This window comes from Rhodococcus sp. 3258 (assembly GCF_031456475.1).
Lineage (GTDB): Bacteria > Actinomycetota > Actinomycetes > Mycobacteriales > Mycobacteriaceae > Rhodococcoides > Rhodococcoides fascians.
Map to the genome: position 1 here is coordinate 1 of NZ_JAVDUT010000015.1, position 45058 is coordinate 45058.

Below are 45058 nucleotides of genomic sequence, written 5' to 3' on the forward strand. Positions count from 1 at the left end.
GGAGGCCGTCGGAATCCCCCCGGCGTGGCGGCCCGTTTGGTACCCCCGCGGTTTGGTGGGGCTACACCCTTGTGGGGGTTTTTTGGGCCCCGGGGGGAACCAAACCCCCCCACGACAGGATGGTGTGTCGACCGGTGAATTCACGGCCGAGCACCGGTCTTCTTCAGTGACAGCATTGCCGAGGAGAGGAACCCCGCATGGTCGGTCGACTTCTGTTCGTTCACGGTGCCGGCGGATTCGTCGACGACGCGGAGCTGGCGCACGGGTTGGCTGGAGCTCTGCGTCTCGAACTTCGGATGCCGGAGCTGTCCGACACCGCCATGGGTTTCGAGGACTGGGCCGAACCGGTTAGGCAGCACCTGGACCGACTCGGACCCGACGATGCGGTGATTGCGCATTCCTTCGGCGCATCGATCCTCGTCAGGGTCTTGACAGAACATCGCCGGGAATGGCCCGCGCGGGCCATTCTGTTGGCGATGCCGGACTGGACTCCGCGTGGGTGGGACATCGCCGACTACGCGTTCACCGACCGAGAGCCCGAGACCGACCTGATGCTCGTCCACTGCCGAGACGACGACGTGGTTCCCATTTCTCATCTGGCGCTGAACTCGAAGGCGCTCCCGTCGGCGACGGTGGTCGAGTTCCCGACCGGTGGTCATCAGTTCGACGGCATGATCGACGCCATTGCCGCCGAGGTCCTTTGACCGAGCGTCCCCGCGGGGACGCTTCTACTGGCTCCGGTCCTCGTAGTCGATGAGGAGGCGGGCTCGGTCGCACATGCAGACTGGGTGTCCGCTCACCGTGCACCGGACACAGCGCCTTCGTAGAGTCCAGTCCCGAGTGGACGAGAGGCGTCCGCTCACCGGTAGTCGTGGTCGATTCCCGTTGCCCATTGCGAACATTCGACGGCGATCACGTCGTCCCTCCCCCGCAAGAACTCCCGCGCCCCCGAGTCTCCCGACGCCGATGCCGCGGCCTCCTCGAGGTGTCGACGCGCCAGAACGACCGGGTGACCCGGACGGCCGTCGAACACTGCCCTGGCCAGACCCGTCCGCGGTGCGGCGTCGAGAACGGCGTGGACGACCTCCGGTCCGACGTCGGGTGTGTCGACCACGTGAACCACCACGTACTCCGCGTCCGATGCGGCCGCCAAGCCGGCGGTGAAGGATGCGCTCATTCCCTGCTCCCAGTGGGGAGCGTGTACTGCGGTGGCGCCATCGGGCACAGTGACGTCGGCCGCGCCCAGTACAACGATCACCTGGTCACAACCACCATCGGTCAGTGCCTGCACGGCCGTGCGAAGCCACAACCCGTCGTGAGCGAGCACTTTGGGCGATCCGTATCGCGTTCCGGCACCTGCGGCCAGGACCACTCCCACGACAGCGTCGGACATCGTCGCTCCTTCAGTTGTTCTGCCGAGTCTTGGATGATCGCACAACACGCGCCTCGAGCGCGGCGGAAACTTTGTGCTCGCTCGACTGGCGGCAGCGGTCGCAATGACCGATTCTTGGTGCACTTCTCCTGCAGCGTCGCAGGAATCCACCCTGTTGCGTCCGCGAGGTGCCCACCGATGTCCGTCAAGCCCATCACACGCAAGCGCGTCCATCCCGTCGACGAAGTGCTTCCTGTTCCCAAATTGGCCGCGTACGGGTTTCAACACGTGGTCGCGTTCTACGCCGGTGCCGTTCTCGTACCGATCATCATCGGCAGTGCAATCGGGCTGACCAACGAACAGCTGATCCATCTCATCAACGCCGACCTGTTCACCTGCGGTATCGCGTCGATCATTCAGTCGGTCGGGTTCTGGAAGATCGGTGTCCGGCTCCCACTTCTGCAGGGCGTCACGTTTGCCGGTGTGTCGCCGGTGATCGCGATCGCAATGGCCAACGGCGGCGGCACCGAGGGGTTGCTGTACGTCTACGGTGCCGTCATCGTCGCCGGTCTGGTCACGTTCTTCATGGCACCGTACTTCAGTAGGCTGCTGCGCTTCTTCCCACCGGTGGTGACCGGAACTGTCATCACGATCATCGGCGTCGCGTTGCTACCGGTAGCGGTCAACGATGCGGTGACCAATCCTGCGACACACGAACAGGATCCGACCAACGGTCGATGGATGGCGTACGCGATCGGCACGCTGCTGATCATCGTGCTGATCCAACGGTTCTTCAAGGGCTTCATGGCCACCATCGCCGTCTTGCTCGGTCTGGTCATCGGCAGTGCCGTCGCATTCATGTTGGGGGACATGAACTTCGACGGCACCGCGGAAGCATCGTGGGTCGGATTCACCCAGCCCTTCCTGTTCGGTGTGCCCAAATTCAGTGTCGTCGCCATCATTTCGATGATCGTCGTCATGCTCATCATCGCGGTCGAAACCACCGGCAGTGTCTATGCGACGGGTGAGATCGTCGGCAAGCGCATCAAGAAGGACGACATCGCTGCCACGCTGCGGGCCGATGGAGTCGCCACCGTCATCGGCGGCACGTTCAACTCGTTCCCGTACACGGCATTCTCGGAGAACGTCGGCCTGGTCCGACTGACCGGTGTGCGTAGTCGGTGGGTGGTCGCCAGCGCGGGCGGCATCATGATTCTGCTCGGTCTGCTGCCGAAGACGGCGGCCGTCGTCGCCTCCATCCCGCCACCGGTTCTGGGCGGTGCCGCACTGGCCCTGTTCGCGACGGTCGCCGTCGTCGGAATCCAGACTCTGTCGAAGGTGGACTTCACCGACCATCGCAACTTGATCATCGTCGCCACCAGTCTCGGACTGGCGATGCTCGTCACCATCCAACCCACCGTTTCGCAGGGCGTACCGGATTGGCTCGAGATGCTGTTCGGCAGCGGAATCGTCCTGGGCGCCGTCTCTGCCATCGTCCTCAACGTGCTGTTCTTCCACATCGGAAATCGTGGTCAGGCCGTGGCCGGCGGTCCGGGTGCAGGTATCACCCTCGACCGGGTCAACGAGATGTCGGCCGAGGAGTTCGCCGCCACGTTCGGCGGTCTGGTGCAGGGCACCCCGTGGGTCGTCGAGCGTGCGTATCAGCAGCGCCCGTTCGCCGACGCCCACGGTCTGCGTGAGGCATTCCAGGAAGCCTTGTTGGCCGGTACCACCGAGGAACAGATCGAGCTGATCAACAGCTACCCCGACCTCGGCAGCGAGGATGCGACGGGCACCCTCAACGCTGCCGATCACGTCGGATTGTCCAACCTCGAGGAGGACGAACACGAGAACATCGTTCAGCTCGCCGCCGAGTATCGGCGACACTTCGGATTCCCGTTGGTGATCTGCGCCCGAGAGACCGAACGCTACGATCGAGTTCTGGCCAACGGATGGTCGCGGGTGGAGAATGCGGCGTCGGCGGAGCGATCTTTCGCGATGATCGAAATCGCCAAGATCGCGAACTATCGGTTCGACGATCTGGTTGCGGACGCCAACCCCATCGCGGCCGCGCGGTTCGGCCGGATCAACGACTTCAGATAGCGAGCGAGATGTGCTGCACGAATGGATAGGACTCGACGGGTTCAACAAGCTCTCCGATCGACAGGCGATGCATGCACTGTTCGAGTGCTGCGCGTCCTCGATCTGGGCCCGTCGAGTCGCCCAGGGTAGACCGTTCGCCAGCCGAGACTCTTTGTTGGACAGAGCAGATCGGGTACTTGCCGAGCTGCCGGAGGCCGAGATAGATCATGCACTCGACGGCCATCCCCGGATCGGGGGCACTGCGGACAACCCGTCGTCGAAGCGTGAGCAGGCCGCAGTGACCACTGCGGGCACCGAAGTACGCGAGAAGCTGGCGGCGGGAAACCGCGCGTACGAAGACAAGTTCGGGCACGTGTATCTGGTGTGCGCGACCGGCAGGTCGGCCGAGGAGTTGCTCGCTATCCTCGAGGAGAGGCTCGACAACGATGCCGAAACCGAAAGACGGGTGCTCCGCGTGGAACTGGCCAAGATCAACCGAATTCGCCTCGGCCGCGTGCTGGGACCGACGCAGTGACCGGGCTGTCCACGCACGTGCTCGACGCCACGGCCGGCACACCGGCGGTCGGCATGCGCGTGCGGCTGTTCCATTCCGAACAGGGCGAGATATCGACGGGCACCACCGACGGAGACGGCCGCATCGGTGAGGTGATTCCCGGACCTGTCGAACCGGGCGTGTACCGGCTCTCGTTCGACACGGAATCGTATTTCGAGGCGACCTCGACCCCGAGCTTCTACCCCGAGGTGTCCGTCTCCTTCACCGTCACCGACCCCGACGCCCACTATCACGTGCCGTTGTTGTTGTCCCCCTTCGCATATTCGACCTACCGCGGGAGCTGACATGACCGACCTGACCGGAAAGATCGTTCTGGGAGCCAATCAGTACGGCAAAGCCGAGAACCGGGTGGTGCGGATCTATCGAGATTCTCCGCGGCACGAGATTCACGACATCAACGTATCGAGTGCGCTGCGTGGCGATTTCTCTGCCGCACACCTGGCCGGCGATCAGTCCGCCGTTCTGCCCACCGACACCCAGAAGCAGACCGCGTACGCGTATGCCAAGACCAAGGGTCTGCTCCACCTGGAGAGCTACGGGCTCGACCTCGCCCGTCACTACGTCGACGACGTCGAGCCCGTCGACGGTGCCCGTATCGAACTCGAGGAGTACGCCTGGGCGCGTGCGGTCGTCGACGGCGTCGAGCACGACCACACGTGGACCCGCAAGGGCGAGGAAATTCGCACCTCGGCCGTCACGGTCGAGGGTAAGGGCGAGGCGCAGCGAACCTGGGTCGTCAGCGGTTTCAAGGAGATGGTGATTCTCAAGTCGACGGGTTCGGAGTTCCACGGCTTCCTCGAGGACGATCTGACGATTCTCGAGCCCACGACCGACCGAGTGATGGCGACGTCGCTGACAGCGCAGTGGCGCTACACCACAACCGATGTCGAGTGGGATGCGGTGTACGCGGGCGTCAAGGCCGCGATGATCGAGCGATTCGCCAACCTGCAGTCACTGGCTCTTCAGCAGACCCTGTACGCCATGGGCGAGGCGGTACTGGAGAAGTATCCGTTCATTGCCGAGATCTCGATGTCGGCCCCCAACAAGCACCACTTCGTCTACGACTTGGGCAAGTTCGGCATCGAGAACAACCTGGAGGTGTTCAACGCCGACGATCGGCCCTACGGTCTGATTCAGGCAACGGTCGAACGAGAGGACGCTCCGGACGCCGGAAGTGCTTGGCGCACATACTCCGTCGTCGGGTAACACATTGTGCTCACGTGTGCAGTGCCGCGGACCATTCCACCAGCGGGCTCAGCGCGCGCCAGGCGTCGCGTACTTTCGTTGCTGCCTTGGGGCTTTCGAGCCACGCGGGTGAGCCGAAATGTTTGCCGGCAGTCAACGTCTTGTGCCGCAGCAGATCGATGCGCGGATGGTCGACCTCGTAGCCCCGCGGCTTGGTCTTGAGCGTGTCGCCGCCGATCTCGAACCCGGATTTCTTCAGAGTGGCCAGTAGCGTCTCGAGTTCGGCTCCGCGTACGTCGTCGTCGACGGTCTTGCGGAAACGCGCGATCGAGTCCGGGGAGCTGTTGTAGAAGCCGCCTGCGACGAACAATCCGGCGGGATCGATCTGGACGTAGTAGCCGAGACTGTCGCCCCGTGCGACGAACCCGCCCTGGTGACTCTTGTACGGGGTCTTGTCTTTCGAGAATCGAACGTCCCGGTACGGCCGAAACAGTTTGGCGCTCCCGAATTCGGGTTCCAGATACGACAGCAACGCGGTCATCGGTGCCTTGACGGCACTGTCGTAGACGTCCTTGTGTTCGTTCCACCAGAGTTTGCTGTTGTCGGCTTCGAGGTCTTCGTAGAAGTCCAGGGCAGTGAAGGGGATTCCGGTGAAGCCTGCAGTCATTTCCCCATTATGCAGCGCCGTGGGCCGACGCCCGAGGCATGGATTGCAGGGCGAGGTAGACATCCAGTCTGTCCGCAGTGGAGCCGAGATCTCGCCCGAGCAGTTCCTCCACGCGTTTGATGCGATATCGGACGGTGTTCAGATGGACGTGCATCGACTCTGCGGTTCGATGCCAGGACCCCCCGTTGGCCAGAAACTCCCGCAGCGTGTCGGTCAGGTCGGCGTCGGTGCGTCGGTCGTGCTCGAGCAGCGGCGCGAGGACATGCTCGACGAACGATTTTCGTACGTCGTCGGGAAGCGCCGACATCATCGATACTGCCGAGGTCGGCTTGGTGCCTGCGGTGACCGTCACCGCCGCGGATCCCTGCCTGCTGAGTTCGAGAGCGTGACGAGCCGACCTCAGTGCGCCGTCGATGGTCAGCCCGGTGGCCACGGCGCTCACGCCCACATGTATTCGGCTGGGTCCGATTCCAGAGCGCAACCGGGACAGCCGAATGCGGATGGTCTGCGCGAACAGTGTGTCGTCGGTATTGACGACAGCGACGATGTCGCCGTGCGCGCTGCATCCGACACACCCACCGCCGAACGAGGTCAGGGTGTCGCCGACGACGGATCGGAGCATCTCTCGCAGGTCGACGCGACCGCTGTGGGCAACTCTGACGACGACGAGTGGCCTGTCGGGGTCGACTCCTGCCTGGCGCAGCCTCGTCAGTGCCTCGAATCCGGTGCTGTCGTGTTCGATCAACGCCACCGCTTGGTCTGCGATCTCACGCCGTACCAGCCGTCCTTCTTCACGCCGGGCACGGTCGAGCGCGGCGATGGCTGCGAGTTGCCCGAACGCCTCGGAGACGTCGGGAGAGAACGAATCCATGTCTCCGGCCACGGCCAGGAACCATCGCGTGGTGCGCTGTACGAGCGATGGCCCGACGCCGAAGACACTGTAGGTCGATCCATCAGCGAGAACGGTTGTCGTAGGAAGCGTTTCGGACGAGAGTGCCGCGTGCGTCAAGGTGTCGACATCTGCGTCGGACAAAGCAGATGCCTCGGTGACCAACCGACGCCCGGTGGCGGTGTAGATCAGACACGCCATTCCCGTTTCTCTGGAGATGTGCAGTGCCAGTTCGTCGAGGGCTCTGCCGTCGGCGACCGCGGTGAGCAACTGGCGTTGGCGCACGAGCGAATTGTTCAGCGAGGCAATTCGGTCACCGGTGACCCGGCCGACGAGAAATTCGGTGACCTCACCGAACGACACGGTGTCGGGAACAGCGAGGAGCGGCAGACCGTGTCGCTCGCATGCGTCGACGAGATCGAGCGGAATGTGTCCGAGCAACCCCTCCCCCGCGGCCAATGCCGTCGCACCGGATTCGGCCACCGATCGAACGAACACTTCGCTGTCGTCGGGCGTGCGCCGCCATACGAGTCCGGTGATGACCAACTCGCCGCCCGCGATGTATCGGGACGGGTCGGGTAGGTCGGTGGTGAATGTCCACCGCAGGGTACGTCCGAGGGCGTCGCGATCGGAGGTGAGCAATCGGATGCCCAGGTGCGAGGCATCGAGTAGGTCTCCGACGTACATCGCTGAACCTCCCGCCTCGTGTGTTCGGCCGTGCCGGAGGCAAAGATAAGCGCGGGGTGTTTCCGCCGAGTTTCGGGCGTATCGCGTGAGCACCGAGATCGGTAACAGAAAGTCACTACAGTTCGAGAAGGCGCACCGGGCGGTGAATCCGGGCCGGCGAGAATGAGGTGAACGAAGCCATGGATCTCGGCACTGTCGATCGTGTTCTGCTTCCCCGCTCGCGTGCGGATCTGCCGCCGGGCAGCGCGGACGCCGCGGTAGTTGCGGGCGGCACGTGGCTGTTCTCGGAGAAACAGGACCACCTGACCACCCTGATCGACATCACGGCCCTGGGATGGGAGCCGTTGATCGTCGACGAGAACGGACTCGGGATCGCAGCGACGTGCACGATCGAGACTCTGGCTCGATTCGAGTCCGCCTTCCCCGCAACCACCTTGTTCCCTCGGTGTGCAGCCGCCCTGCTGGCCTCGTTCAAGATCTGGAAGACCGCCACAGTCGGCGGAAACGTAGCGCTCGCCCTGCCTGCCGGAGCCATGATTTCGTTGACTGCCGCCCTGGACGGCGTCGCAGAGGTGTGGTCGGCACACGGCCCCGAGCACGACTACCGTCTGCCTATCGACCAGCTGGTCGTCGGCCCCCAGACCACGGTGCTCCGACCCGGGGATGTGCTGCGCAGCATCGACGTTCCGCGGCACGCCCTCGAGTCGAGAACGGCGATGCGCACGCTGTCGCTCTCACCTCTCGGCCGATCGGCGGCGGTGGTGATAGGACGCGTCGACCCCGACGGCACATTCGTGTTGACCGTTACCGCGTCGACCGTTCGTCCGTTCGTGCTTCGGTTTTCGGCCGTACCGACGGCGCACGAGCTCGACGACGCCCTTGCCGACACTATCGGTCCGCAGCACTGGTACGACGATCCCCATGGTGCGCCGGATTGGCGTCGACACATCAGTTGCGCTGCGGCGCAGTCCATTCGCGAGGAGCTGTCATGATCGTCGACATCAACGGCGTACCGACCGAGGTCGCCGCGCGACCGGGTCAATGTCTGCGCACCCTGCTCCGCGAACACGACCGTTTCGAGGTCAAGAAGGGCTGCGACGCCGGTGACTGCGGCGCATGCACGGTCCTCGTCGACGGAGAACCGGTGCACTCGTGCATATTTCCCGCCTACCGCGCGGCCGACAGGTCCGTCACCACCGTGGCCGGGCTCGGCACCCCGGAGGATCTGCACCCGATGCAGCGCCGGTTCGTCGAGGCCGCCGGATTCCAATGCGGGTTCTGTACGGCCGGGATAGTCGTGACCGCGTCGACCCTGACCGCGGACGACAGGGACGAGCTGCCGGCACGATTGAAGGGAAACCTGTGTCGCTGCACCGGGTATCGCGCCATTTCCGATGCCGTGTGCGGGGTGGTCAACACCGAGAAGGTGGCAGACGGTCCGGCATGCGGGCGTTCGCTCGAAGCCCCCGCGAGCACACGGATAGTCACCGGAACCGAGCCGTACACGCTCGATCACTCCCCGCCCGGGTTGCTGCACGCCAGCGTTCTCGGCAGTCCGCATGCCCACGCGCGGATCGTCTCCATCGATACCACGGCCGCGGAGCAGGTTCCGGGCGTGCAGCTGGTGCTCACCTCGAAAGACAGCCCGGCGGTGGCATTTTCCACGGCCAGACACGACAGCCGCGTCGACGACCCCGACGACACCCGGGTACTCGACACCGTCGTCCGGTTCATCGGCCAACGTGTGGCGATCGTGGTCGCGGAGTCGATCGCCGCCGCACAGGCGGGCTGCCGCGCCCTCATCGTCGAGTACGAGGTGCTACCCGCCGTGTTCGACCCCGAGTCGGCATACGCCCCGGACGCACCGAAGATCCACGGCGACAAGGACGCAGCGGCTCGGATCGCCGACCCGTCCCGAAACCTGGTGGCCGAACTGCACGGCAGCACCGGTGACGTCGACGCTGCAGTACGTGATGCAGCAGCGGTGGTCACCGGGCGATGGACGACTCAGCGAATTCAGCACGTGCACTTGGAAACTCATGGCACCATCGGTTGGCTGGACGCCGACGGCCGGCTTCATCTGCGCACCAGCACCCAGGTTCCCTACCTGGTGCGCGACGAAATATGCGAAATCTTCGGCCTCCCCCGGGATCGTGTCCGCGTGTTCACCGCACGGGTGGGTGGCGGCTTCGGCGGCAAACAGGAACTACTGACCGAGGACGTCGTCGCCCTGGCCGTTCTGCGGACCGGTCGGCCGGTGCAGTTCGAGTTCACCCGCACGGACGAGTTCACGGTCGCACCGTGCCGACACCCGTTTCGCGTCGACGTCACCGCCGCCGCGAGCGCCGACGGCGTGTTGACCGCACTGTCGATCGACGTGCTGACCGACGCCGGGGCGTACGGCAATCACAGTGCCGGAGTGATGTTTCACGGGTGCGGCGAATCGGTTGCGATCTACCGGTGCGCCAACAAGAAGGTCGACGCGAAGACCGTGTACACCAACAACATTCCATCGGGTGCCTTCCGCGGCTACGGACTGGGGCAGGTCATGTTCGCGATCGAATCGGCCATCGACGATCTGGCCCGAGAGCTCGATATCGACCCGTTCGAGTTCCGCCGCCGCAACGTCATCGTTCCCGGCGACGAGATCGTCGCCGCGCACCTCGAAGGCGACGACCTGCAATTCGGCAGCTACGGTCTCGATCAGTGCATCGACCTCGCCGAGAAGGCCATCAGGCAAGGCAACGGCGAGCCTGCGCCGTCCGGCTGGAAGATCGGTGAGGGAATGGCGGTGGCCATGATCGCGACCATTCCGCCCCGTGGCCACCGCGCCGAGGCCACCGCGTCGCTGCTGCCCGAAGGTGGCTACGAGATACGCGTCGGAACAGCGGAGTTCGGAAACGGGACCACCACCGTCCACACCCAGATCGCGGCCAGCGAGCTGTGTACGTCGGTCGACCGTATCCGCGTCGTGCAGTCCGATACAGAGTCGGTCACGTACGACACCGGTGCGTTCGGCTCGGCGGGAACTGTGGTGGCAGGCAAGGCGCTCTACGCGGCGGTGCGTGGGTTGTCGGCCCGCATCGTCGAGGTCGCTGCCACCGCGACCGGGCACCGCCCTTCGGACTGCACGTTGGGGCCCGAGGGGGTGCGATGCGGAGATCGCTTCGTCCCGTTGGACGACGTACTGGCATCGGCGGGCGGCACGTTGACGGCGAACGGCAACAGCGGCGGACTCCCGCGATCACTGGCGTTCAACGTGCAGGCATTTCGGGTGGCGGTCGACGAAGCGACCGGTACGGTCGCGATCCTCCAGTCGGTGCAGAGCGCCGACGCAGGCACCGTGATGAACCCGCAGCAGTGCCGGGGTCAGGTCGAAGGCGGCGTCGCGCAGGCCATCGGCAGCGCACTGTACGAGGAGATGCGCACCGACGGTGCGGGGCGAATCACCACCGACTCCATTCGTAGCTACCACGTTCCCCAGTTCGCCGACATTCCACGAACCCAGGTGCTGTTCGCGGACACCTACGACCGATTGGGCCCGTTCGGCGCGAAGTCGATGAGCGAGTCACCGTACAACCCCGTCGCCCCCGCACTGGCCAACGCGATCCGTGACGCGGTGGGAGTGCGCTTGCACCACTTGCCCATGTCCTCGGACCGCGTCTGGCGAGCGGTCAACGATCGTAGAACGTCTGCAGAATGATCGTGCTGCGCGTCTGCACGTGCGCCGTGGCGCGAATTTCCTGAAGTAGATGTTCGAGGGCGCGCGGCGACTCGACGCGCACCATCAGGACGTAGCTCTCTTCGCCGGCAACCGAGTGACACGACTCGATGGCGGTCAGATGCTTCAATCGCGCGGGGGCGTCGTCCGGGCGAGCTGGATCGATCGGAGTGATCGCGACGAACGCCGACAACGGACGCCCCAGAGCTTCGGGATCGACCTGCGCCGTGTAACCGCGAATGACTCGTCGCGACTCCAGGCGTCGAACTCGCGACTGAACAGCCGACACGGACAGAGACGCCTTCTCTGCCAACGTCGCCAACGTCGCGCGGCCGTCAGAGATCAATTCGTCGACGATCAGGCGGTCGACGCGATCGAGGTTTTCACTCACGTGCGCAATCTAGCTCAGATCCCCGCCGATGCCCCTCTGCCCGCACGAGACATGACCCTCTGCTCACACGAACAGCGGGGGCAGGGCCAGAACCATGACCGCCGACCAGCTGACATGCGTCAGGATCGGTGCCAGAATTCCGCCCGACGCGCGACGTTGCAGCCCCATCACGTAACCGAGCAGCACGGCGGCGAAGCCGAGCATCGGGTTGCCGGACGCGAGGGTGGCGATGGTGTAGACGACCGTCGAGATGATCACCGGATGTTTGACTCCGATGGCGGAGTACAGGGCTCCTCGGAAGAAGATCTCCTCGGCGACACCGTTGAGCAACGCGATGAACACGATCAGTACCAGCGACCCCACTCGGGCGTGTGCGAGCACGTTCTCGGTGAAGTCGGCGAGCGGCGGAATCTGGCGGACGACGAGGCCGCCGAGCATGAACACGCCACCGACGGCGAGACCGATGAGGATGGGGGTCACGATCGGCCGCCGGATGGACCCGCCCACCTTGATCCGTCCGAGGTGCAGCGGCCCCGACAGACATCCACCGACGATCCACACTGCGGCCAACACGAGCGTCAGTGCGTAGAACGACGGGTCACCCGGTTCCACCTTCAGCGAGAAATACAGCACCGTCGCCCCGATCACCAGTGTGATCAGCACGATGATGCGCCGTTTCCTGAACGCCGCGTCGGACTCTCGGTGGTCTCGCTCGACAGGATCGACCAGAGCGGACTTCATCACGTTCAGCGCGGTCGTCGACCACGTTGCCATCATGCCTCCTCGGTATCGGTCAGTCGGCGCACGACCGACTTCGCGCGTCGGTTCACACTCGCAGCCACATCGAGGTTGGTACGCACTGCTGCTGCCACCGGCTTCGATGCCAGCAGTCGACGGCCGCCCAGAGCCTCGACCAGACCCCAGGTGCGGTCCGAGGACGCGGCCACGCCGTGCCGCCGGACGCCGAGCGCATCTCCGCCGCTCCATGCTGCGTCGGTGTTCGCCAGTCGCAGCGGGTCCTTCAGTGCACAGACCCCGGGCGGCTCGCCCACGGTTCCTCGCACGCTACGGGCCATGGCGTCTGCGATGGTGGTCAGACCACGGGGCGGATCGGGGACGAGATCCCGAATCCGGCTCTCCGACGTGGTCATCGTGTTGTGCAGTGAACCGACCAGATCCTCGGCGAGCCCGGCGGGCACAGGAATGATCTTTCCGATCACCTTGCCGGCGAGTGACGTCGGAACGAGCGGTACCGGTATCCCGATACGCTGCAGCCCGGCGGCTTCGACGTAGGCGAACACCAGGTCGCGGTACGGGACCACGTCCGGGCCGCCGATGTCGTAGGAACCTGCTGGGACGGTGTCGGTATCGGCCGACGCCACCAGGTAGTGCAGTACGTCGTCGACTGCTATCGGTTGAACGGGCTCGGCGAGCCAGCTCGGCAACGGCAGCACCGGCAGGCGGTCCGCCAGATAGCGGAGCATCTCGTACGACGTGGAGCCGGCACCCATGACGATCGCCGCTCGCAACCACACCAGATCGATACCGTCCACCGTCAGCGCCTCACCGACGTCGGCGCGACTGGCCAGGTGCTCCGACAGGTGGGCGTCGTCGGGGACGAAGCCGCCCAGGTACACGATTCGACGCACTCCCGCTCGTGCGGCGGCCGCGGCGAACTGCTCGGCGGACGTCCGGTCCTGGGCACGGTAGTCGGCTTCGCCGATCGCGTGGACGAGGTAGTAGGCGACATCGATGTCGCCCGACTCTGCGAAGGCCGCGGCACAGGATTGTTCGTCAGTGACGTCGAGCGACACCGCGGTCACGGAATCGTAGAAGTCGAAAGTGCGCAGGTTCTTCGGAGTCCGAGACCCGACGACGACGTCCGTGTCGTCTGCCAACAGGGCCGCCACCAGCCGAGACCCGATGTACCCGCTGGCACCGGTGACGAGGACTCTCATGCGTCGAGGCTAACGGCAGTCGGGGCGTTGCGTCGGTATGGCATTGTCGCTCCTATGGCTCTCGTGTTGGCAGGTGTGGTCCTCCCCGACCCTCTCGGTACCGAAACGGTGCTTCGGCGAGGAGCCGCAGTGGCGCGGGCCGGTGTGAGCTGGATGTTCACCACGGCCGATTTCGCGCTTACCCTGCCCGGCAGAATCGAAGCACTGCTGAGCCGTATAGAGACATTGATGACACGAATCGACCATGTGATCGATTCGGCCGATGCCGTGGTTGCTCATGTACAACGGACGACCGGTGCCGCGGACACCGTGGTCGCGTCGGCATCGGCCGCCTCGCATACGGCGTTGGAGCTGATCGAGATGTTCGATCCCATCGCCAAGAAGTCCGAGCCGATGGCGCGACGCTTCGTCGACAACCTGTCCGACGCCGAGGTCGACGCAGCGATCGCCATGGTCGATCAGCTTCCCGGACTCCTCGACCACATGGAAGCTCTACTCCCCATCCTCGCGACCCTCGATACGGTCTCCCCCGAGATCCACGAACTTCTCGGAGTGACGAAGGACGTCAGGCGCGCCGTCATCGGCATCCCCGGATTCAAGTTCTTCCGCAACCGGGGCGAAGACAAGTTGAACGACGAGCTGGAAGACGAACAGCGGTAGTCGCTATTTGACGAACGCGAAATCTTCACCTGCGTGGAAACGGGCCAGGGTCTCCGAAATGGACCGCCGTGATGGCGGATGAAATGCGAACGCGTGCAATGCTGCTGCGACGTAGGCGATTTCGGGTGACTTGATGAAGCCGATCCCGCCCAGCGATTCGATGGCAGCCGAACTGCTGCGCACCAGTGCGTCACGAATCGCGATGCGGTTGAACAGCAACTTCACCGAGATGTCCTGTCCGCGTTCACCTTCGTCGAAGGCACGGGCCACGTTCTCGATTGCCGCCATGGACACCTCGAGTTCGGCCGCCGCTCGAACGTAGCCTTCGTAGTCACCCTTGTCCTGCTCGATCATCCGCTCGAGCAGAGAGGTCGCTGCGCCGATGTAGTTGGCGGAGATCAGCATCCCGAACCAGAGGTAGCCGGTCATCTCGTGCACGCCATCGGGATCGTCGTCCTTGTTGGGTAGGACGAGGCTTGCCGGTACTTCGACGTCTTCGAGCAACACTTCCTCGCTCTGCGCGCCGGCCAGAATGTCGGTGGTCCAGAACGGCTTCACACTCATACCCGGAAGGCCGGCCGGAATCAGCGCGACGGCACGGTCACCGGAGTCGATCTCGACGCTGCAGGTCAGCAAGTCCATCGAACGTGCCAGACTGCACGGCTTCTTGCTTCCGTTGACGATGTAGTTGTCGCCCTTCTTCACGGCGGTCATCGTCGGAATGAACACACACCCGCCGGTGACGCCCTCGGAGAACCCGGAAGCGACGATCGCCTTCTGGTCGACCAAGCCCTTGATCAATGCTCGGTCGTCGTCGGTGGCACCACGAGCGAATTCGGTCAGGGACGCGAGTGAGAGATGGTGCATCGTGGTTCCCGCGCCCAGAGAGGGTGAGCGAGACCCGATGGCCCTCTGCGCCCGAACCGCGTCGATGGCCGGAGCACCGAGACCACCCAGTTCGCCCGGGACCACCAAGCCGGTACCGCCGAATTCCCGAAACTTGTCGATCGCGTCCGAATCGCGGGACTCCAGTCGGTCCAGTGGGGTCGTGTCCAGATAGTGCAGCAAACCCGGCATGTACTTCTCGAGCGTTTCTCTTTCGCGCACCATTAATCCAGTCACTGTTCATCTCCTTGTGTCACTAATCGATTGTGTGTCACTGATTGATTGCGGCGTCGTCCATTTTGTACCATCAGTCGACCTGGACAAATCAGTCGACAATCAACATGGACAGCGGTAAAGCAGGTGAATTCGCGCTGGACCCCGACAATACCCCGCCACCTGCAGCGATAAACTAAAGGTCTCGTAAAGTTTGCCCATCGAAAGAAACCGAAGTTATTTTTCGGGGCGTATTTACCAACCGATTTCCGTCGCAAGAGCATCTTTTGAAACGCTGAATATTCTTCTGCCGAATACCAATCGCCCGCGCCGCCCGCTCCGAATGAACTCATGAATTCGCGACAATCCACAATCGACTCTGTGAGGAGTTCTGGTACACGATGGTTGTCAACAGATTGATGAAACGACTCGGCGGAGACGAGCGCGTGGATTTGCTGCGCGCTGTTCGAGACGCCGATGTGGTCCCGTACTTCCGCAAGATGGAATCGGCCGTTGCACCGGTCGTTCGCGTCGAGGGCCGGGACAAGATCATGCTCGGATCCAACAATTACCTCGGCATTGCCGACCATCCCAAGGTTGTCGAGGGTGCCCAGCACGCGCTCGACACATTCGGCAGCGCAGTCACCGGAAGTCGTTTGCTCAACGGCACTCTGGACCTCCACCTCGAACTCGAGCACGAGATCGCTCAGTGGCACGGAACGGACGACGCACTCGTCTTCACCACGGGCTACCAAACGAACCTCGGAACGATCAGTGCGATCGTCGGCCCCGGTGACACGGTGATCGTCGATTCGGCGGCCCACGCATCGATCCGCGACGGCAGCACTCTCTCGGGCGCGTCGGTGGTCAAGTTCAAGCACAACGACATGGCCGATCTCGAAGCCAAACTCCAGCAACCCGTCGTCGACGACGGAGCCGTGCTGGTGATCGTCGACGGTCTGTACTCCATGGAGGGCGACCTGGCACCGCTCGACGTCGTCTCCGAGCTGTGTATCCGCTATCACGCAGCGCTGATGGTCGACGAAGCCCACAGCCTCGGTGTCTACGGGCCCGAACTCACCGGAGCGGCAGAGCTGTTCGGCATCACCAAGGACGTCGACGTCACGATGGCGTCACTGTCGAAGAGCCCCAGTTCCACCGGCGGGTTCGTGACCGGCTCGAGCGACTTGATCGACACCCTCCGGGTCAAGGCCCGCGCCTTCCTGTTCACGACCTCCGGTGTGCCTGCTGCGGTGGGTGCCGCATTGGCTTCCGTCCGCCTGATCCGAAGCGACGAGGGCAAGGATCGGGCTCGGCGCGTACTCGACAACGCCGAGATCCTGCGCGGCGGACTGCAATCGGCCGGCCTCGACGTGGCAGGCCGCTCGTCCACACCCCACGGCGATACGGCCGCCCCCATCGTCTCACTCCACATCGGCGACGACCTCGTGGCCATGAGTCTATGGAAGAACCTCTACGACCGCGGCATCTTCACCAGCGCCGCGTTGCATCCCGCCGTGCCGAAATCCGGCGCCATACTTCGCCTGTGCGTGATGGCAACGCACACCGAAGAACACCTGTCGACCGCCACGGAGCAGATCATCGAGGCCGTAGCGGAGCTGCCCTCATGAGTGAGCGCCACCGCGGCGTGCGTATCGCGGTCACCGGAGCCACCAGTGACTTCGCGGCCGCGATTCTCCCGAGGCTGTTCGAGGATCCCGAGGTGGACGCGGTCGTCGGGATAGCCCGTCGCCCAGCCCGAATCACGCACTCGAAGTTCACCGCGATCCGCTCGGACATTCGCTCTCCCGACCTCGAGGAGACGTTCGCCGAGTGCGACGTCGTGCTGCACTTGGCGTTCGTGGTCGAGGAGCTCAAAGACAAGACCGAGACCCACGACATCAACCTGCGCGGGTCACGCAACGTCATCGATTCGGCATATCGAGCAGGCGTGGGGAGAGTGGTGATCGCGTCCAGCATCAACGCGTACGGTGCCGACATAGCTCCGGAGCCGCTCACCGAGAACAGTTATCCAGCAGGCGATCCCAATCGCTACTACTTCTACGACAAGGCCGAGGTAGAACACTATGCGGAGTGGTGGCTCCGTAGGCACCCCGGTGAGATGGCCATCTCCATGTTGCGGTGCACGTACATCGTCGGACCCGACTTCGCCAACGACGGGATCGACCAGTTCACCGGGCCGATCGGTGCATTCCCGGAGGCGGATCGAGCCTCGTATCAATTCTTGTATCAGGACGATATGGCCGACGCCTTTCACCGCGCGGCCAAGACCGACCTCGTCGGTCCGTACAACCTGGGTCCGGTGGACTGGGTCGGCGTACGTGAACTCGCTGCGATGCAGGGCCAGTTGATGTTCGACGTTCCACAGAAAGCGGCGACGCGTATCGCGAACATCGCCTTCGCCCTGGGCCTCACGCCGTTCTCCGGGCAGTGGGTCACGCCCGGAGAGCCCATCGTCGATTCGACCGCGCTCGGTGCCGCCACCGGCTGGGCACCCACCCTCACCTCCCACGAGGCTGCCGCCGTGATGATTCTGCTCCAGGGCAAGTCGCTGCTGAGGAGTCAGGACGCCCTCGAACGCGACCTCGCCTGCGAGGCAGCGTTGCGGCCGGCCTCCGACGCGGTCGCGCTCGCCCGCGCAGACGTCGCCGGCCTCGATATCGTGCACCGGCAACTCGACATCGCCGGCGGGCGAGTGCACATCGAAGTACACCGATCGGCGACGGTCACCGACCAGTCGGTCGTGCTGGTTGTCGATGCCGGTCTGCATGCCCGCTACCTGACACCCCTGGCGGCCGAGATCGCACGGGCAGGCGTCGACGTAGTGGTATTGGATCTCCCCGGCCACGGCCTGAGCACCGGGCTGCGCGGTCGATCATCGGCTACCCAGACCGTCGACGCGATCGACGCCGCATTGCGCTTTGCTCGCACGCACCTCGACACCGCCCCGGTTGCGCTCCGCAGCGGAGTCCGGCACGCGACCGACACCGTGGTCGGCGGCCTGCGCCGGCGCGCAACCGGGTGGACGACACTGGAGGAACCGATGTGCCCCGACGGACTGTTGCCTTCTCGAGTTCGCGTGGACGGCACAGCTGCGCTTCCGTTCGTGTCCACTGCGGCGGACGCTCTGGCCTACTGCGCCAGGACGATCGGACTCAGCGCCACCAGCTGAGCCTGCTGCGAACGCGCGCGAACCACGATGCACCGTCGTGGTCCGCCGCCGAGGGCCGGCCCGACGTCACAGCCGACTCCGCGTCGTGCTGTCTTTCCAGGCGGTCGACCTCGGCTCGATTGGTACGCCACCGGGACACCCACGTCTCGACATCCACGGGGCCGAGCGGCACGATCGGCGGGGTAGGAAAGCGAATCCAGTCGACGATGCGAGCGTTGAGCTCGTCCAACACGTCTCGTACGGACTCCTCGCGCCGGAGACCGATCAACGTCGAGGGCAGCCGCTCGATCTCTTTGCGCAACGCCAACGCCGTGGGCAAGAGCGCATCGACCGGCAGGTTCTCTCGCCTCAGATAGCCGCGAACCCACCACAGTTCGTCGTCGGAATCGCCCATCGGGATGGGTTTACCGGTGCCGTCGAGTCCTTCGAATGCGCCGGCGTCCTGCGCCTCGCGGATCTGTTTGTCGACCCAGGACTCGAACGTGACTCCTGGCTTCTTGCGTTCGGTCACTCTATCGACTGTAGAACCGGCCGCGCGCGTTCGCCAGGTGCGCCCGAGACGAGTGAGCCCCGATCCCCTGCAGGGGTCGGGGCTCACTCGAATGCGTCGGCTCAGCCGTATTCGGCGACCAAGCGGTCGAACTCGTCACGGTCGATCACTTGAGGCTCGTTGATGGCCAGCGCTTGGGCGTACTTGCTCGCCAAGTGGTAATCCCGGCCGAGTGGACCGTGCTCGGCGTCGTCCTCGTCCGATTGGATGCTTGCACCCGGCGGCACCTCGTTCTGCAGGCCGTTCGTCTTGCTGCCGAGCAGTGCGTCGAGTTTCGCGGAAATCTTCTGCATGATCTCTTGGTCGTCGGTCATGGCCACCGGGTACCCGAATCGGGCGAAACGACACCGCAGCGCAGAGCTTCGCGCTCCGGGGTTACCTGTCGGTGCCTCGGGGCATGATGGTGGGATGGCCACGCACAGTATCGGCACCGACATCATGGAGAAGCTGTCGCGGCCGACTCGCGAGTGGTTCAACGGCGCATTTCCGGCCCCCACGTCGGCGCAACTCGGTGCGTGGTCGTCCATTTCCAGCGGATCGCACACCCTGGTGGTCGCGCCGACCGGCTCGGGCAAAACACTGTCGGCATTCCTGTGGGCCCTCGACGAGCTGGCCCAGCTGGGTGCGGACAGCACCCGCAAGACCAAGGTGCTCTACATATCGCCGCTCAAGGCTCTGGCAGTGGACGTCGAGCGCAACCTGCGAGCTCCGTTGGTCGGCATCACCCAGACGGCCAAGCGTCTCGGTCTGAACCCGCCGGAGATCTCCGTCGGAGTCCGCTCGGGCGACACCAGCGCTGCCGATCGCCGGACCATGATCAAGACTCCGCCGGACATTCTGATCACCACTCCCGAGTCTCTGTTCCTCATGCTCACCTCTGCGGCGCGGGACATCCTGGCCGAGGTCGATACGGTGATCGTCGACGAGGTGCACGCCGTCGCAGGCACGAAGCGTGGCGCGCACCTCGCAGTGTCCCTCGAGCGGCTCGACGCGATGCTGGACAAGCCCGCGCAACGCATCGGCCTGTCCGCGACGGTGCGCCCCCACGAGGAAGTGGGCCGATTCCTCGCCGGTGCCGCTCCCATCGAGATCGTCGCTCCACCCGCTCCGAAGACTTTCGACCTGACGGTTCAGGTGCCCGTGGAGGACATGACCGAACTCGGCGTCACCGACCCGAATGCGGACACCTCCGCCGCTCCCCCGGCTCAGGGATCGATCTGGCCGCACGTCGAGGAGAAGATGGTCGATCTCATCCTCGAGCACAAATCGTGCATCGTCTTCGCCAACTCGCGCCGGCTCGCGGAACGACTCACCGCGCGGCTCAACGAGGTGTACGCCGAACGTATCGGCGGCGGAGTCGATACCGAGCACAAACCACCATCTCAGGTGGGCACCGCATCCGACGTCAACCACGGTGCCGATCCTCTGCTGGCACGGGCCCACCACGGCAGTGTCAGCAAGGATCAGCGCGCGCTGATCGAAGACGATCTGAAGACCGGTCGTCTGCGCTGCGTTGTGGCCACCAGCAGTCTGGAGCTCGGAATCGACATGGGCGCAGTCGATCTGGTGGTCCAGGTCGAGGCACCGCCGTCGGTGGCCAGTGGCCTGCAGCGCGTCGGTCGCGCCGGCCACCAGGTGGGCGAGATCTCCAAGGGCGTGCTGTTCCCCAAGCACCGCACCGATCTCATCCATTGCGCGGTCACCGTCGAACGCATGACGTCGGGCAAGATCGAGGCCCTCTTCGTCCCGGCCAATCCCCTCGACGTCCTCGCCCAGCAGACCGTCGCGGCGTGCGCACTCGAACCCATCGACGCCGAGGACTGGTTCGAATCCGTCCGTCGCACCGGCAGTTTCGCCACCCTGCCCAGGTCTGCCTACGAGTCGACACTCGACCTGCTCTCGGGCCGTTACCCGTCGGACGAGTTCGCCGAACTACGGCCACGGCTCGTGTGGGACCGCGACGCCAACACTCTCACCGGCCGTCCCGGGTCGCAGCGACTGGCCGTCACGTCCGGCGGCACCATCCCCGACCGCGGTTTGTTCACCGTCTACATGGTGGGCGAAAAGCAGTCTCGGGTAGGCGAACTCGACGAGGAGATGGTCTACGAATCGCGAGTGGGCGACGTGTTCGCACTCGGTGCCACCAGCTGGCGCATCGAAGAGATCACGCACGACCGGGTGTTGGTCAGTCCCGCATACGGCCAACCGGGCAGGCTGCCGTTCTGGCACGGCGACGGCCTCGGTCGACCGGCCGAATTGGGCCGGGCCCTGGGCGAGTTTCTGCGGAGCACCACCGACCGCAGCAACCTGGCCGAGCGGCTGAGCACCGACGGTCTCGACGCCAACGCAGTCAACAACCTGATCGCTTTGCTCGACGAACAACTCGAGGCCACCGGCCAGCTCCCCACCGACAAGACGATGATCGTCGAGCGATTTCGCGACGAACTCGGCGACTGGCGATTGGTGCTGCACTCCACCTACGGTCAGCAGGTACACGCGCCGTGGGCCCTCGCGGTCGGCGCGAGGCTGATCGAGCGATACGGCATCGACGCCGCCCCCACCGCATCCGACGACGGCATCATCGTCCGGCTACCCGATACCGACGACCAGCCGCCCGGCGCGGAACTGTTCGTGTTCGAGCGTGACGAGATCGCCGACATCGTCACCGAGCAGGTCGGTGGATCGGCATTGTTCGCGTCGAGATTTCGCGAATGTGCCGCTCGCGCACTGCTTCTGCCCCGCCGCAACCCCGGCAAGCGGGCACCGCTGTGGCAACAACGGCAGCGTTCGGCACAGCTGCTCGACGTCGCTCGTAAATACCCCACGTTCCCGATCCTGCTCGAAACCGTGCGCGAGTGCCTGCAGGACGTCTACGACCTCCCCGCCCTCGAAGACATCCTGGCCCGCATCGGGCGACGCCAGATCAGGATCGTCGACGTCGAGACGCCGTCACCGTCACCGTTCGCGAATTCGTTGCTGTTCAACTACGTCGGCGCTTTCATGTACGAGGGCGACAGCCCGCTCGCCGAACGCCGGGCCGCCGCACTGTCTCTCGATTCGGCGCTGCTGGCCGAGTTGCTCGGACGCGTCGAGCTGCGAGAGTTGCTGGACGACAGCGTCATCACCACCACCGAGCTCGAGTTGCAGCGACTGCCCGAGGACAGACACGCCAAGGACATCGAGGGTGTTGCGGATCTGCTGCGGCTGCTCGGTCCGCTGACCGCCACGGAAGTCGGACAGCGCACCAACGGCGACGAATATCCGCAGTGGCTCGCCGAGTTGGCCGATGCAAAGCGGGCAATGGAAGTTTCGTTCGCCGGCCAGAACTGGTGGACGGCCATCGAGGACGCGGCTCGCTTGCGCGATGCACTCGGTGTTCCGCTACCGATCGGCACTCCCGCCGCGTTCATCGAGCCCGTCGACGACCCACTCGTCGACCTGATCAGCCGGTACGCCCGAACCCACGGACCGTTCACCCTCGACGACGCAGCAGCGCGGTTCGGCGTCGGTACCGCCGTGGTGCGTGACGTCCTGCGCCGACTGGCCGTCGACAAGCGCGTCGTCGAAGGCGAATTTCGTCCCGGTGCCACGGGCAGCGAATGGTGCGACGCGGAGGTTCTTCGGCGATTGCGGCGGCGATCTCTGGCGGCGGCACGGCAGGAAGTCGAACCCGTGTCCACCGCCACGCTCGGCCGCTTCCTGCCGGCGTGGCAGCACGTGGACAGTCGTCGGTTGAGCGGGATCGACGGTGTGGCAACGGTCATCGAACAGCTTGCGGGCGTGCCCGTTCCGGCGTCGGCGTGGGAATCTCTCGTGCTCGCCTCCCGGGTGAGCGACTACAGCCCCGCCATGCTCGACGAGTTGACCTCGACCGGCGAGGTGTTGTGGGCGGGCCACGGTGCAATCTCGTCCAAAGACGGTTGGGTGAGCCTGCACATGGCCGATACCGCGCCGCTGACTCTGGTGCCCGCCGCCGAATCCGACCTGTCCGAGTTGCAGATTCGCATTCAGGACGCAGTCGCCGGCGGCGGTGCGTACTTCTTCCGCCAGCTCTCCGACACCGTCGGCAGCACCGACGACACGGCTCTGCAGGCTGCGCTCTGGGAGTTGGTGTGGGCCGGACGACTGAGCAACGACACGTTCGCGCCACTGCGAGCGCTGTTGAACTCGACGGCCACCCGCTCCGCCCCGAGTCATCGATCACCGCGTCGAACCCCGCGCCTGCGTTCCTACCGTCAGTTCGAGCGGCCGTCTCTACCCACCCGCACCGGCCCCCCGACGGCCGGCGGTCGGTGGTCACGGTTGCCCGAACTCGAACCGGACCTCACCGTCCGGGCTCATGCCACCGCAGATGTACTTCTCGAACGCTATGGCGTGGTGACGCGTGGTTCGGTCATGAACGAAGGGGTCCCCGGCGGGTTCGCCACGATGTACAAGGTGCTGACGGGGTTCGAGGATTCGGGTCGCTGCCGACGCGGATACTTCGTCGATTCGCTGGGCGGCGCTCAGTTCTCCACCTCCGACGTCGTCGACCGTTTGCGCAGCTACGACGAACCGAAGAAGAACGCCACCGCCGTCGTACTCGCGTCCTGCGATCCGGCCAACCCGTACGGCGGAGCACTGCCCTGGCCGAAGGCCGGCGGCGAAGACACCGACGACACGACGAAGCACCGGCCGGGTCGCAAGGCGGGAGCGCTGGTCGTACTTGTTCGTGGGGAGTTGACGATGTTCGTCGAACGTGGCGGGAAGTCGGTGCTGACCTTCGGCGACAACACCGAGGACATCGCTTCTGCAGCAACGGCATTGGCGACCACGGTCAAGCGCGGCGGGGTGGACAAGTTACTGGTCGAACGGATCAACGGTCACGACATCCACGGCACGGACTTCTCCAAGACGTTGACCGCGGCCGGTTTCTCGGCGACTCCCCGCGGACTACGCCTGCGGCGCTGAGGCACCGCACCACTGACGAAGAAGAGAACCGAAGAACGAGAGAGGACGTAGATGCCCGAGGGCGATACCGTCTGGCGCGCCGCCAACACTCTGCGGGCAGCGCTCGAGGGCCAGCAGCTCACTGCCTGCGACATTCGTGTACCCCGTTACGCCACAGTCGACTTCACCGGCGAAACGGTCGAGTCTGTCGCGTCGAGGGGCAAACACCTGCTGATCAGAGTGGGCGGCTACTCGATCCACTCGCACCTGAAGATGGAAGGCACCTGGCACGTTTACGCACTGGGGGCTCGCTGGCGTCGTCCGGCCTTCCAAGCGCGGATCATTCTGAACACCGAGAAGGCGCAGGCCATCGGATTCGAGCTGGGCGTGCTGGAGATCCTCGAGAACGAGGACGACGCTGTCGGCTATCTCGGACCGGATCTACTCGGACCCGACTGGGACCCAGGTGTCGCCCTGACCAATCTGGAGTCGGACCCCGGCCGACCGATCGGCCTGGCCCTGCTCGATCAGCGCAACATAGCCGGACTCGGCAATGTCTACCGCAACGAGATCTGCTTCCTTCGCGGAGTCGATCCCCGCACGCCGGTCGAGGACTCCGGAGACCTGAAGAAGATGATCGACCTGTCCTTCCGCACCATCACCGCCAACAAGAATCGCAATCAGCGCGTCACCACCGGGGATCGTCGCGCGGGCCGTCACTTCTGGGTGTACGGCCGTGAGAACAAGCCGTGCAGGCGGTGCGGTACCACCATCGAGTTCGGACTGATCGGCGACAACCCACTCGAAGAACGGCAGATCTACTACTGCCCGCACTGCCAGAGATGACCGGCCTTCACAGAGCTTCGTCAGGTGAGACCAAGCCTGCTCACAGCTTCGCCGATCACCATGGATCGTATGTTGACACTTGCGATACTCACCCTGCTGGTCATGGCTGTCTCCGGCGCGACGGCTGCTCGCGCACCGCGGACGCTGGTTCGGGTTCCGTGACTCAGAGGGTCCGGACGGGTTCGAGAATTTCCTGACGCGCTTCGGGGGCGACGACGCGCAGGGCGTCGGCAGATTCGTCGTCCGGCTGACGCTGCGACGCGATCTCGGCCTCGACCCGAGCCCGGTACGTGTCGACCTCACGGTCGACCGTGGCCTCGTCCCACCCCAGGATCGGGGCGATGAGTGCGGCGACCTGACCCGCGCAGTTCATCCCACGATGCGAGTACTCGATGGAAATCCGGGTGCGCCGCGACAGCACGTCCTCGAGGTGCAGTGCGCCCTCGGCCGCAGCGGCATAGACCACCTCGACCTGCAGATAAGCGGGCGCGTCGGTCAACGGTTGCAGCAGTTCGGGTTTGCCGTCCGCCATGGCCAGCACCTCGTCGATCAGCGAGCCGTATCGGTCCAGCAGATGAGTCACTCGGTGCGGATGCAGCCCGTGTACTTCACCCAGGTGCGGGGCCTGATTGACCAGGGCGAAGTAACCGTCCGCGCCGACGAGCGGCACCTTCTCGGTGATCGACGACGCCACCCGCGCCGGGATGTCCTCGGCCGCGAGATCCACTGCGTCCTCGGCCATCACCCGGTAGGTCGTGTACTTGCCACCTGCGATGGCAATGAGTCCCGGTGCCACCCGCGCCACCGCGTGCTCACGGGACAGCTTGGACGTCTCGTCGCTTTCACCCGCCAGTAGCGGCCGCAATCCCGCGTAGACGCCGTCGATGTCGTCGTGCGTGAGCGGCGTGACGAGCACCCCGTTGACTTCGCCGAGGATGTAGTCGATATCGGCTTTGGTCGCGGCGGGGTGCGCGAGATCGAGGTTCCAGTCGGTATCGGTGGTCCCGATGATCCAGTGCGCGCCCCACGGAATGATGAACAGCACGGACTTCTCGGTGCGCAGAATGATCGCGGCTTCGCTGACGATGCGATCGCGCGGCACCACGATGTGCACACCCTTCGAGGCCCGTACTCGGAAGCGACCACGCATGTTCGACAGCGACTGTATTTCGTCGGTCCACACGCCCGTGGCGTTGATCACCACGTGCGCACGCACCTCGGTGGTGGCCCCGGTCTCCGAATCTCGCACTCGCACACCGGAAACACGGTCGGCTTCACGGAGGAACCCCACGACCTGAGTGGATGTACGCACCACCGCGCCGTAGTGGGCTGCCGTTCTGGCGACGGTCATCGTGTGCCGCGCGTCGTCGACGACGGTGTCGTAGTACCGAATTCCGCCGATCAGCGATTTCCGCTTGAGGCCGGGCGACATCCGCAGGGCACCCGAACGGGTCAGATGCTTCTGTTGCGGAACCGATTTGGCACCGCCCATCCGGTCGTACAGAAAGATACCCGCCGCGATGTACGGGCGCTCCCACCCCCGATGGGTTAGGGGGAACAGGAATTTCAGCGGTTTGACCAGATGCGGCGCGAGTGTGGAGAGCGAGAGTTCACGTTCGTGCAGCGCCTCACGGACGAGTCCGAACTCGAGTTGTTCGAGGTAGCGAAGGCCACCGTGGAACATCTTGGACGAGCGAGAGGACGTGCCCGACGCGTAGTCACGCGCCTCCACGAGCGCCACCTTCAGGCCTCGTGTTGCGGCGTCGAGCGCGGCACCCGAACCCACGACGCCACCGCCGACGACCACGACGTCGAATTGTTCGCGTCCGAGCTGGTCCCACGCCTCCACCCGTTGGGTGGGTCCGAGGAACTTCGTGTTCGATCGGTTGCTCACTGGACGCTCCCTGTCCTCGAAAATTCCTCGCGATGTCTCCCACGTCAGGCTACCGCCCCAGGTCGGCCGAGCGCAGAACCAGCGCAGGCTGGTCGCGGTTCAGCTCCGCCGTGTCATCGACGCATGTGCCGCGCTCAGCCGCCGCACCGCCTCGTTCAGCACCTCCGGTGTGGAGCCGGCGAAGCTCAACCTCAGCGAGTGGCGGAAGTACTCGGCCGACGTAGACGTTGCAGCGCGCACGAACGCGCTACCCGGCACGAACGCGACGCCGTGCGCGAGCGCCACAGCGAGCAGCTCGGTGGTATCGGTCCCGTCACGAAAGGTCGCCCATGCGAACATTCCACCTGTGGGTCGCGAGACGTCCAGCGCCGAACCGAATTCCCCGGACAGAGCGCTCGTCAATGCGTCTGCGCGACAACCGTACTCACGCCGAAGATCGGTCAGGTGGGCCGCCAGCCACTCGGTGTCGCCCAGCAGGTCGGCCGCCATCAGCTGTGTCAGCGAGGAACCGCACAGATCGGCACCCTGTTTGAGCAGTTCCACCGCCGCGCACACTCGGGGCGGGGCAACGAACCATCCCACGCGCAGAGTCGGCGCCAGGATCTTCGACGCGCTCGACAACCTGACGACACGATCGCTGTGACACGCGATCGGCAACGGGGACGGTCCGGATTCGATTGTGTCGAACCAGATCTCGCCGTACGGATCGTCCTCGATGATCCAGAATCCGTACCGGTCGGCCAGGGCCGCGAGTCGGCGACGGCGAGCCTCGGTCATCGTCACGCCGCGGGGGTTGTGAAAGTTGGCGACCGTATGGACCACCGCGGGCCGCAGGCCGGCGAGCAGCCGCGCTTCGAGCTCGTCGACATCCATCCCGCCATCGGTGATGGGGATGGATTCGATCTGCGCCTCGGCAATCGAAAACACCTGCAGCGCTCCGGTATACGCCGGTTCGTCGACCACCACGACGGCACCCGGGTCGATCAGCGCCTGCGCGAGCAGTGTCAAGGCCTGCTGCGATCCGTGCGTCACGACGACGGATTCCACCGGAACGGTACCCCCTTCGCGTGCGAGGGTTTCCCTGGCTGCAATGACGCGGCGCAGGGCTCGGTGGCCGGAGGTCTCGCAGTACTGCACTGCGTCGGAGTGTCGCAGCACTGCGTCCGCTGCGGCAGCGATGCGGTCGACCGGTATGAGATCTGTGGCCGGTAAACCGCCGGCCAGGCTGATGATCTCGTCGCGAGCGGTCAGGGCCAGAAGGTCGCGGATGGCCGAGCTGTCGAGTGTTGCGGTGCGTCGGGCCAAGCCGGCAAACGGATGAATCGAAGACACGAAAGAGACTCCAGGGCAGCAGGGACGGGAAGAACGGCCCGCGGATCCGCAGAGTCGAAGAGAGAGCGGACGGGTGTGTCCGCTCTCTCGACTATGTCATGTGCGTCCGAAATATGAAACGCGTTTCTCACATTGCGAGATCAGTCCAGATCGTCGTGCGCCATCAGCTGGCGCGCGGCCTCGATGACCGAACCCGACAGCGACGGATAGACCGAGAACGTGTTGGCCAGGTCGTTCACCGACAGATTGTTCTGCACGGCCATCGCGATCGGAAGAATCAACTCCGATGCGCTCGGAGCAACCACCACACCACCGATGACCACACCGGTGGCGGGGCGACAGAAAATCTTGACGAAACCACGCTTGAGACCACTCATCTTCGCTCGCGGGTTGGTCGTCAACGGCAACATCACCGTGCGTGCCGGTACGTCGCCTGCATCGATCGCGGACTGTGCGACGCCGACCGATGCGATCTCGGGCCGCGTGAACACCGCCGACGCCACGGTCTTGAGCTTGATGGGACTGACGGCCTGGCCCAGGGCGTGGTACATCGCGATGCGTCCCTGCATCGCGGCCACCGACGCCAACGGCAGCAGACCCGTGCAGTCACCCGCCGCGTAGATGCCCGCGACCGCAGTACGAGACACGCGGTCGACACGCAGGTATCCACCCTTGTCGAGCTCGATCCCGACCTTCTCCAAACCGAGTCCCGACGTGTTCGGGACCGATCCGACGGTCATCAGCGCGTGGCTGCCCTCGACGGTGCGCCCGTCGGACAGCGTGACGACGATACCGTCGTCGGTGCGGACGACCGAGTCTGCGCGGGCATGCTTGACGAGGGTGACGCCACGTTCGTTGAACGCGTCTTCGAGCACAAGGGCAGCGTCCTCGTCCTCGTGCGGGAGGACGCGATCGCGGCTCGATACCGCGGTGACCTTGACGCCCATCTCGGTGTAGGCCGAGACGAACTCGGCACCGGTCACACCGGATCCCACGACGACAAGGTGTTCTGGCAGTGCTTCGAGGTCGTACAACTGCCGCCAGTTGAGAATGCGTTCGCCGTCCGGCTCGGCACCCTTGACGACGCGGGGGCGCGCTCCGGTGGCGACGAGGACGACATCGGCGTCGAGAATTCGCTCCTCGCCGTCGGCCAACACCGCCTTGATCTGGTGCGAGGCCAATCCGACGTGCGTGTCGATCATCTCGGCGCGACCGGCCAGTATTTCGACGCCCACCGAGGTGACCCGGTGCGCGATGTCGGTGGACTGCGCCTGCGCGAGGCTCTTCACTCGCGAATGAATCTGGGGCAGCGCGACCGCTGCCTGTGATGGGTCGAGTGAGATTCCGAGGTCGCTCGCGCGACGCATCTCGGTGCGAATGCCGGTCGAGGCGATGAACGTCTTCGACGGCACGCAGTCCCACAGAACGCACGCACCACCGATGCCGTCGGAATCGACGAGCGTCACCTGTCCGCCGTGCTGCGCCGCCACCAATGCTGCTTCGTACCCTGCCGGACCACCACCGATGATCACAATCCGGGTCATTGATCCTCTTCTCGCGTGCTGAAATCTTTGTACTGTGTCACGTCAACGGTATTGCAGTGTCCGGTTCCGCGCGTCGGTAAGGCTAGCTTCACTCCACCCGCCGCTCGGCGTACCTGCGACGACGCACCGAAACACCACCACGGGGCGTCAACGGGCGGCGATACGGTTTAGGCTGGCCGACGTGCCAATTTATGCCGCCTACGGATCGAACATGCATCCGGAGCAGATGTTGCAGCGTTGCCCCCACTCACCGCTGTCGGGAACCGGGTGGCTGCACGGGTGGCGCTTGACCTTCGGCGGTGGCGACATCGGCTGGGAGGGCGCGCTCGCCACGATCGTCGAGGACCCGGACTCACAGGTCTTCGTGGTGCTCTACGACGTCTCCGATGAGGACGAGGAGAGCCTGGATCGGTGGGAGGGCTCGGAGCTCGGCATCCACCGCAAGATCCGGCTGCGCATCGAGACCGGAGGCGAGCCGGTCCTGGCGTGGCTCTACGTTCTCGACGCCTACGAGGGTGGCCTACCGTCGGCACGCTACCTCGGGGTCATGGCCGAGGCCGCCGAAATTGCCGGTGCCCCAGCCGAATACGTGCGCGACCTACGCACCAGGAACAGCCGCAACGTAGGACCGGGCACCACGTCGTAGAAGTTCGCGGTCAGCGGCGACGACAACCGCCCGACCGCTAGTTCGGGTCCAATGCGATTCCGGTCATCACTTTCACACCCACGGCCAAGGCTCGCTCGTCGAGGTCGAATGTCGGCTGATGGATGTCGAGTTGCGGACCGGTCCCCGACCACACGCCCAGTCGGGCCATCGCTCCCGGCACGTTCTCCAGGTACCACGAGAAGTCCTCGCCGCCACCGGACTGCGCCGTGTCGGCCAATGCTGTCGGGCCGACTCGGCCGATGGCCTTCTCGAAGGTGGCCGTGGACGCCGGATCGTTCACCACAGGCGGTACGCCGCGACGGTAGTGCAGCTCGAAGCGCACCCCGGTCGGTGCCAGCAGACCGGTGACGATCTCGGAAACGAGCGGCTCGAGCAGCGCCCACGTTTCGTGGTCGCCGGTCCGTACTGTTCCGGTGAGCATGCCGGTCTGCGGAATGGCGTTGGGGGCCTGCCCCGCCACGACCGCGCCCCAGACCATCACTGTGCTGGTTCGCGGATCGATTCGTCTGCTCAACATGCCGGGCAGCCCGGTGATGACGGTGCCCAACGCGTAGACCAGATCGGTCGTCAGATGGGGCCTCGACGTGTGCCCGCCCGGCGAGTCCAGACGCAATTCGACGGTGTCGGCGGCGGAGGTGATGGCCCCGACACGCACTCCCACCTGCCCCACCTCGAGCCGAGGATCGCAGTGCAACGCGAAAATCTTCGACACCCCATCGAGCGCTCCCGCGGCAACAGCGTCGAGTGCACCGCCCGGCATGACCTCTTCGGCAGGCTGGAAGATCAGCCGAACCCCGTACTGCAGGTCCGGCAGCGACGCCAGCGCTAGTCCGGTCGCCAGCAACACCGTGGTGTGGGCATCGTGCCCGCACGCGTGGGATACGCCGGGAACCGTCGACGTGTACGGCGCACCGGTGATCTCCTGCAGCGGCAGCGCGTCCATGTCCGCGCGCAGCGCGACGCGCGGGCCGTCGGGACCGATATCGCAGATCAAGCCCGTACCGCCGGGCAGAGGTTTGGGTGACAGGCCTGCCGCCGACAGCTGCTCCATGACGAACGCCGTCGTAGCGAATTCACGACGGGCCAGTTCCGGATGGGCGTGAATGTGCCGACGCCACAGGGACAGATCTTCTGTGTGAGCCTGGATCCACCGATCGATCGCGGCTTCACGTGAACTCATCCGAACTTCTGCCTCTTCGCCTGCGCTCATCCGAACTTCTGCCTCTTCGCCTGCGCTCATCCGAACTTCTGCCTCTTCGCCTGCGCTCATCGCTGCACCGCGGATCGAGCGTTCACACCGTCGAGCAGACGCGCCCGGGTCTGTGGATCGGCTGCGGCGCGAGCGGCCGTTCCGGCGAGGGCGAGAGCACCGTCGAGCAGTGCACGGTCGGCGGACTCGGTGACACACGCTGCGGCGAACTCCGGTTGATGCGTCACCGCCCCTCCGGCATCGAGGCCGACGACGGGGTGGATTCCGGGTAGAACATTCGTCACGTTTCCCATGTCAGTGCTGCCCAACGGGCGAAATCCTTCCAAATCCGGTGCCAAGGGCGACCGTCCCAATGATTCGATTTCCTGACGAAATGCCGCCACCAGCCACGAATCCGGGGTCAGGGCCGCGTACGTCGGCGACACCGTGCGGATTTCGTGTGTGCATCCGGTGGCAATGGCACCCGCCTCGAAACAGGCGAACGTCTTCTTCGTCAGCGCCTCGAGTGACTCGGTGCTGTTCGCGCGAAGATAGTAGAGCAGCTCGGCATGTCCGGGCACGATGTTCGGCGCGACGCCGCCGTCGCTGACGATGCCGTGCAGTTGCTGGCCGGGCGAGAGGTGCTGGCGAATGAGCCCGAGCGCCACCTGCGCGACGGTGACGGCATCGCCCGCGTTGATTCCCCACTCGGGGGCGGCCGACGCATGGGCCGCACGGCCGGTGAATTTGACGGCAACGTCGGCCAATGCCAGCGACGTCGCGCCCACGATGTCGAACGGGCCCGGATGCACCATCAGTGCGGCACCGATGTCGTCGAAGACGCCGCGCTCGAGCATCAGGACCTTGCCACCGCCCGTTTCCTCGGCAGGGGTGCCGAGCACTCGGACCGTGATGCCGAGCGCATCGGCCACCGGCGCGAGCGCCAGGGCGGCACCCACCGCGGACGCGGCGATGATGTTGTGTCCGCAGGCATGACCGATCTCGGGCAACGCGTCGTACTCCGCGCAGATTCCGATCACGAGTTCGCCGCTACCCACCGACGCGGTGAATGCGGTGTCGATGCCGGCGACCCCGGATTCGATCTCGAAATGGTGGGCGCGGAGCGTGTCGAGGACCTTCGCAACGCTGCGGTATTCCTCGAACGCCAGTTCCGGTTCTGCGTGAATCGAGTGCGACAGCGCAACCACTTCGTCGGTTGCGTGAGCGAGCGCGCGGCCGATCTCCTCGCCCACGGCGGCACTGTTCGGTTCGTCGATCACGAGAGACAGTGTGTCACTAGCGCGGCGGCGTGTCGGAACGGCTGTGCCGACTCCGAGCCCGAACAGTGCCGGACGGGGCTAGTTGCCGAAGCTGAAGTTGCTGTCGTCCGTCGGCGTCGTCAGCGCAGCGAGCAGGTCCACGTGCATCCGCCTCTTGATGCCGGCCAGGTTCGCTCCCCGGGTGCTGGTCAGCGCCGCCGCCTTGGCAACGGCGTCGGAGACCACCGATTCCTCGGACGCGGTGGCCTCGACGATTCCTGCGGCCACCGCATCGGCCCCGCCGTAACGACGGCCGGTCAGCATCGCCTCGACGGCGGTCTGCTTGGGCAGCCTGGAATTGATCAGGGCAGACATGCCGACGGTGAACGGCATGTTGAGGTTGACCTCCGGCAGGCAGTAGAAGCCTCGGTCTGCGCGCTGGATGCGGAAATCCTGCGATGTCGCGAACATCGCGCCGGCACCGAACGCATGGCCCTGCACCGCTGCGACCGTGGGCATCGGGAACGCCAGCAGCCGCGTGTAGAGCGTGTGCACGCGGTCGAGGTACCAGGTGATCCGGTCCAGGTTCGCGAACAGCCAATCGGTATCGAGTCCGTTGCTGTAGAACTTGCCTGCCGAGGTGGTGACCAGCGCGGCCGGACCGGTCGATGCCTCGACCTCGTCGAGCAGTGCATGGACGGCATCTATCCAGTCGGGGTGGAACCTGTTCTCTGGATTGCCCGCGCCCTCCTGGGCACCGAGGAACAAGATGTGGACATCACCGTCGCGTTCGAGATAAGGCATGCAGCGGATACTACTCGGCGGTAACTTCCCGGTCGCACCGTCTCGGTTCCACATCCATCGCAGCGATCTCATACTGTTGTTCATCGTGGCAACTTCCGACGCACGAGCAACCGATCCCGTGACCGATCCCGATGCGGCGGCGCGCACCGCCGCCGATGCTCTCGCTGCAGCGACCGGCATCGACACCCATACCGTCGCCATCGTCCTCGGCTCCGGCTGGCAGGCGGCCGCAGATGTCGTCGGCTCCCCCACCGCGACCGTGCGCATGGCCGATCTCCCCGGCTTCGCGCCGCCGTCCGCGTCGGGCCACTCCGGCACGATCACCTCGGTGGACGTGGGCGGAACCCACACTCTGTTACTTCAGGGCCGTACGCACGCATACGAGGGTCACGACCTCCGACGCGTCGTGCACCCGGTGCGCACCGCGATCGCGGCAGGCGCGACGACCGTCGTCCTCACCAACGCCGCCGGCGGCATCCGTGAAGGCATGAGCGTCGGCCAACCGGTTCTGATTTCCGATCACCTCAACCTGACCGCCCGTTCGCCGCTCGTCGGCGCCGAATTCGTCGATCTCGTCGGTGCCTACTCACCCGAACTCCGCGCTCTCGCGGCCGAGATCGATCCGTCTCTCGAGGACGGCGTCTACGCGGGACTGCCGGGCCCTCACTACGAGACGCCTGCCGAAATCAAGATGCTGCGCACGTTCGGTGCAGATCTGGTGGGCATGTCGACGGTGCACGAGACGATCGCCGCCCGTGCAAAGGGTGCTCGTGTGCTGGGAATTTCGTTGGTCACCAACCTCGCTGCCGGCATGACCGGAGAACACCTCGATCACTCCGAAGTGCTCGCTGCGGGCAAGGATTCGGCAGCTCGGATGGGCGCTCTTCTGCACGAGTTGGTCACCCGACTGTGATCGAGGATCTCACCGAGCGTGTGCAACGCTGGATCGCGGGAGATCCCGATCCGGCGAGCCGCGACGAACTCGACGGCCTCTCCGATTCCGAACTCGCGGACCGATTCAGCGGTCCGTTGACCTTCGGCACCGCCGGCCTCCGAGGGCCGGTGCGCGCCGGCCCGAACGGCATGAACGTCGCCGTGGTCGTGCGAGCGACCGCCGGTATCGCAGCGTGGCTGCTCGGGCAGGGCCTCGGCGGATCCACCGTCGTGGTGGGCCGTGACGCGCGCACCGGTTCGGAACAGTTCGCCTTCGCAGCGGCGGAAACGTTGGCCGCGCAAGGATTTTCGGTGGTCCTTCTGCCTCGACCACTCCCCACGCCCGTTGTCGCCTTCGCCGTACGGGCGCTCGATGCCGAGCTGGGGGTGCAGATCACCGCATCGCACAACCCGGCCGCCGACAACGGGTACAAGGTGTATCTGCGGGGCGGGTCGCAGTTGGTTCCGCCGAGCGATGCCCAGATCGAGGCGCTCATCGAAGCCAGCGCAGATGCAGTCGACGTGCCTCGCACAGCCGTCGAGCCCAGCGGCTCGGACATCGCGTCGCGCTACCTCGATTCGGTTGTGAGACTGCCCCGTTCGAGATCACGCGATGTTCGTATCGCCCTGACTGCACTGCACGGCGTCGGCGGAGAACTCGCCGTGGCGGCACTGCGCGGCGCTGGGTTCCGCGACATCCGGGTGGTCGAGGAGCAGTTCGAGCCCGATCCGTCCTTCCCGACGGTGACCTTCCCCAACCCGGAAGAGCCGGGTGCTGCGGACGCGGTTCTCGCGCTGGCGGCCGAGACCGACGCCGACCTCGCCGTGGCACTCGACCCCGATGCCGATCGCTGCGCAGTCGGAGTCCGAGACGCTCACGGTTGGCGGATGCTGACCGGGGACGAAACCGGCGCTCTGCTGGCCGACTACCTGCTGCGTGACGCACCGCCCGGCTCACTGGTGGCCAACACCATCGTGTCCTCGCAGCTGCTCTCGGCACTGGCACCGGCCCGCGGCGCGCGCTATGCCCGCACACTGACCGGTTTCAAATGGCTCGTGCGCGCCGGAGACGGCCTCGTGTACGCCTACGAAGAAGCGATCGGTCACTGCGTAGATCCGAATGTGGTGCGAGACAAGGACGGGATCTCTGCCGCCGTCGTACTGGCGGACCTCGCGGCAGCGCTGAAGCAGGACGGACGCACGCTACTCGACGTACTCGACGACCTCGCCGTCGAATTCGGAGTCCACAGCGGCGCGCAGGTGTCGCGCCGAGTGCAGGATCTCACCGACATCGGGGACATGATGCGCCGACTGCGCAGTACGCCGCCGACCGAGCTGGCCGGACGCACGGTGACCGTCATGGACTACGCCGACCGGGACGACGAGTTGCGCACCGACGCAGTCGAAATCGCGGGATCCGGGCTCCGGGTCATCGTGCGGCCGTCCGGGACCGAACCCAAGCTCAAGGCGTACCTCGAGGTCGTCGAGCCCGTCAGGGACCGGCAGGATCTGGCAAGGGCGAGAGCGACGGCGGACGAACTCCTGGCCCAGCTCTCCGCGTTCGCAAAAGAGCTGTAACTCAGAACAGTGCCGACTGCACCGCAGGCAGATCGGACGTGAAGGCCCCGAGCTCGATGCGCCGACCCTTCAATGCCGCCAGATCCGCGACGTAGGTCTGCTCGTCGACCGAGGCGATCACCGCCTGCCCGACGCATGTCCTGATCTGCAGTCCATGAGAGCCGGTTGCGACATCGGCGGGGTAGGCAACCCGAGTATCGTTCTCGCTCAACGCTTCCCGTCCCGTGGGCGGAGTCCACCGCTCCGCGATCGGCCGGCATCCGCCGATCGCGGCGTCGGTCAACAGCTGACGGACCTGCTCCGCACGCGCGACAGTGCCTGCCTCCAATCGGTCGAGATCGAGTGGCACGCACAGCGATGCTGCCTTCGTCGCCGACCGTACGGCCTGCCGTAGTCCGAGCCTTTCGGTCACCAGGTCCTCGGCGACACGCACGGCCTTGCCGTCGTCCGCGTGCGCAACGTACTGCGCACAGATAGCCCCCTGCTCGGCCAGCCGACCCCATTTGCGAGTCTGCGCGGCTGTCCCGATCTTGAAGGTGCCGTTGGCAAATGCCGCCAGGTAGAGCCAATGCGGTGCCATGACATGCTTTTCCAGATCACGCGAGACGAATCCGCTGCGGTGCACGGTATGAACGAAACGAAACACGTCCTTGTCCGCGCACCGTGCGCACTGGCTCGACCCGACGGCCGGCTCTCGGCCCGGGCACGGAACGTACCGCGGCGGCCCGTCCGCAGTGAATGCCGTTCGGCCCGTGCAGTATCGGTCTGCCGCACCGCCGAGAGCGCGGTAGCTCAGTGTGTTACCCACCAGCTCCTGGAACTCGACCTGCTCGGTCTCGATATCGAGCAGGCGCAACCGCGGGGTGTCGGGCCCGGCGGAGGGCCAGGACACCCCGAGCGCGAGCAGGGTTGCACCGGAGCGAATCAGCGGGGTCCGAACTGACGGTCGCCCGCGTCGCCGAGGCCCGGGACGATGAAGGCATTCTCGTTGAGTCCGTCGTCGATGCTCGCGGCAACGAGTCGCACCGGGAGTCCCGACGCTTCGAGCGCTGCGACACCTTCGGGGGCGGCCACGACGCAGATGGCAGTGACATCGGTTGCGCCGCGTCCAACGAGCAGCTCGATCGTGTGCACCATCGATCCGCCGGTCGCCAGCATGGGGTCGAGCACGTAGACCGGAGTCTGGGACAGGTCGTCGGGCAAGGACTCCATGTAGGGCACCGGCTGATGCGTCTGCTCGTCCCTGGCCATCCCGACGAACCCGACGCGAGACTGTGGAATCAGACCGCTCGCCTTCTCCACCATGCCGAGACCGGCACGCAGTACGGGCACGAGCAGCGGCGGACGAGCCAACCGGGTGCCCTGGGTGACTGCGACGGGAGTACGTACCTCGAACGTGTCGATGTCGGCGTCCCTGGTGGCCTCGTACACCAGCATGTGGGTGAGCTGGCGGAGCGCAGTTCGGAACGTGGCGTTGTCGCTCCGCTCGTCCCGCATGGTGGTGAGCAGGGCGGCGGCCAGTGGGTGGTCGACCACGTGTGTATCCATGTCTCACAGGATAAGGCCCAGCACCATGAGGCCCACACGATGAGCCCCACCGGAGGAGATCGCCGAGACGCACGGCGAACGGCAAGTCGTGGGAACCGATGTGCCCGCACTCGCGTCGAACCAGTTGGGCGTCGCATTCGGCGACTGCGCGAACGCACGCGATTTCAGGGGGACTCATGGACGAACTCGTCGTCGAGACCGAGGGGGTGCTCGCCTACGGCGCAGCGGCGTCGACCATGGCCGAGCAGATCGCGGCGGCCGGCGCTGCCGCCGCTGCCTGCGGGCCCGCCGTGTTGGCACCGGTGTTCGGCCTGATCGGGCAGGAATTTCTGGCCACCGTGACCGGAACCCATCTGGCGCATACCGATGCGGTCGTTCGCCTGGCGGGAGCTGTGGCGAGCCTCGGTTCTGCGGCCACCGATGCTGCGGTGTCGTACGCCCGCACCGACGACGCAACCGGGGCGGCCGTCACGGCCCGTTCTGCCGGTCGCGCACCGGACGCTCGGTAAGCGGCGATGATCGATCTACTCTCTCGCCCCATCGTCGAGCTGCTCGGTGCCTTCGGCGGCGGTACCGTTCCCTCCGGAGGCCCCGCGGATGTGTTGCGACTGTCGTCGGCTGCGATCGAGGCCGCCCAAGGAATCGGCCGCATCGCGATCACCGAACTTGGTTCGACCTGGAACGGCGAGGCCGCGGACGCCGCACTTCGGTACGCCGAGAACGCTCATGCGAGTGCTCTGGCCCTTGCCGATCACGCGGACGATATCGCCGCCGTCGTCGATCGGGCATGTCGGGATACCGAGCAGGGTTTCGTCGAACTACAGGCAATAGTGCAGTCGTTCGTGGGCATCGCCCTCTCCGCAGGACCGATCATTGCCACCCCGATCGGGCAGACGATGCTGATCTCGGCCGCGATCGAGCACCTCGAGCGTGCCCTGGCGGTGGTCGCGCGTGTGCGCGCCGAACTGGCCGTGCACGCTGCGACAGCCGGCGAGCTGGCCTCCCCGCCCGCGGTCCCCGCACCCATCGACTCCGGCCCGGCAGCGGTGCCGGGCTCGCCCTCGAACCTGATGACCTCACCTGCAACGGCTCAGGTGATCGAGACCGGGGAGAAGCTGGCGAAGACGTTCGCGCAGTCGCTCTCACAAACCGGCGGCACGCCGGACTCCCCCGGAGCCGGTGGAGCACAGCACTTCTTGGGCAATTCGGCGATGGATTCGCCCGGCGCCGGGGACGCCGACCGAGGAGTAGAGGTGCGATTGCCCGACGGGAGCACCGTCACCGCCCCCAACGCCGAAGCCGCAGGTGCCGTTCGCAGCGCGCTGACGCAGCAGGGCGTCCCCTACGCCTGGGGCGGTACGACGCCGGGCACCGGACTGGACTGCAGTGGGTTGACCCAATGGGCGTACGCACAGCAGGGCGTCGACATCCCCCGGCTGGCGCAGGAACAGGACATCGGCACATCGGTGGCGGCCGGTGACGTACAGCCCGGCGATCTCGCGGTGTGGGACGGCCACGTAGCGATGGTCATCGGCAACGGCCAGCTCGTCGAGGCGGGAGACCCGGTGCAGGTAGGACCGATCAGAACGACCAACAGCGACATGGCATTCAAGGGCTTCTACCGCCCGACCCAATAACGGTCGGACCGAACGAGAGGCAGACCGAATGAGAGGAAGTCGATGACGGACGCGAACACCACCGTCGTCAGCGCGGTATCGGCAACTCGATCCGGCTCGGTATCCGTTCGCGCCACCGAGCATGGAGTGCCGATCGCAATCGCTATCGACGAACGTGAACTACGTTACGGGGGAACAGCATTGGCGTCGACGATCCTGGATCGATGCACGCGGGCGACCACAGCCGCTCGGGCACAGCGCCGAATCCGGTTGGCCGAGGACGGGGTTCCCGCCGACATCCTCGATCGCCTGGGTCTGCCGACCGACGCCCGAGTGGCCGCCGACGCGAACGACGATCTGGCCCAGGATCCGGCACCCACGAGTTGGTTGCGACCGGTATGACCCACTCTCACCCCACCGATCTCGACACCGTGATCGACAAAGCCCGACACCGGCTCGACGGATTGCGTGAGACACAGGAGCGCGTCGACCACATCAGGATTCGAGTGGCCTCGCCCAACGGGCTCGTGACCGTCGTTGCGGACGGTACCGGGGCCATGGTCGGCCTCGATCTCGCGGAGGATCTCGGATCGGTGACTGCCCGCGAACTCGCGTCGACCATCGTTCTCACAGCTGCCGAGGCGGCGTCCGCAGCGTTGGACCAGCGCGAGACCATCCTGCAAAGTCTGCAGGCTTCGTTCACAGACTCCTGAGATAGGCTTCGCGCCATGGCTGGAGACATCATCCCGATCGAACTCGGTCTGACCGCCGGTGACTTCTCGACACTGTGGGCACCGGAGTGGCGAGAAGGCGACGACGAATGGGAGGCATTCCTCGGACACGAGGAAGATCTCTACGGATTCGCCACGGTTGCCGAGCTCGCCGCATTCGTCCGATCCGACGACGACAACGACCTCGTCGACCACCCGTCGTGGCCGGTGGTGTCCGCTCTCGCGGCCTACGAATTCGAGCCGGACGAGCTGCATCGGTTCGACCTCGTCGCAGTGCCCGAGCTGGTGGCTGCAGACCCCGAAGCCGACGTTCTCGCCGAACTGCAGGCCACCTTCGACATCGTCTCGTCCATCGGTGATGTCTGCGAACTACGGCCCGTCACAAGCTTTTTCGGAACCAATCCGTTCGTCGGAGCGGTGGCCGGTGGCGTCGAGAACTTTCTCGGCCGTGAAGGTGCCGAGCTGTGGGACCGCATCGGCGCAGCAGTGGCGAGGCATTGGGACGAAGTCCTCGACGCAGTCGATTCCATCGTGACCTCCCCCGACGTCGACAGCGCCGCCGTCGCCGTCGCCGAGGCGGAGATCACCGCGGCTGCGGAGAACGCCGTCGATGCAGACGACGCAACGGACGACATCGACGACGACACCGAGGACGACGAGTCCGACGACGACGCAGAGAGCGACGAGGACGACGTCGACCGAGATCCCATCGCCGCTGCCGCGGCGGAAGAGACGTTCTGGACCACCGTCGGTATCGATCCCATTCGCATCATCACGTCCGACGACACGCTGTACACCCTGCGTTGCTACCTCGGCGACAAGCCCGTCTTCCTCGGCCGCGGTGGCGCCATCAGCGTGTTCGGGTCCGAGCGGTCGCTGGCTCGCTATCTCGCCGACGATCACGATCACGATCTGGCGCAGGTCAGCACATACTCCGATGTTCAGACCGCCGCGATCGACGGCTCCCTGGACATCACGATCACCGACGACAACGTCTACGTACTGCCCGGACTAGCCGACGACCTTGCCGACGGGCCCACCGCAGTGGACGTCGACCAGCTCGATCTTGCCGTCGAATTGTTCACCGATGCAGCCGATTTCGCCGGGGACAGCTCGGTGGACGAGGCCCTCGCCACGTCCACACCGTTGGGCTGGTACGTCTCGTACACCCTCGAGCCCAGTCCCGATCGGCTGGCCCCGAGCGCACCGTTCGACGTCGAGGCCGAGGCCTGGCGCGCCCTCGAGCGAGAGTTCGAGAGCCGTCTCCGCAAGAAGTAGGGCGTTCTCGCCCGGCCACGCGCCCGCTCGTCAGCCGATCAGCACCGCGTAGCCGGGTTTGATGACGTCGTCGATCAACGCCAATCGCTCGTCGAACGGCAGGAATGCGGACTTCATCGCATTGATGGTGAATCGCTCGAGGTCACTCCACCCGTAGCCGAACGTATCCACCAGTTTGACCATCTCTCGGCTCATCGAGGTGTCGCTCATCAAACGGTTGTCGGTGTTCACGGTGACGCGAAACCGCAGTCGTGCGAGCAGGTCGAAGGGGTGCGTCGCCAACGATTCGACGGCACCGGTCTGCACATTGGAACTGGGGCACAACTCCAGAGGCATCCTGGTGTCGCGGACGTACGCGGCCAACAGACCGAGTGACGGCGTGCCGTCGGAGTTCGTGGTGATGTCGTCGGTGATCCGTACTCCGTGTCCGAGCCGGTCGGTTCCGCAGAACGCCACCGCTTCCTGGATGGACGGCAGACCGAACGCTTCGCCTGCGTGAATGGTGAAGTGCGCGTTGCTGGCTCGCATGTATTCGAAGGCGTCGAGATGGCGGCTGGGAGGGAAGCCCGCCTCGGCCCCGGCGATGTCGAAGCCCACCACCCCGCGGTCACGGAAACGCACCGTCAGTTCCGCTATCTCTCGTGAACGTGCGGCGTGCCGCATGGCCGTCAGCAGGGTGCCTATGGTGATGTTCTTGCCCCGCACCTTGGCTGCGGAGATGCCCGCCTCGAAACCGGCGAGGGTGTGGGTGACGACCTCGTCGAGGGTCAGCCCGCGTTCGAGGTGCTGTTCCGGCGCGAAGCGCACCTCGGCGTACACGACGCCGTCGTCGGCCAGATCCTCGGCGCATTCGCGCGCCACCCTGAACAACCCCTCGGGGGTTTGCATGACGGCCACGGTGTGCGCGAAGGTCTCGAGGTAGCGCTCGAGCGATCCACTGTCCGCTGCGTCGCGGAACCACTCCCCCAGAGCGGCACCGTCGGTCGCGGGTAACCCGTCGTATCCGCATTCGTCGGCCAGTTCGAGCACGGTCTGCGGTCGGAGTCCGCCGTCGAGATGATCGTGGAGCAACGCCTTCGGAGCCGACCTGATGGACGCGAGATCGAGTGGCGCACTGCCACCGATCGAGGACTGAGTGTTCTCCGCGGTGCTCATGTGTCGACGGTAGCGCGCGTCGTGCGCGGACGCGCGCCTGTCATCGCCACTCGGCGAGTCCGCGGATTCCCCCGACGTCCGCCACTTCCGCGACCTATTTCGTTGCATTGTTACTCCAATGAAAACTATTCCGTCGATACACAGCGAATCGGCGACGGAAATCGTAGTGTTCATCCATCACACGCGACCGATTCTGTCGGGTCCCCTTCCGACGCCTCGGTCGACTCGAACCTCGGAGAGACCTATGTCGATTGCGGAACCGCCCAACACCATTCCGGGCAAGGGACTCAACACCGGCGCGCTCGGGTTGGTCGGCAACATCGTCATCGGACTGTCGGCGGTGGCCCCGGCCTACAGTCTCGCCGCCACCCTCGGCTACGTCGTTCTGGCCGTCGGCGACAAAGCACCGTCGATGTTTCTCATCGCCTTCGTTCCGATGTTGCTCACCGCCTTCGCCTACCGCGAGCTCGGGCGCGACACACCTGATTGCGGGACGTCGTTCACCTGGGGTACCAAGGCCTTCGGGCCCTGGGTCGGTTGGATGGCCGGGTGGGGGCTGGCCGTCTCGGCGATCATCGTGCTGGCCAACGTCGCCGAGATCGCAGCCATCTACCTGTTCGAGTTCCTCGGCCTGTCGGACTTGGCGGAGTCGACCGCGGCCAAGGTCGCCCTCGGTTCGTTCTTCATCGTCGCGATGACCTACGTGAGTTTTCGCGGCATCCTCGTCAGCGAACGCATGCAGAACGTGTTGCTGGTCGTCCAGTTCGGCGTACTCATCGGAGTGTCGGTGACGGCACTGGTCAAGGTGGGGACGGGTACGGCCGGTCCGCAGGCCATCACGCCGCAATGGAGCTGGTTGGTGCCCACCGGGGTGACGATGTCCGACGCGGCCCAGGCCATCATCCTGTGCATCTTCATCTACTGGGGATGGGATGCCTGCCTTGCCGTCGGCGAGGAAACGAAGGACTCGGAGAAGACGCCGGGACGGGCCGCAGTGATCACGACGCTGATTCTCGTCGCGACCTACGTGCTCGTCGGATACGCCGTGCAGTCGTTCGCCGGGTTCGGAGACACGGGTATCGGTCTGAACAACCCGGACAACGTCGATGATGTGCTCACCATTCTCGGCGATCCGGTCGCCGGCTCGATCGTCGCGTCGCTGCTGCTGTTGACGGTGTCCATCTCGGCGCTGTCCTCTACACAGACGACCATCCTGCCCACGGCCCGCGGAACACTGTCGATGGCTGTGTACGAGGCAATCCCCAAGCGGTTCGCCAGCGTGCACCCCAAGTACATGACGCCCGGCTTCGGCACGCTCGTGATGGGTGCCGCAGCCCTGATGTTCTACCTGGTGCTCACCTTCGTCAGCGCCAACGCGCTGCAGGATTCGGTGGCATCGCTCGGACTCGCGGTCGCGTTCTACTACGGCATCACGGCATACGCATGCACATGGTACTTCCGTCGGACACTGTTCTCGTCCGCCCGAAACCTGTTCATGCGCGGCATCTTTCCACTTCTCGGCGGGCTGTCCATGACGTGGGCGTTCGTGCAGAGCGCAGTCGACATGATCAAGCCCGACTACGGTTACACCGTCTACGGTCCGATCGGCGGAGTGTTCGTCCTCGGTGTCGGCATGCTGGTACTCGGAATCCCCCTGATGCTGCTGTGCTTCGTGGGTAACAAGGATTTCTTCCAGGGCAAAACACTCACCGCGTCCACCGAAGTCAAGGTTCCGGACACTTACTAGAAGAGAAGGACCGAAACTCATGAAGATCACCGTCGGCTACCTCGCCACCCCCAGCGGCGACGACGGCGTAGCCCTGGCCACCGCCCTCGCCCGCGCCCTCGACGCGTCCATCGACATCGTGCTGGTCATGGCCGTCGACGAACCTGTCATGGAAGGCAGTGGACCGTATCGAAAGATCCTCGAGGCCAAGGCAAAGGGCTGGGTGGACGACGCGGCCGCCCAGGTCCCGTCGGGTATCGAGGTGACCACGCACGTGCTCAGCCACGAGTCGTTCGCCCGCGCCCTGATCGACTTCGCCGTGAACTCCGATGCCGACATGATCGTTGTCGGCGGTGCCAGTGACGGCCTGCTGAACCGACATTCGATCGGCTCGGTCGCCGGTCAGCTTCTGCACGCCTCGGAAGTTCCGTTGGCACTTGCCCCTCGGGGTTACCGGCTCTCCAGCGCACCTATCACCGATCTCACCGTCGCCGTCCCCACCCGGTCATCCGCCCCGAACCCGTTGCCGTTCGCTTTCACTCTCGCCAGCGCTGCGCACGTGCCTCTTCGATTGGTCTCGCTGGTCTCTCTGGAATCGACCGGAACCCCGAGCGACGAGACTTCACTGGACACGCGTCGACGGCAAGTCGCTGCCGCACAGGAGAATCTGGAACTCGCGGCCCGCACGCTCCCCGGCATCGAGGGCCTGGAATCCGTGGTGGCCGACGGGTCGACACTGGACGAGGCCGTGGGCAACCTCGAGTGGAAGCCGGGCGATGTGTTGTTGCTCGGCTCGAGTCGACTGGCGACCCCCAAGCGGGTGTTCCTGGGCTCGAGTGCTGCCAAGATTCTGCGTGCTGCCCCGGTGCCGGTGGTCGTCGTTCCGCACGAGTGAGCGGCTTCGCCGCATGTGATGCTCCTATGAGTGTCAAGTGGCAGTTTTCTGGGTGAGAAGTTGGAACATTTCGCGGGCGACGGCTCGTTTGAGGCAGCGGATTATGT

General features: G+C 65.2%; 40 protein-coding genes. 22 read left to right on the top strand and 18 right to left on the bottom strand.

Features of this window, described 5'->3' with window-relative positions; genetic code table 11:
- The first annotated feature begins 197 nt into the window (after window positions 1-197).
- Window positions 198-704 carry an alpha/beta hydrolase gene (locus tag J2X62_RS25030; RefSeq protein WP_032370682.1) on the top strand — a complete coding sequence of 169 codons (507 nt, stop codon included), beginning with the start codon at window positions 198-200 and terminating at the stop codon, window positions 702-704.
- A gap of 155 nt (window positions 705-859) precedes the next feature.
- On the opposite strand, the gene J2X62_RS25035 is transcribed toward J2X62_RS25030, so the two are convergent.
- Window positions 860-1393, bottom strand: a complete 534-nt coding sequence (locus J2X62_RS25035; protein ID WP_032383944.1) for an NTP transferase domain-containing protein — start codon at window positions 1391-1393, stop codon at window positions 860-862.
- A 177-nt stretch (window positions 1394-1570) separates the two neighbouring features.
- Between J2X62_RS25035 and uraD (J2X62_RS25040) the strand changes: the two genes are divergently transcribed.
- Genes uraD (J2X62_RS25040) through pucL form a run of 4 tightly spaced genes read left to right on the top strand, consistent with a single transcriptional unit; the run spans window position 1571 to window position 5234 of the window.
- Window positions 1571-3475 (top strand): 2-oxo-4-hydroxy-4-carboxy-5-ureidoimidazoline decarboxylase, encoded by a 1905-nt coding sequence (gene uraD, locus J2X62_RS25040; protein ID WP_167326940.1) that lies wholly within the window; start codon window positions 1571-1573, stop codon window positions 3473-3475.
- Between the two features lie 10 nt (window positions 3476-3485).
- Window positions 3486-3989, top strand: coding sequence for a 2-oxo-4-hydroxy-4-carboxy-5-ureidoimidazoline decarboxylase (gene uraD / locus J2X62_RS25045; protein WP_027496461.1), 504 nt, complete (start codon window positions 3486-3488; stop codon window positions 3987-3989).
- Entirely contained in the window at window positions 3986-4312 is a 327-nt protein-coding gene (uraH, locus tag J2X62_RS25050) for a hydroxyisourate hydrolase (protein ID WP_167326939.1), read from the top strand. Before uraD (J2X62_RS25045) ends, uraH begins: the two co-directional genes overlap by 4 nt.
- A gap of 1 nt (window position 4313) precedes the next feature.
- Entirely contained in the window at window positions 4314-5234 is a 921-nt protein-coding gene (pucL, locus tag J2X62_RS25055) for a factor-independent urate hydroxylase (RefSeq protein ID WP_027496459.1), read from the top strand.
- Between the two features lie 10 nt (window positions 5235-5244).
- Here pucL and J2X62_RS25060 read toward each other — a convergent pair whose 3' ends face one another.
- On the bottom strand, window positions 5245-5880 hold the full coding sequence (locus tag J2X62_RS25060) for a DUF2461 domain-containing protein (protein ID WP_310184177.1): 636 nt from the start codon (window positions 5878-5880) through the stop codon (window positions 5245-5247).
- Between the two features lie 7 nt (window positions 5881-5887).
- Complete coding sequence (locus J2X62_RS25065) at window positions 5888-7456, bottom strand: PucR family transcriptional regulator (RefSeq protein WP_027496457.1); 1569 nt, start codon at window positions 7454-7456, stop codon at window positions 5888-5890.
- A gap of 179 nt (window positions 7457-7635) precedes the next feature.
- Between J2X62_RS25065 and J2X62_RS25070 the strand changes: the two genes are divergently transcribed.
- Together J2X62_RS25070 and J2X62_RS25075 are read left to right on the top strand one after the other, a co-directional pair.
- Window positions 7636-8448, top strand: coding sequence for an FAD binding domain-containing protein (locus J2X62_RS25070; protein ID WP_032401223.1), 813 nt, complete (start codon window positions 7636-7638; stop codon window positions 8446-8448).
- Window positions 8445-11159: a molybdopterin cofactor-binding domain-containing protein gene (locus J2X62_RS25075; protein WP_310184180.1), complete on the top strand. Its 2715-nt coding sequence runs from the start codon at window positions 8445-8447 to the stop codon at window positions 11157-11159. The genes J2X62_RS25070 and J2X62_RS25075 overlap by 4 nt, the downstream gene beginning before the upstream one ends.
- On the opposite strand, the gene J2X62_RS25080 is transcribed toward J2X62_RS25075, so the two are convergent.
- The 3 genes from J2X62_RS25080 to J2X62_RS25090 form a co-directional block, all read right to left on the bottom strand.
- Window positions 11131-11568 (bottom strand): Lrp/AsnC family transcriptional regulator, encoded by a 438-nt coding sequence (locus J2X62_RS25080; protein ID WP_027496454.1) that lies wholly within the window; start codon window positions 11566-11568, stop codon window positions 11131-11133. The two genes, J2X62_RS25075 and J2X62_RS25080, sit on opposite strands and share 29 nt — an antisense overlap.
- Window positions 11569-11631: 63 nt before the next feature.
- Window positions 11632-12342 carry a CPBP family intramembrane glutamic endopeptidase gene (locus tag J2X62_RS25085; protein ID WP_027496453.1) on the bottom strand — a complete coding sequence of 237 codons (711 nt, stop codon included), beginning with the start codon at window positions 12340-12342 and terminating at the stop codon, window positions 11632-11634.
- Window positions 12342-13526, bottom strand: coding sequence for an NAD(P)H-binding protein (locus tag J2X62_RS25090; protein WP_027496452.1), 1185 nt, complete (start codon window positions 13524-13526; stop codon window positions 12342-12344). The genes J2X62_RS25085 and J2X62_RS25090 overlap by 1 nt, the downstream gene beginning before the upstream one ends.
- A 54-nt stretch (window positions 13527-13580) precedes the next feature.
- Here J2X62_RS25090 and J2X62_RS25095 point away from each other — a divergent pair, with 54 nt between their 5' ends.
- Window positions 13581-14186, top strand: a complete 606-nt coding sequence (locus tag J2X62_RS25095; RefSeq protein WP_032370674.1) for a hypothetical protein — start codon at window positions 13581-13583, stop codon at window positions 14184-14186.
- 3 nt (window positions 14187-14189) lie between these two features.
- Here the strand turns inward: J2X62_RS25095 and J2X62_RS25100 are convergent, their stop codons facing one another.
- Window positions 14190-15308, bottom strand: coding sequence for an acyl-CoA dehydrogenase family protein (locus J2X62_RS25100; protein ID WP_310184183.1), 1119 nt, complete (start codon window positions 15306-15308; stop codon window positions 14190-14192).
- 377 nt (window positions 15309-15685) lie between these two features.
- Here J2X62_RS25100 and J2X62_RS25105 point away from each other — a divergent pair, with 377 nt between their 5' ends.
- Both J2X62_RS25105 and J2X62_RS25110 read left to right on the top strand, forming a co-directional pair.
- The gene (locus J2X62_RS25105; RefSeq protein WP_027496449.1) at window positions 15686-16915 is read left to right on the top strand and encodes an aminotransferase class I/II-fold pyridoxal phosphate-dependent enzyme; all 1230 of its coding nucleotides are present in this window, start codon (window positions 15686-15688) and stop codon (window positions 16913-16915) included.
- Window positions 16912-18477, top strand: a complete 1566-nt coding sequence (locus J2X62_RS25110) for an NAD-dependent epimerase/dehydratase family protein (protein ID WP_032370672.1) — start codon at window positions 16912-16914, stop codon at window positions 18475-18477. The genes J2X62_RS25105 and J2X62_RS25110 overlap by 4 nt, the downstream gene beginning before the upstream one ends.
- On the opposite strand, the gene J2X62_RS25115 is transcribed toward J2X62_RS25110, so the two are convergent.
- On the bottom strand, window positions 18461-18988 hold the full coding sequence (locus J2X62_RS25115; protein ID WP_094642961.1) for a DUF1992 domain-containing protein: 528 nt from the start codon (window positions 18986-18988) through the stop codon (window positions 18461-18463). The genes J2X62_RS25110 and J2X62_RS25115 overlap by 17 nt on opposite strands.
- Window positions 18989-19089: 101 nt before the next feature.
- On the bottom strand, window positions 19090-19341 hold the full coding sequence (locus tag J2X62_RS25120) for a hypothetical protein (protein ID WP_027496446.1): 252 nt from the start codon (window positions 19339-19341) through the stop codon (window positions 19090-19092).
- Window positions 19342-19435: 94 nt separating this feature from the next.
- Here J2X62_RS25120 and J2X62_RS25125 point away from each other — a divergent pair, with 94 nt between their 5' ends.
- Both J2X62_RS25125 and J2X62_RS25130 read left to right on the top strand, forming a co-directional pair.
- Window positions 19436-23977 carry an ATP-dependent helicase gene (locus J2X62_RS25125; protein WP_283348042.1) on the top strand — a complete coding sequence of 1514 codons (4542 nt, stop codon included), beginning with the start codon at window positions 19436-19438 and terminating at the stop codon, window positions 23975-23977.
- A 51-nt stretch (window positions 23978-24028) separates the two neighbouring features.
- Window positions 24029-24802, top strand: a complete 774-nt coding sequence (locus J2X62_RS25130; protein ID WP_027496444.1) for a DNA-formamidopyrimidine glycosylase family protein — start codon at window positions 24029-24031, stop codon at window positions 24800-24802.
- A 163-nt stretch (window positions 24803-24965) separates the two neighbouring features.
- On the opposite strand, the gene J2X62_RS25135 is transcribed toward J2X62_RS25130, so the two are convergent.
- The 3 genes from J2X62_RS25135 to J2X62_RS25145 form a co-directional block, all read right to left on the bottom strand.
- Window positions 24966-26696 carry a glycerol-3-phosphate dehydrogenase/oxidase gene (locus J2X62_RS25135; RefSeq protein WP_027496443.1) on the bottom strand — a complete coding sequence of 577 codons (1731 nt, stop codon included), beginning with the start codon at window positions 26694-26696 and terminating at the stop codon, window positions 24966-24968.
- A gap of 99 nt (window positions 26697-26795) precedes the next feature.
- Complete coding sequence (locus J2X62_RS25140) at window positions 26796-28028, bottom strand: PLP-dependent aminotransferase family protein (RefSeq protein ID WP_052073821.1); 1233 nt, start codon at window positions 28026-28028, stop codon at window positions 26796-26798.
- A gap of 140 nt (window positions 28029-28168) precedes the next feature.
- On the bottom strand, window positions 28169-29572 hold the full coding sequence (locus J2X62_RS25145; RefSeq protein ID WP_027496441.1) for an NAD(P)H-quinone dehydrogenase: 1404 nt from the start codon (window positions 29570-29572) through the stop codon (window positions 28169-28171).
- Between the two features lie 181 nt (window positions 29573-29753).
- Here J2X62_RS25145 and J2X62_RS25150 point away from each other — a divergent pair, with 181 nt between their 5' ends.
- A complete protein-coding gene (locus J2X62_RS25150) occupies window positions 29754-30218 on the top strand; it encodes a gamma-glutamylcyclotransferase (protein ID WP_027496440.1) in 465 nt (154 codons plus the stop codon).
- 37 nt (window positions 30219-30255) lie between these two features.
- Here the strand turns inward: J2X62_RS25150 and J2X62_RS25155 are convergent, their stop codons facing one another.
- The 3 genes from J2X62_RS25155 to J2X62_RS25165 all read right to left on the bottom strand — a co-directional run bounded on the left by J2X62_RS25155 (window position 30256) and on the right by J2X62_RS25165 (window position 33491).
- A complete protein-coding gene (locus J2X62_RS25155; RefSeq protein WP_027496439.1) occupies window positions 30256-31419 on the bottom strand; it encodes a M20 family metallopeptidase in 1164 nt (387 codons plus the stop codon).
- Window positions 31420-31505: 86 nt separating this feature from the next.
- A complete protein-coding gene (locus J2X62_RS25160; protein ID WP_057474308.1) occupies window positions 31506-32681 on the bottom strand; it encodes a M20 family metallopeptidase in 1176 nt (391 codons plus the stop codon).
- A 105-nt stretch (window positions 32682-32786) separates the two neighbouring features.
- Window positions 32787-33491, bottom strand: coding sequence for an enoyl-CoA hydratase-related protein (locus tag J2X62_RS25165; RefSeq protein ID WP_027496437.1), 705 nt, complete (start codon window positions 33489-33491; stop codon window positions 32787-32789).
- A gap of 85 nt (window positions 33492-33576) precedes the next feature.
- On the opposite strand from J2X62_RS25165, the gene J2X62_RS25170 reads away from it, so the two are divergent.
- Window positions 33577-34404, top strand: a complete 828-nt coding sequence (locus J2X62_RS25170; RefSeq protein ID WP_310184190.1) for a purine-nucleoside phosphorylase — start codon at window positions 33577-33579, stop codon at window positions 34402-34404.
- On the top strand, window positions 34401-36002 hold the full coding sequence (locus J2X62_RS25175) for a phospho-sugar mutase (RefSeq protein ID WP_310184192.1): 1602 nt from the start codon (window positions 34401-34403) through the stop codon (window positions 36000-36002). Before J2X62_RS25170 ends, J2X62_RS25175 begins: the two co-directional genes overlap by 4 nt.
- Before the next feature lies 1 nt (window position 36003).
- Here J2X62_RS25175 and J2X62_RS25180 read toward each other — a convergent pair whose 3' ends face one another.
- Window positions 36004-36894 (bottom strand): DUF2797 domain-containing protein, encoded by an 891-nt coding sequence (locus J2X62_RS25180; RefSeq protein ID WP_310184194.1) that lies wholly within the window; start codon window positions 36892-36894, stop codon window positions 36004-36006.
- Between the two features lie 32 nt (window positions 36895-36926).
- The gene (gene upp, locus J2X62_RS25185; protein ID WP_032370667.1) at window positions 36927-37550 is read right to left on the bottom strand and encodes a uracil phosphoribosyltransferase; all 624 of its coding nucleotides are present in this window, start codon (window positions 37548-37550) and stop codon (window positions 36927-36929) included.
- Window positions 37551-37726: 176 nt separating this feature from the next.
- On the opposite strand from upp, the gene J2X62_RS25190 reads away from it, so the two are divergent.
- The 5 genes from J2X62_RS25190 to J2X62_RS25210 are packed head-to-tail and all read left to right on the top strand — an operon-like array spanning window position 37727 to window position 41175.
- On the top strand, window positions 37727-38059 hold the full coding sequence (locus J2X62_RS25190) for a type VII secretion target (protein ID WP_080730081.1): 333 nt from the start codon (window positions 37727-37729) through the stop codon (window positions 38057-38059).
- Window positions 38060-38065: 6 nt separating this feature from the next.
- Window positions 38066-39187, top strand: a complete 1122-nt coding sequence (locus J2X62_RS25195) for a C40 family peptidase (protein WP_310184198.1) — start codon at window positions 38066-38068, stop codon at window positions 39185-39187.
- 42 nt (window positions 39188-39229) lie between these two features.
- Window positions 39230-39568: a hypothetical protein gene (locus J2X62_RS25200; protein ID WP_057474269.1), complete on the top strand. Its 339-nt coding sequence runs from the start codon at window positions 39230-39232 to the stop codon at window positions 39566-39568.
- A complete protein-coding gene (locus J2X62_RS25205) occupies window positions 39565-39879 on the top strand; it encodes a YbaB/EbfC family nucleoid-associated protein (protein ID WP_052053775.1) in 315 nt (104 codons plus the stop codon). Before J2X62_RS25200 ends, J2X62_RS25205 begins: the two co-directional genes overlap by 4 nt.
- A 15-nt stretch (window positions 39880-39894) precedes the next feature.
- The gene (locus tag J2X62_RS25210; protein WP_310184200.1) at window positions 39895-41175 is read left to right on the top strand and encodes a primosomal protein; all 1281 of its coding nucleotides are present in this window, start codon (window positions 39895-39897) and stop codon (window positions 41173-41175) included.
- A gap of 30 nt (window positions 41176-41205) precedes the next feature.
- Here J2X62_RS25210 and J2X62_RS25215 read toward each other — a convergent pair whose 3' ends face one another.
- On the bottom strand, window positions 41206-42330 hold the full coding sequence (locus J2X62_RS25215) for an adenosine deaminase (protein WP_045841980.1): 1125 nt from the start codon (window positions 42328-42330) through the stop codon (window positions 41206-41208).
- A gap of 244 nt (window positions 42331-42574) precedes the next feature.
- On the opposite strand from J2X62_RS25215, the gene J2X62_RS25220 reads away from it, so the two are divergent.
- On the top strand, window positions 42575-44077 hold the full coding sequence (locus J2X62_RS25220) for an APC family permease (protein ID WP_310184203.1): 1503 nt from the start codon (window positions 42575-42577) through the stop codon (window positions 44075-44077).
- A 19-nt stretch (window positions 44078-44096) separates the two neighbouring features.
- Window positions 44097-44951 carry a universal stress protein gene (locus tag J2X62_RS25225; protein WP_032390016.1) on the top strand — a complete coding sequence of 285 codons (855 nt, stop codon included), beginning with the start codon at window positions 44097-44099 and terminating at the stop codon, window positions 44949-44951.
- Window positions 44952-45058: the final 107 nt, after the last annotated feature.

Excerpts from the sequence above, each read along its gene's own strand:
- J2X62_RS25120 (WP_027496446.1), bottom strand. The coding sequence starts at position 19,341 with ATGACCGACGACCAAGAGATCATGCAGAAGATTTCCGCGAAACTCGAC.
- J2X62_RS25145 (WP_027496441.1), bottom strand. The coding sequence starts at position 29,572 with ATGACCCGGATTGTGATCATCGGTGGTGGTCCGGCAGGGTACGAAGCA.
- J2X62_RS25200 (WP_057474269.1), top strand. The coding sequence starts at position 39,230 with ATGACGGACGCGAACACCACCGTCGTCAGCGCGGTATCGGCAACTCGA.
- J2X62_RS25105 (WP_027496449.1), top strand. The coding sequence starts at position 15,686 with ATGGTTGTCAACAGATTGATGAAACGACTCGGCGGAGACGAGCGCGTG.
- J2X62_RS25065 (WP_027496457.1), bottom strand. The coding sequence starts at position 7,456 with ATGTACGTCGGAGACCTACTCGATGCCTCGCACCTGGGCATCCGATTG.
- J2X62_RS25095 (WP_032370674.1), top strand. The coding sequence starts at position 13,581 with ATGGCTCTCGTGTTGGCAGGTGTGGTCCTCCCCGACCCTCTCGGTACC.
- J2X62_RS25090 (WP_027496452.1), bottom strand. The coding sequence starts at position 13,526 with ATGAGAGTCCTCGTCACCGGTGCCAGCGGGTACATCGGGTCTCGGCTG.
- J2X62_RS25225 (WP_032390016.1), top strand. The coding sequence starts at position 44,097 with ATGAAGATCACCGTCGGCTACCTCGCCACCCCCAGCGGCGACGACGGC.
- J2X62_RS25070 (WP_032401223.1), top strand. The coding sequence starts at position 7,636 with ATGGATCTCGGCACTGTCGATCGTGTTCTGCTTCCCCGCTCGCGTGCG.
- J2X62_RS25085 (WP_027496453.1), bottom strand. The coding sequence starts at position 12,342 with ATGGCAACGTGGTCGACGACCGCGCTGAACGTGATGAAGTCCGCTCTG.
- J2X62_RS25205 (WP_052053775.1), top strand. The coding sequence starts at position 39,565 with ATGACCCACTCTCACCCCACCGATCTCGACACCGTGATCGACAAAGCC.
- J2X62_RS25030 (WP_032370682.1), top strand. The coding sequence starts at position 198 with ATGGTCGGTCGACTTCTGTTCGTTCACGGTGCCGGCGGATTCGTCGAC.
- J2X62_RS25125 (WP_283348042.1), top strand. The coding sequence starts at position 19,436 with ATGGCCACGCACAGTATCGGCACCGACATCATGGAGAAGCTGTCGCGG.
- J2X62_RS25075 (WP_310184180.1), top strand. The coding sequence starts at position 8,445 with ATGATCGTCGACATCAACGGCGTACCGACCGAGGTCGCCGCGCGACCG.
- J2X62_RS25155 (WP_027496439.1), bottom strand. The coding sequence starts at position 31,419 with ATGAGTTCACGTGAAGCCGCGATCGATCGGTGGATCCAGGCTCACACA.
- J2X62_RS25210 (WP_310184200.1), top strand. The coding sequence starts at position 39,895 with ATGGCTGGAGACATCATCCCGATCGAACTCGGTCTGACCGCCGGTGAC.
- J2X62_RS25035 (WP_032383944.1), bottom strand. The coding sequence starts at position 1,393 with ATGTCCGACGCTGTCGTGGGAGTGGTCCTGGCCGCAGGTGCCGGAACG.
- pucL (WP_027496459.1), top strand. The coding sequence starts at position 4,314 with ATGACCGACCTGACCGGAAAGATCGTTCTGGGAGCCAATCAGTACGGC.
- J2X62_RS25130 (WP_027496444.1), top strand. The coding sequence starts at position 24,029 with ATGCCCGAGGGCGATACCGTCTGGCGCGCCGCCAACACTCTGCGGGCA.
- J2X62_RS25190 (WP_080730081.1), top strand. The coding sequence starts at position 37,727 with ATGGACGAACTCGTCGTCGAGACCGAGGGGGTGCTCGCCTACGGCGCA.
- J2X62_RS25110 (WP_032370672.1), top strand. The coding sequence starts at position 16,912 with ATGAGTGAGCGCCACCGCGGCGTGCGTATCGCGGTCACCGGAGCCACC.
- J2X62_RS25060 (WP_310184177.1), bottom strand. The coding sequence starts at position 5,880 with ATGACTGCAGGCTTCACCGGAATCCCCTTCACTGCCCTGGACTTCTAC.
- upp (WP_032370667.1), bottom strand. The coding sequence starts at position 37,550 with ATGGATACACACGTGGTCGACCACCCACTGGCCGCCGCCCTGCTCACC.
- uraD (WP_167326940.1), top strand. The coding sequence starts at position 1,571 with ATGTCCGTCAAGCCCATCACACGCAAGCGCGTCCATCCCGTCGACGAA.
- J2X62_RS25220 (WP_310184203.1), top strand. The coding sequence starts at position 42,575 with ATGTCGATTGCGGAACCGCCCAACACCATTCCGGGCAAGGGACTCAAC.
- J2X62_RS25165 (WP_027496437.1), bottom strand. The coding sequence starts at position 33,491 with ATGCCTTATCTCGAACGCGACGGTGATGTCCACATCTTGTTCCTCGGT.
- J2X62_RS25195 (WP_310184198.1), top strand. The coding sequence starts at position 38,066 with ATGATCGATCTACTCTCTCGCCCCATCGTCGAGCTGCTCGGTGCCTTC.
- J2X62_RS25215 (WP_045841980.1), bottom strand. The coding sequence starts at position 42,330 with ATGAGCACCGCGGAGAACACTCAGTCCTCGATCGGTGGCAGTGCGCCA.